Origin of the sequence: Streptomyces sp. NPDC048507, from assembly GCF_043199995.1 — a bacterium.
Lineage (GTDB): Bacteria > Actinomycetota > Actinomycetes > Streptomycetales > Streptomycetaceae > Streptomyces.
Genome location: NZ_JBICWZ010000004.1, coordinates 491,380 through 548,408, shown reverse-complemented (window position 1 = coordinate 548,408; position 57,029 = coordinate 491,380). Strand labels below are relative to the sequence as shown.

Below are 57,029 nucleotides of genomic sequence, written 5' to 3'. Positions count from 1 at the left end.
GGGTGAAGGCTCCGCTCTCCCCCGCGTGTCCGCCGAAGGAGAAGGGCATCACCTGGAGCTGCACGTTGGGCCGCTGGCTGATTTCGATCAGGTGTTCCAATTGGCCGCGCATCACGTCACGGTCGCCGTAGGGGCGGCGCAGCGCGGCCTCGTCGAGGACGGCGTGGAAGACGGGGGCGTTCTCGGAGACGAGGACCTTCTGGCGTTCCAGGCGCAGGGCGACGCGCCGGTCGATCTCGGCGGCGGAGGCGCCGGGCATGCCGCGCTGGACGACGGCGTGCGCGTACGCCTCGGTCTGGAGCAGGCCGTGGATGAACTGCACCTCGTAGATGCGGATGAGCGAGGCGGCGCCCTCCAGGCCGACGTACGTCTGGAACCAGCCGGGCAGTACGTCGCCGTAACTGTGCCACCAGCCCGCCGCGTTGGCCTCGCGGACCAGTCCCAGCAGGGACTCCCGCTCCGTGCCGTCCGTGACCCCGTAGAGCGTCAGGAGGTCTTCGACGTCCCTGGCCTTGAAGCTCACCCTTCCCAACTCCAAGCGGCTGATCTTCGATTCTGATGCGCGGATCGAGTAGCCGGCCGCTTCACGGGTGATGCCGCGGGATTCTCGGAGTCGCCTGAGCTGCGAGCCCAGGAGGATGCGGCGCACCACGGAACCGCTGGCTTCTGCGGTCACTGTCCTGCCCTCCCCATCGCGATGTGCGTGTGCGTCGTGGGCCCCCGTACCCCGGTGCGAGAGTCTGCCACCAAAACGCATCGGACCGTACTCGTTCTGTAACGGAATCCGGCGTCCCGGAAAAGAAGTCCGTAAGTATGCGTAGGAAGAAATGAGCAAGAACCGTCACGGGAGCGGACAGGTCCGGCGCGTGCACGTGCATCTGCCCTTGCATCCGGCTGCGCCATTCGGAACGATGGTCTCGCGCACCTGCGTGCTCTTCGCGCCGGCGCCGGACCCACCCCGCAGTTCTCTTTGGACAAAGCCTCCGCTTCGTCCGCGAATCCCGGGAGTGCCTCGCATGGGGACGAATGGATCGACCATGCTCGAGCCGTTACGGCAGGGGCTGCCCCCGGTCGACCCCACGGCTGTCTCCGGGTCCGCGTCGTGCGCCCTGCCCGCCCGCTTCGAGGCGGTGCGGGGCGCCCGTTCGTTCACCCGCTCGACCTTGTCCCAGTGGGGCCTGGACGACCGCTTCGACGACGTGGCGCTGGTCGTCTCCGAACTCGTCACCAACGCGCTGCGCCATGCCCTGCCCGACGAGGCGCGGGGGTGCGCCGGCGAGCCGGAGGGCTCCGTACGGCTGCACCTGATGCGGTGGAGCACCCGGCTGGTGTGCGCGGTGCGCGACCCCAGCGAGGAGCGGCCGGGCGGCTCGTTCGCCCCGGAGCGGACCGACGAGAACTGCGACCTGGAGTCGGGGCGCGGGCTGTTCCTCGTGGACGCCTACAGCGACAACTGGGGCTGGCACCCGCTCGCGGGCCGGCTGACGGGCAAGGTCGTCTGGGCGCTGTTCATGCTCCAGGACTGACCCCGCGGACCGGCCTTCCCGGCGGGTCCGCGTCCAGGGGGACGGAACGTCACACAGCAGACATCTGGCCGGGATTGATCTTTTCGATCAGTCCCGGCCAGTGCACGTGCATGGCTCAATCGGGTGCGCTGTTCCGTCAGCCGATCAGATGATCGAACTCGCCGTCCTTGACGCCGAGCAGCAGCGCCTCTATCTCGGCCGGCGTGTACACGAGCGCCGGGCCGTCGGGAAAGCGCGAGTTGCGCATGGCGACGTCGCCGCCCGGCAGTTTGGCGAACTCCACGCAGGATCCCTGCGAGTTGCTGTGTCTGCTCTTCTGCCAGGTCAGCTCATACAAGGAAGCGAGTTCTGCAGCTGCCATCCCGTTGTACGCGTGGTCCACAGGAAGCCCCCGATAGTGCAGATGTCAACTGCACCGGATCATAGCTGTGTTCATCAGCGCATGCATGGGCAGATGCACGTGCACGCGCGGTACCGGGTCCGTCACCGTTGATCACTTCTCGGGCCCCTTCAGGGCCTCAGCGCCTCCGACACCTCGTCCAGCGCGTCCAGCAGTTGCTCCACGGCCCCCCGCAGCACCGCCGCGCCCGGCGCGTCGCCCTCGGGCAACAGCCCCCGGACCCCGTCCCACTCCGGGACCCGGCGCTCGCGCACCGCCTGCGCGCCCTCCTCGGTCGCCCCGCGCACGGCCGCCGCCAGCGCGGCCGCCCCCGGCACCGGTTCGTGCGCCCGGTCCGGGAAGTGGGCCTCCAGCAGCATCGCGTGCCGGCCCAGCGCCGCCAGGGCCTCCCCCGCCCCGTCGGCGGCCGCCCGGGACAGGCCCCGGTGGCGCACCGGCTCACCGGCCGCCCGCGCGAGTGCCTCGTGCCAGGCGATCCGGGCGTCGCGGGCGGCCAGCAGGGTCTCCCGGACGTCGGCGCGCCGGGCCCCCGCCGGGTCGGCGTACTGGGCGAGCACGGCCGCCGCGTACCGGCCGACGGCGGCCAGCCAGTCGGCGAGGCGGGTCCGCAGCCGCGGGGTCTCCCAGGCCGGGTAGACGGCGTAGGCCACCATCGCCAGCACCCCGCCGACCAGGGTCAGGGCGATCCGGTCGGGGACGGTCTGCTCCCAGCGGACGCCGCCCATGCCGAGCAGGAAGACGACGTAGGCCGAGACGAAGAGCTGCGCGACGGCGTACCCGGTGCGCATCAGCACGTACATCAGCCCCGCGCTGACGACGGCGAGCAGCCCCGACAGGTACATCCCGGGCCGGGCCAGCTGCACGATCCCGGTGGCGAGCCCGACCCCGGCCAGGGTGCCGGCGAACCGGGCGACGGCCCGGGACCAGGTCTGCGTGAAATCGGGCCGCATCACCATCACCGAGGCCATCGGCGCCCAGTAGCCGTGCCCGAACGGCAGCGCCTGCCCGATCAGGTACCCGGCGCAGGCCACGGCCGTGACCCGGACGGCGTGCCGCAGGACGGGCGAGCCCGGCCGCAGCTCGGCCCGTACGTCCCTCAGCACCAGCGGCACCAGCCCCGCCAGCGACGGCCGCACCATCGACTCGGCCGGGTCGGCGGTGCGCCCCGACCCGGGCTCGGCCGTCTCCAGCACGTCCGCCAGCAGCGCGGCCAGCCGCCGCGCGGCCCGCAGCGGCGCTCCCCGGAGCACCTCGGGGAGGTCGGGGGCCTGGAGGACGGCCACGGCCGGGGCGGGCAGGTCCACGGGGTCCCCGTGGCGGATCGCGCGCGCGGCGGCGTCCAGCACCGTCGCGGCGGCGGCGAGCAGCTCCCGCACCCGGTCCCGGGCCGGCCCCTCGGCGGGCGCCCCCACGGCCGGGTCGGCGAGCGAGGCCAGCACGGGCCGGACCCGCTCGGCGAGCCCCCGCGCCCCGTGCAGCTCGGAGGGGCGCCGCCGGGCCTGGCGGACGGTGACCGCGGCGGCGTCCCGGGCCCGCATCAGCGGCGCGGGATCGAAGGAGGCGGCCGGGTCCTGGCGCAGGCGGCGGGCGTAGTCCGCCTCGGCGGCCAGCGCGTCGGCCAGGGCGTCGCGCTGGGCGCCCCAGCGGCGGATCGGGAACAGCACGATCAGCAGCGCCTGGACCACCCCGCCCGCCGCGATCACCGCGGCGTGCCCGGCGGCCTGCGGGAGGGAGGTCGGCAGGGTGACGGTGACCAGCATGATCGCGACGTTCCCGGAGGCGATGATCCCGGCGGTCGGCCCGGCCGCCCACAGCAGCCCGGCCAGGAACGACCAGACGGCGAGCAGGAGCAGGAAGAGCCAGGTGTCCGAGGAGCCGACGAGGTAGCCGGTGAAGGTGGTGACCGCCAGGGTCAGCCCCGAGGCGAGGGCGAGCACCGGGCGCGGCCGCCAGCTCTGCTGGAAGCTCGCGATGGCGGCCATGAAGGCCCCGAAGGCCGAGCTGGCGGCCGCGCCCGGCCCGAGGAAGGCCAGCCCGAAGCCGATGACGAGGGCGAGGCCGGCGGCGGCCCGGACCGCGACGAGGGGCTCCAGGCGGGTCCGTTCGACCTTCACGCCCGAGCGGGCCGTGTCCTTCAGCGCCCGGAGCCAGCTCATGGCGTCGAGCGTAACGGTTTTCAGGGTTTCTTCAGGTTTGTACGGATCCCTTGCCGGGCGGTTCCCCGGGGCGGATCATCATCCGGTCGAAAGGTGGGTACCCGCATGCTCCGCAATGGCCTCGAACCCTGGCACCTGATCATCGTGCTGGTGGTGTGCCTGCTGGTGTTCGGCTCGAAGAAGCTCCCGGACATGGCCCGCTCCCTGGGCCGCTCCGCGCGCATCCTGAAGTCCGAGGCGCGGGCGCTGCGCACCGAGGACGCCGTCCCGCAGGGCCCGGCGGACGGGGTCGCGGGGGCCCGGGACGCGGCGGCGGCGGGGGGCCCGGCGGCTCAGGGGGCGGCGGCGCGGGGCCCCGGCGCCTGACCCCGGCGCCCGGCTACGGCAGGGCGGTGCGGTTGCGGCCGCCGCCGCCCACGTGCGCCGCGTCGGCCGCCGCCGTGCCGTCCTCCCAGCCCGCGTGGTCGGTGGCGCCGCGCAGCCGGGTCGTCGTGGTGCGGGGGAACATCTCGTCCGCCCGGGAGGTGACCGCGACGTCGCGGGCCACCAGCGCGGGCAGGTTGTCCGGCGCCTCGGCGGCCGTGTGCTCGGCGGTTTCCGCGAGCCGCCGCCCGAGCCGGCTGGCGTACGCGAGCAGGAAGGACTGACGGAAGGTCTTCGTCCGCTTGCGTCCGCCGGCCCGCTGGGCCGCTTCGGCGCGGGTCATCGCCGCCGTGCCCTGGACGAGCAGCGAGGTGTGGAGCAGCTCCACCGCCTCCAGGTCGCTCTCGAAGCCGACCACCGTGGAGAACTCGAAGCCGCTGTTCCACACCGCCCGGCAGCGGTTGGCCGTCGCCACCGCGTCCAGCAGCACCGCCTTGGCCTCCTCGTACGGGGGCTCGACCCCGATCCGGCAGGCGCCGGGCAGCTGTCCCCGGCCCCCGCCGCGGGCCGCGAGCAGCGCCTCGTCCACCGTGTGGCGGGCCATCAGCTCCTGGGCCTTCGCGCTCAGCGCCTCCGCCTCCTCCGGGAAGGTGGTGGCCTCCGCCTTGGCCAGCAGCGCGCGGATCCGGCCGAGCATGCGGGGTTCGATGTGCGCGTGCGCCGCCAGGTCGTCCGCGGGGTCACCGGGGACCGGGCCGACGGGCTCGATGGAGGGGAGCCGGACCAGCAGCCGGAACACCTCCAGCACGGCGGTGGCCAGGGTGAACCGGTCCGCCCTGGTGCGGCGCGCGAGCTGCTCGGCGTACGCGCCGTCCTCGCCCCACCACGCCGCGGCGTCCGTCCACCGCTCGGGGAGCCGTGCGTAGCGACGGGCCTCGGCGGCGATCACGTCCTCGGCGATGGCGGCGTGGAGCTCCTCCAGGTCGCGGCGCACCAGCCGGAGCACGTCGGCCGGCTGCCAGCCCCGCTCCCAGGCCTGCCGCGCGTACGCCTCCCCGCGCGCGAGCAGCTCCCGCCCCACCCCGGGCCACCGCCCGGGTTCGGCGGCGAGCAGGGAGGCCCCCGTATCGAGCCCGGCGTCGTCCTGGGCGTACAGCGCGGCGGCGAAGGCCCGGTCAACGGTCTCGGCGAACTCACTCACCCCTCCAGCTTGGCATGCCCCCCACCACCCCCCACCGCCGCCTTCCCCCACCCTGCGCGCCGCCCGAAGCAGTATCCGCCCCCGCCGCCCGGCACCCGGCCCGGGGCCCACCCCGCCCGGCGGCGCCCGGCACCCGGCCCGGGCCGACCCCGCCCGGCGGCGCCCGGCACCGCGGACTGCCCGAGAGCCACCCCGACCAGCGGCGGCCGGTGCGGGGTCCACCTTCCGGCGTCCTCCGCCCGCGCGGGTCCGGCCCGCCCGGCGGCCTCGGCCCCGCCGGAGATCCACCCCGGTCGGCACCCTCTACCCCCGGCCGGGGGAAGCCGCACCGGGGCCGGCGCGGCGGGGCGGGCGGGGGATGTCAGAGCCCGGTGGGACACTCGCACTCGTGAGCGACGCACCCGGCCCGTGGGCCCTCACCGAGGCCGCCGACGGCTGGTGGCACGCCGCACCCGTGCCCCCCGCCACCGGCCCCCGCCTGCGCGTCCGCGATCCCGCCGAGGCCGTTCGCGCCGCCCCCGCCGCCACCCGGTGGATCTGGCCGTCGACCGCCGCCGTCCACCCCCGCCTGCTCGCCGCAGGCGTCCGCGTCGAGCGCTGCTACGACGTCGAGGACGCCGAGCTGCTGCTCCTCGGCCACGAGGGCCGCTCCGGCCTGCCCCGCTCGGCGGCCGCGGCCTGGGCCCGCCTCAGCGGGGCCCCCGTCCCGCCGGACCCGCCGGCGCGCGCCGCCGCGCGCGGCAGTCAGGACTCCCTCTTCGAACCCCGGCCCGCCGCGCCCCTGTCCCTCGACGCCCTGCTCGCCGTCCACGCCGACCAGGCCCGCCGGATCGCCGCCACCGCCCGTCCCGACCGGATGCGCCTGCTCGTCGCCTCCGAGTCGGCCGCCTTCCTGATCGCCGCCGAGATGCACCGGGCCGGCCTGCCCTGGCGGGCCGACGTCCACCGCGCGCTGCTGACCGAGCTGCTCGGCGAGCGCTACGGCGGTGGCGGCGAACCCCGCCGGCTGGCCGAGCTCGCCGACGAGGTGTCCGCCGCGTTCGGCCGCCGCGTGCGCCCCGACCTGCCGGCCGATGTCGTCAAGGCGTTCGCGGAGGCCGGGATCAAGCTCGCCTCCACCCGCCGCTGGGCCCTCCAGGAGGTCGACCACCCAGCCGTGGAGCCGCTGCTGGCCCACAAGAAGCTGTACCGCATCTACACCGCCCACGGCTGGTCCTGGCTCGCGGACTGGGTCCACGACGGCCGCTTCCGCCCCGAGTTCGTCCCCGGCGGCACCCTCACCGGCCGCTGGGTCACCAACGGCGGCGGCGCCCTGCAGATCCCCAAGGTGATCCGGCGGGCGGTCGTCGCCGATCCGGGCTGGCGGCTCGTCGTCGCCGACGCCGACCAGATGGAGCCGCGCGTCCTCGCCGCGATCTCCCGCGACCCGGCCTTCATGGAGGTGGCGGGCCGGGCCGAGGACCTCTACACCGCCGTCTCCCGGCAGGGCTTCTCCGGCGACCGGGACAAGGCCAAGATCGCTGTGCTCGGGGCCGTCTACGGGCAGACCTCCGGCGACGGACTCAAGAACCTCGCCGCGCTCCGCCGCCGCTTCCCCCGGGCCGTGGCCTACGTGGACGACGCCGCCCGCGCGGGCGAGGAGGGCCGGCTCGTGCGGACCTGGCTCGGCCGGACCTGCCCGCCGCCCGCCGCCGCCCCCGAGGACGACGGGGGCGACGGGGGCGAGGCCGGGCTGCCCCAGGACCGCCCCGGACGCCCCGACGGCCCCGACGGCCGGCCCCCGGGCCACGCCTCCGCCGGCGGCCGGGCCCGCGGCCGCTTCACCCGCAACTTCGTCGTGCAGGGCAGCGCCGCCGACTGGGCCCTGCTGCTCCTGGCGGCGCTGCGCCAGGCCCTGACCGGCGCCGGGCTCCGCGCCGAGCTGGTGTTCTTCCAGCACGACGAGGTGATCGTGCACTGCCCCGCCGAGGAGGCCCCGGCCGTCGCGGAGGCGATCCGGGACGCCGCGGAGCGGGCGGGCCGGCTCTGCTTCGGCGAGACCCCGGTCCGCTTCCCCTTCACCACCGCGGTCGTGGAGTGCTACGCCGACGCCAAGTGACGCCGGCCGGCTCCGGCCCCGCGCCCCCGCCCGGCAGGGCGGACCGGCGCAGGGCCTCAGCCCGTAGCGCCCCCGAGGTCGTGGAAGTAGACGTGGAACTCCTCGCGCACGAAGCCCTCCGACTCGTACAGGCCCTGCGCGGTCCGGTTGTCGTAGGCGGTCTCCAGCTGCACCCCCGCCACCCCCTCGGCGCGCGCCCGGCGCAGCACCTCGCGCAGCAGCGCCCGGCCCGCGCCGGTGCGGCGGCCGGACGGGGCCACGTACAGGTCGTTCAGGATCCACGCCGTGCTCAGCGTGAGGGAGGAGAAGGCCCGGTAGACCTGGGCGAAGCCGACCGTCCCGGCGCCTGGCACGTCGGCGAGCAGCACCAGCGACTCGCCCTTCGCGATGCGTTCGGCCAGGAAGGCCCGCGGGCCGTCGGGGTCCTCGGGCGGCACCTCGTAGAAGTCGAGGTAGCCGCGGAACAGCTCCGCCGCCGTCTCGACGTCCGCCCCGCCCGCCTCCCGGACCTCGACGGTCCGGCCGGTCTCGATGTCCGTCATGTGTGCGTCTCCTCGCTCGGTCGGTGCGCCCGCCCCCATTGTGCTCAGGTGGCGGGTTCCGGCTGCGCGGGGAGCCTGAAGACGTGCTGCGGAGTGACGATCTTGGTGATCGCCTCGCCGAAGAGGGCGCTGGGCTCGGCGCCCTCGTGCGCGATGTCCGTGTTGAGCAGGACGACCATCGTGGCCTGCGACTGCGGCAGGTACACGGTCAGGGACTGGTACCCGGGCAGTGAGCCGTTGTGGCCGATCCAGCCCTCGACGTTGAAGATGCCCAGGCCGTAGCCCGTGTCGGGCAGGTCCCCCGCCGCGCTCACCTTCAGCCGCTGGGCCTGGGTGGCGGGGGTCAGCAGGGTGCCGGTGGCCAGGGTCTTGGCCCAGGTCCGCAGGTCGGGGAGGTCGGAGATCATCGCACCGGCCGCCCAGCCCCAGGAGGGGTTCCAGTCGGTGGCGTCCGCGGTCTTCCCGTCGGCGGTCTGGTTCGTGTACCCGTGGGCGTGCGGAGCGGGGAACTCCGCGCCCGCCGGGAAGACGGTGTGCTTGAGCCCGGCGGGTTTGACCACGTGGTCGGTGATGTAGTCGGCCAGCGTGCTCCCGCTCGCCTTCTCCACCACCAGCCCCAGCAGCACCGTGTTGGTGTTGCAGTACTCGAACTCCGCTCCGGGCGCGAAGTTCACCGGGTGCCGGAAGGCGTACGCGAGGAGCTGCTGCGGGGTGAAGGAGCGCTCGGGGTCGCCGGTGAGGGCCTTGAAGAAGCCCTCGTCCGCCGAGTAGTTGAACAGGCCGCTGCGCATGTCCGCCAGCTCGCGCAGGGTGATCCGGTCCCCGTTCGGCACCCCGGCGACGTACTTGCCGACGGGGTCGTCCAGGCCCACCTTGCCCTCGTCGACCAGTCTGAGCAGGGCCGTCACGGTGAAGGTCTTCGTCTCGCTGCCGATGCGCATGTTGAGCCCGGGCGTCATGGGGGCGCCGCTCGCCTTGTCGGCGACCCCGAAGGCCCGTACGTACTCGCCCTTGCCGGGGGCCGACAGGGCCACGATGACGCCGGGGACCCGGGCCCGCGTCATCACCTCGCGCACGGCCGCGTCCAGTTCCGCCGCCACCGCGGGCGTCAGCTTAGGGAACCCGTCGGCCGCGGGCGTCGCCGCCGCCACCGCGGAGGACGCGCCGGGGCGGGCGTCCAGCGCCCCGGCCGAGCCGGCGCCCAGCGGCACCACCACCAGTCCCACCGCGGCCGCTCCGGCCATCACACCGCGCCACCGTGTCGTCATGCCGGCCTCCAGCCCGTGCGCCGCCCAGGCCCCCTCCCCACGCTAGCCCCGCCCGCCCCGCCCCTGCGACCGCTGCGGCGGGGGCGGGGCGGAGCGGAGCCGAGGGGCCCGGCGACCGGCGCCCGGACCGTCCCGTTCGTGGAGCGCTCTCAGCGGGCCGCCGGCCGCCCGGCGCGGAACCGCCGCGTCAGGAGGTGGTCGCGACGGTCGGCGGCGTGGCGGGGCGGACGACGGGCACCTCGGCCGGGCGGCCCGTGGACGCGGTGCCGGGGGCGGCGGCCTCGTCCCAGAGGCTGAGGTAGCGCTCGCCGGTGTCGGGCAGCACGGTGACGATCGTGGCGCCGATGTAGTCCGGATGCGCGGCCAGCCGGGAGCAGGCGTGCGCGACGGCGCCGGAGGAGACCCCGACGAAGACGCCCTGCCGGCGGGCGAGCGTGCGGGCCCCGGCCATCGCGTCCTCGTCGGAGACGGTCACGACGCTGTCGATCAGGTCCACGTCCGTGGTCGCGGCGACGAAGCCGCCGTTGAGGCCGGGGATCCGGTGCAGCCCGCCGGTGCCCTGGGAGAGCACCGGGGACTTCTCCGGCTCGACCGCGACGACCCGGATGGTCGGGTCCTGCTCCTTCAGGTACTTCGCGATGCCGCTCAGCGTCCCGCCGGTGCCCACGCCGCAGACGAGGACGTCGACCCGGCCGGCCGTGTCGGCCCAGATCTCCGGGCCGGTGGTCTCGTAGTGCGCCCGGACGTTGTCGGCGTTCTCGTGCTGGCACGGGAACCAGGACCCGGGGGTCGCCGCGTGCAGCTCCTCGGCCTTGGCGATCGCACCGGGGTAACCGGCGTCCCGCGGGGTCTGCACGATCTCCGCGCCGAGCGCCCGGAGCAGGGCGACCCGCTCGCTGGTCGCGCTGTCGGGCAGCACGATGACGCAGCGGTAGCCCCGGGCGGCGCAGAGCGCCGCCAGCGAGATGCCGGTGTTCCCGGAGGTCGCCTCGATGACGGTCCCGCTGCCCGGCGTCAGGTCGCCCCTCTCCTCGGCGGCCTTCAGCATGTACAGGGCGGCCCGGTCCTTGCTGGTGGACATCGGGTTGGCCGACTCCAGCTTGGCGAGCACCTCGGTGCCCGGGGCGGTGTCGTCGAACCGCAGGCGGATCAGCGGGGTCGAACCGATCAGGTCCTCGATGCTGTCGGCGATGCGGCGGGTGTCACGGCTTTCCACGTCTGCTTCCTCACAAGTCGTTTCGTACGGTTCGCGTACGGCTGCGGATCGGGGGCGCACGACAGGCCGGGCCTGCTACCAGGAGCCCGCCGACGCCGTCACCGCGTACAGGTCTTCCATGGGCTGCGGCTCCTGGCCGACCGCCTTGATCACGGCCGTCGCGGCGAGCACCCGCGCGCCCGCGGGCACGTCCTTGTTCACCAGCGCCTGTGCCCCGATGACGGCGTCCTCGCCGATCGTGACGGGGCCCAGGACCGTGGCGTTCGTACCGAGGACGACGCCCCGGCCCACGACCGGGTGGCGGCGCTCCCCCTCGGCCCGGGCGTTGTCGCTCCACCAGCCGACCGCGCCGAGGGTCACCTGGTGGTAGATGGTCACGTCGTCGCCGACCACCGCGGTCTCGCCGATCACCACGGCCGCTCCGTGGTCGATGAACACCCGGCGCCCGAGCACCGCGCCGGGATGGATCTCGACGGCGGTGCTCCGGCGGGCCCGCCAGGCGATGATCCGCGCGGTCATCCGCAGTCCGCGCGTGTGCAGCCGGTGCGCGACCCGGTACGACCACAGCGCGGGCAGCGCCGCGTGCAGCAGGGCCTCGCGGCGGTTGCGCATGGACGGATCCCGCGCGACCACCACCTCCAGGTCCTCCTTCATGAGCCGCAGCAGCCCGATCCGGTCGCCCGCCATCAGACCAGCACCTTCACTCCGGCCACCTCGGCCAGCAGCGCGCCGGTCAGACCCGCCAGCCGCGCCACCAGCTCCGGGTCGGTGTACCGCCCGTCCTCGGTGGCCAGGGCGCCCGCCCCGCCGACGGCGACCGGCTCGTGCTCGACGACCCGCGCCCCGCACCGCCCCAGTACGCCGGCCAGCCCGGCCTGCGCGTCGAGCCCGCCCCGGGCCCCGGGCGAGGCACTGGCCACGGCCGTCACCTTGCCGGTCAGCGGGCTCGGCCCGCCGATGCCCCGGGACAGCCAGTCCAGCGCGTTCTTCAGCGCCCCGGGCATCTCCCCGTTGTAGGCGGGGGTGCTGATGAACAGCGCGTCCGCCCCGGCGACGAGCTCCTTCGCCGCCCGCACCGCCGCCGAACCGTCGGTCCGCTCCAGCTCCGCCTCGTAGAACGGCAGCTCCGCGACGGACAGCGCCACGGCCTCGTGCTCCCCGGACAGGCCCGCCAGGATGTGGCGCACGGTCTCCAGTACAGCGGTGTTCACCGAGTCCCGGCGCGTACTGCCGGACAACAAAACGATCTTCACCACAGGATCTCCTCCTCCTCGGCCGCCCGGAGACCCCTGTCCGCGGTTCCCGAACTCACTCGACGGAACGCCACCGATCAGGCCCGCGTCCCTCGACGCAAAGGTGCCACCCGCCGCCGATGCCCGACTCGAACCCCGGTGGAGACCCCTTAACCAACCCCTCCACCCCCACCGGAGCCCCACCCGCACAGCCCGGTTCAGGGCACCCCGTTTAACCCTGTAGACTTGGCGCCGCTGCTGATGAGAGCCTCCTTCCGGGGGAATTCCTCTCATCTCCCCAGCGGTGCCGCCTTAGCTCAGCTGGCCAGAGCAACGCACTCGTAATGCGTAGGTCTCGGGTTCGAATCCCGAAGGCGGCTCTGTAGAAGCCCCAGGACTCACTCGCCGTGACCTGGGGCTTTTGCTATGTCCGGGGTCGCCCGCCCGGACGTCACGCCGAGGGGCATCGGGCCCCGGCCTCGCCCTCAAGTCGCCCGCGCGCCACGCCACATCGGGCGCGCGCGTGCGCGCGCCCGGCGGCGGGCCGTCAGCAGCGTTTGCCGGCAGGTGGGGCCTGGCCCTCCAGGAGGTAGCGGTTGATCGCCGTGTCGATGCAGTCGCTGCCGCGGCCGTACGCCGTGTGGCCGTCGCCGTCGTACGTGAGCAGGGTGCCGGAGTCCAGCTGGCCGGCCAGGGCCTCGGCCCACTTGTAGGGGGTCGCCGGGTCGCGGGTCGTACCGACCACCACGATCGGCGCGGCCCCCTTCGCCGTCAGGGCCTTCGCCGAGCCCGTGGCCTTCACCGGCCAGTACGCGCAGTTCAGCGAGGCCCAGGCGAGCCCGGCGCCGAACACCGGCGAGGCCTTCTCGAAGGACGGCAGCGCGGCCCGGACCGCCTGCGGACCGTCGAAGGCGGGCGGCTGGTCGAGGCAGTTGACGGCCGCGTTCGCGAACATCAGGTTCGCGTACGTGCCGTCCCCGCCGCGCTCGTAGTAGCTGTCGGCCAGGGCCAGCAGCCCGGACCCGTCGCCGTTCATCGCGTCCGTGAGGGCGGTGCGCAGCTGCGGCCACGCGCTCTCGTCGTACAGGGCCGCGATGACGCCCGTCGTCGCGAGGGACTCGCCGAGCGGCCGGCCCGGGTCGCCCGACGGGACGGGCTGGGCGTCGAGCTTGCGGAAGAACTGCTTCAGGTTCTGCGCCACGGCGTCCGGGTCGCCCTGCCCCAACGGGCAGTCCGACTCCTTCGCGCAGTCCTTCGCGAAGGAGCGGAAGGCGGTCTCGAAGCCCGCCGTCTGGTCGCGGTTCAGCTCCAGGGCGGGCCGCTTGGGGTCCATCGCGCCGTCCAGGACGAGCCGGCCGACGCGCCCCGGGAACAGGTCGGCGTACGTCGCTCCGAGGAAGGTGCCGTACGAGGCCCCGACGTAGTTCAGCTTCTCGTCGCCCAGCACCCCGCGGAGCATGTCCATGTCCCGGGCCGCCTCCACCGTCGAGACGTGGGGCAGGACGCGCTGCGAGCGGGCCTGGCAGGCCGCCGCGAACTCCTTGAACGCGGCCACCAGCAGGGCCTGCTCCGCCGCGTCGTCCGGGGTCTGGTCCACCTGGGTGAAACGGTCCATCCCCGTGCCGGTCAGGCACTCGACGGGGCTGCTGCGCGCCACCCCGCGCGGGTCGAAGGAGACCATGTCGTACTGGGCGCGCACGGCGGCCGGGTAGCCGACGCCCGCGTACGCCTGGAGGTAGCCGATGCCGGAGCCGCCCGGGCCGCCCGGGTTGACCAGCAGGGAACCCAGCCGCTTGCCCGGGCCGGTGGCCGCGCGGCGGGCCACCGCGATGTCGACGTCCTGCCCGGAGCCCGGGTTCGCGTAGTCCAGCGGCGCCTTCATGGTGGAGCACTGGAAGCCGGGCACACCGCAGTCGCGCCAGCTGAGCTTCTGCTCGTAGTACGGGCGCAGCGCGGCGGGTACCGCCGACGGCTCCACCGAGGCCGCCTCCGATCCCCCCGAAGTGCACCCGGAGAGCAGCAGCCCGGCGGCTGCGATCACGATCCCGGTGGTACGCAGCAGACGCCTGGTGTCCATGCGGCGAGCCTACGCGCTGCCCGCGGAGCGCGTCCGGACGCCGCGGGCCGGGCGGCCGACCGCCGACCGGGGGCCCGCGCCGTCACGCGGGCGCGGAGCCCTCCCCGCGGGACGCCGGAGATCGCTCGGACGGGTGAAGCGAGCTCAGCCCGCCCGCAGCGCCATCGTCATCGCCTCGACCGCGAGGAGCGGCGCCACGTTCCGGTCGAGGGCATCCCGGCAGGCGATGATCGCCTCGATGCGCCGCAGCGTGCGCTCGGGGCCCGAGGCCCGGGCGACCCGGTCGAGGTCGTGCCGTATGTCCTCGTTGGCGATGGCCAGGTTCGAGCCGAGCTGGAGCGCCAGCACGTCCCGGTAGAAGCCCGTCAGTTCGGTCAGCGCCAGGTCGAGGCTGTCGCGCTGGGTCCGGGTGCGGCGGCGCTTCTGGCGGTCTTCGAGTTCCTTCATCACCCCGGCCGTGCCCCGGGGCATCCGGCCGCCCGCGCCCGCTCCGGCGCCGAGCGCCGCCCTCAGGTCCTCGGTCTCCTTGGTGTCGACCTCCTCCGCCATCTGCTTGGCGTCCTCGCCCGCGGCGTCGACCAGCTCCTGGGCGGCCTTGAGGCAGCCGCCCACGTCGTCCACCCGCAGGGGCATCTTCAGCACGGTGGCCCGGCGCGTCCGGGCGGACTCGTCGGTGGCGAGCCGGCGGGCCCGGTCGATGTGGCCCTGGGTCGCGCGGGCGGCGTTCGCGGCGGCGGCGGGCTCGACTCCGTCCCGGCGCACCAGCAGGTCGGCCACGGCCGCCACCGACGGGGTGCCCAGGTTCAGGTGCCGGCAGCGGGAGCGGATGGTGGGCAGCACGTCCTCCAGCGAGGGCGAGCACAGCAGCCACACCGTCCTCGGCGCGGGCTCCTCCACCGCCTTCAGCAGGACGTTGCCCGCACCTTCGGTGAGGCGGTCGGCGTCCTCCAGGACGATGACCTGCCAGCGCCCCACGGCCGGCGAGAGCTGGGCCCGGCGCACCAGGTCGCGGGTCTCCTTGACGCCGATGGACAGCAGATCGGTCCGGACGATCTCCACGTCGGCATGCGTACCGACCATGGTGGTGTGGCAGCCGTCGCAGAACCCGCAGCCCGGTTCCCCGCCGAGGGCGCGGTCCGGGCTGACGCACTGGAGGGCGGCCGCGAAGGCCCGGGCGGCGGTGGCCCGGCCGGAGCCGGGCGGTCCGGTGAACAGCCAGGCGTGCGTCATCTTGGAGGCGGCCGGCGGCGGGGTCCCGGCCGTGATGGCCGTGACGAGGGCGTCGGCGTCCCGCGCGGCGGCCGCGAGCTGCGCCTGCACGCGCTCCTGGCCCACCAGGTCGTCCCACACGGGCATCCCGCCCACCGCCTTTCCCGCTGCGTACCCGATGCCGCGCACGACGCGCGCGGCTGCTCACATTGTGGCGTCCGCCACTGACATCGCGTGGTCAGCGGCGGCGGCGGCCGCCCTCGCCCTCGTCGCCGTCCTCGTCCCGCGGCGGGCCCAGCAGCTCGTCCGCCAGGGTCGGCAGGTCGTCCATCGGGGTGGCCTCGGCCCAGTCGGACGGGGTCCGGCGCGGCCGGCCGTCCTCGCCGAGCACCGGGAGCTCGCGGGTCACGTCGTTGTCGGAGTCCCGGAAGATGCCGGGCGGCACCCGGTCGGCCGGGCTCTCCTGCGAGTGCCGGGCCGTCGGCCGCGTCGCCGGAGCCGACGCCTCGCGGGGCGGCCTGCCGTCGGGGCGTACGGGCGGCAGCACGGCCGTCTCGTCCACCGCGCGGCCGACCTTCGGCACGGGCACGGTCTGCGTCACGTCATCGGGCCGCACGGTCCGCTTGACCACCGGGGTCTCGACCGTGACGGCATCGTCCGGCTGGTACGGGTCCGGGTGCAGCGGCTCCTTGCGCATGGCCACCTTCGGCGCAGGCGCAGGCGCGGCCGCGGCCGCGGGCGCGGTCGCCGGCGCGGTGGCGGCCGAAGCCGCCGCGGCGGCGGCAGCGGCGGCCGCCGAGGCCTCCGCCAGCCTGCGTGCCTCCTCCGCCCGCAGCAGGGCCTCCTCCGCACGGCGCTGCTTCTCCAGCCGCCGGGCCTCGGCCTCCGCCCGCAGCCGGGCCGCCTCCGCCTCCTCCAGCCGCAGCCGCTCCCGCTCCGCGGCGCGGGCCTTCTCCTCGGCCTCGGCACGCAGCCGCTCGGCCTCGGCCCGGGCCCGGGCCTCCTCGGCCGCGCGCAGCCGCTCCTCCTCCGCCTTGCGGGCGGCCTCCTCCTCGGCGATCCGGCGCGCCTCGGCGGCCTCCGCCTCGGCCCTGACCCGCGCCTCCTCGGCCTCGCGGGCCAGCCGGGCCTCCTCCTCGGCCTTCAGCCGGGCTTCCTCCGCCTTGCGGGCGGCCTCTTCCTCGGCCTTGCGACGGGCCTCCTCCTGCGCGAGGCGCCGCGCTTCGAGCTGCGCCGCGACCTCGGCCTCCGAGAGCGGGAGCATCCGGTCCAGGCGGTGGCGTACGACGGTGGTCACCGAGCCGGGGTCCTGGCCCGCGTCCACCACCAGGTAGCGCCCGGGGTCGGACGCGGCGAGCGTCAGGAAACCGGCCCGCACCCGCTGGTGGAACTCGGTCGGCTCGGACTCCAGCCGGTCGGGCGCCTCCGTGAACCGCTCCCGGGCGGCCTCCGGCGAGACGTCGAGCAGCACGGTCAGGTGCGGCACCAGGCCGTCGGTGGCCCAGCGCGAGATCCGGGCGATCTCGGTCGGGGACAGGTCCCGGCCGGCGCCCTGGTAGGCCACCGAGGAGTCGATGTAGCGGTCGGAGATGACCACGGCGCCCCGCTCCAGCGCGGGCCGGACCACCGTGTCGACGTGCTCCGCGCGGTCGGCGGCGTACAGCAGCGCCTCCGCGCGGTTGGACAGCCCGGCGGAGGAGATGTCGAGCAGGATCGAGCGGAGCCGCTTGCCGACCGGGGTGGCCCCCGGCTCGCGCGTCACGACGACCTCGTGGCCCTTGCCCCGTATCCAGTCGGCCAGCGCCTCCACCTGGGTGGACTTGCCGGCGCCGTCACCGCCTTCGAGCGCGATGAAGAACCCGGTCGCCGAGGGGGCCTGGAGCGGCTCCCCGCCGCGCAGCGCCTCGCGCAGGTCGCGCCGCAGCGGTACGCCGCCCCGGTCGTCGGCCTTGGCCAGGACCACGACGGCGACCGGCAGCAGCAGCGCGCCGGCCAGCATCAGGGTGAAGGCGGCCCCGCCGTGGGCGAAGACGACCTCCCCGCCGGTCAGCCGGTGCGGTCCGATCGCGGCGGCCAGCAGCGGGGCGGCGACGGCCCCGATCGCGACGGCGATCCGGACCACGGCCTGCAGGTGCGCGGTGACGCGGGCCCGGCGGAACTCCTCGGTCTCCTGGTCCAGCAGGGTGTGCCCGGTGTTGGCGGCCACGCCGGCGGCGGTGCCCGCGAGCAGCGCCAGGAAGAGCACGGTCGCCGTGTCCGGGACCAGCCCGGTCAGCAGCAGCGCGAGCCCGGTCACCGCGATGGCCAGCGCCAGCATCCGCCGGCGGGACAGCCCGGGCAGCGCCTTGCCCGCCTGGGCGCCGCGGATGCCCAGGCCGGTGCCGCCGACCAGGGCGAGTACCAGCAGGGCGTACGCGGAGGGCCCGCCGCCGAGGTCGAAGGCGTGCAGCACGGCCACGGAGGCGGCACTGGAGATCGCCCCGGCCACGGCGGCGCAGGCCAGCACGAACAGCGGAACGGAGCCGGTACGGCCCTTCTCCGGCCGCTCGCCCACCCGGGGGGCCCGCAGCCCCTCCAGCGGGGAGCGCGGCCTCGGGGTCTTCCCGTCGGGCAGCGTCAGCGGGAGCAGCAGCGAGACGGACGCCGCGAACAGCCCGGCGGCCACGTACGAACCCAGCGCGGAGGGGTTCGCGGCGAACCAGTCCACGCCGAGGCCCAGCGCGCGCCCCACCAGGGTCGCCGCGAGCAGCGCGGCGGCCGCGACGGGCATCGCCGCGAAGGCGGTGCGCAGCGTCAGGCGGCGCAGGGCGTCGAGGTGGTCGGGCAGCGGCCGGACGGTCGCGCCCTCCGGCGGCGGCGCCGGCAGCAGCGCGGGCGCGGCGCTCTCCTTGGCCAGGGTCCACACCCGCTCGGCGGCGCCGGAGACGAAGACGGTGGCGAGGAGCGCGGTCGTGGCGTGCGCGGGGATCCAGTCGAGCCAGAGCGGGGCGACGACGAACAGGCCGATCCGCAGCCCGTCGGCGCCGACCATCGTCCAGCGGCGGTCGAGCTTGCCGCCGGGGCCGGTGAGCTTGGCCAGCGGCCCCAGCAGGACCGCGCCGAACAGCACGGTGGCGAGGATCCGTACGGCGAACACCGCGGCGACGGCGAAGGCCGCACCCCGGTAGCCGCCGCCGAAGGGTCCCCCCGAATCGGCCGTGACGGCCGCCTGGAGGGTCAGCAGCACCAGGACCAGCAGGGCCAGGGCATCGCCGATGCCGCTGACCAGCTGGGCACTCCACAGCCGGCGCAGCCCGGGCGTGCGCAGCAGGGCGCGCACCGCTCGCTCGCGGGAGTCCGCGGCCAGGGCTTCGTCGTAGGTGGGGTTCTCGGAGGCGGTCACGACCGTTGGCTGCTCGGTTCGCGTCATCCGCCCAGCCTATCCGCTGTGCCTGGCGGCTGCGGGGGCCTGTGGACAAGGTCGGATGTGACCCGGGACCCACCTCCGTGGAACGCGGAAGCCCGGGCCCCCGCGCGGTCTCGCACGGGAACCCGGGCCACGTCGTTTCCGGCCCCCCGCCCGGCCGGCCGGAGCCGGGTCCGGAGCCGGGTCCGGAGCCGGGAGGCCGGAAGCGGAGGTTATTCGTCCGCCGGAGCGGCGACCGCCTTCTTCGCCACGGCCTTCTTCGCCGTCGTCTTCTTCGCGGCGGTGGTCTTCGCGGCCGTGGTCTTCGCGGCCGTGGTCTTCGCCGCCGTCGTCTTCTTCGCGGCGGTGGCGGTCTTCGTCGCCGTCGCCTTCTTCGCCGGGGCCTTCTTCGCGGGAGCCTTCTTGACGGCCTTCTTCGCCGTCTTCTTCGCCGGACCCTTCGCCCGCTTCTCCGCGAGCAGCTCGTAGCCGCGCTCGGGCGTGATGGTCTCGACGTCGTCGTCCCGCCGCAGCGTCGCGTTCGTCTCGCCGTCCGTCACGTACGGCCCGAACCGGCCGTCCTTGACCACCACCGGCTTCTCGCTCACCGGGTCCGTGCCCAGCTCCTTCAGCGGCGGCTTGGCCGCGGCCCGGCCCCGCTGCTTGGGCTGCGCGTAGATCGCGAGCGCCTCGTCCAGGGTGATCGAGAAGAGCTGGTCCTCGGTCTCCAGGGACCGCGAGTCCGTGCCCTTCTTCAGGTACGGGCCGTAGCGGCCGTTCTGGGCCGTGATCTCCACGCCCTCCGCGTCCGCGCCCACCACGCGCGGCAGCGACATCAGCTTCAGCGCGTCGTCGAGGGTGACCGTGTCCAGGCTCATCGACTGGAACAGCGAGGCCGTCCGCGGCTTGACCGCGTTCTTGCCCGTCTTCGGCGTGCCCTCGGGGAGGATCTCCGTGACGTACGGGCCGTAGCGGCCGTCCTTCGCGACGATCTGGTTCCCGCTCACCGGGTCGGCGCCCAGTGCGAATTCACCGCTCGGCTTCGCGAAGAGCTCCTGCGCGTACTCGACCGTCAGCTCGTCCGGAGCCAGCTCCTCGGGGACGTCGGCGCGCTGGTGGCCCTCGGCGTCCTTCTCGCCCCGCTCCACGTACGGCCCGTAGCGGCCCACGCGCAGGACGATGCCGTCGCCGACAGGGAAGGAGGAGATCTCGCGGGCGTCGATCGCGCCCAGGTCCGTGACCAGCTCCTTCAGGCCGCCGAGGTGGTCCCCGTTGGCCGGCACGACCTCCGAGGCGTCCTCGGAGCCGAAGTAGAACCGCTTCAGCCACGGCACGGACTGGGCCTCGCCCCGCGCGATGCGGTCGAGGTCGTCCTCCATCTTCGCGGTGAAGTCGTAGTCGACGAGCCGCCCGAAGTGCGTCTCCAGCAGGTTCACGACGGCGAACGACAGGAAGGACGGGACGAGTGCCGTGCCCTTCTTGAAGACGTAGCCGCGGTCGAGGATCGTGCCGATGATCGACGCGTACGTCGACGGGCGGCCGATCTCGCGCTCTTCCAGCTCCTTGACCAGCGAGGCCTCGGTGTAGCGGGCCGGCGGCTTGGTCGAGTGGCCGTCGGCGGTGATCTCCTCGGCGCTCAGCGCGTCGCCCTCGGCGACCTGCGGCAGCCGCTTCTCGCGGTCGTCGAGCTCGGCGTTCGGGTCGTCCGCGCCCTCGACGTAGGCCTTCATGAAGCCGTGGAAGGTGATCGTCTTGCCGGAGGCGCTGAACTCGGCGTCACGGCCGTCGGCCGCCCGGCCGGCGATCTTCACGGTCACCGAGTTGCCGGTCGCGTCCTTCATCTGGGAGGCGACGGTCCGCTTCCAGATCAGCTCGTACAGGCGGAACTGGTCGCCGCTCAGACCGGTCTCGGCCGGAGTGCGGAAACGATCACCCGAAGGCCGGATCGCCTCGTGCGCCTCCTGGGCGTTCTTGACCTTGCCCGCGTAGACGCGCGGCTTCTCCGGCAGGTACTCGGACCCGTAGAGCTGCGTGACCTGCGCCCGGGCCGCCGACACCGCGGTCTCGGACAGGGTCGTGGAGTCCGTACGCATGTAGGTGATGAAGCCGTTCTCGTACAGCTTCTGCGCCACCTGCATCGTCGCCTTCGCACCGAAGCCCAGCTTGCGCGAGGCCTCCTGCTGGAGCGTCGTCGTGCGGAACGGGGCGTACGGGGAGCGGCGGTAGGGCTTGGACTCGACCGACCGGACGCCGAACGAGGTCTGCTCCAGCGCGGCGGCGAGCGCCCGGGCGCCCGCCTCGTCGAGGTGCAGCGTCTCGCTCTTGAGCCGCCCGTTCGAGCCGAAGTCGCGGCCCTGCGCGACGCGCTTGCCGTCCACCGCGTTCAGGCGGGCGACCAGGGTCGAGGGGTCCGAGGCGTCACCGGCGCGGCCGGTGGCGAAGGTCGCGGTCAGGTCCCAGTACTCGGCGGAGCGGAAGGCGATGCGCTCGCGCTCGCGCTCGACGACGAGACGGGTGGCCACCGACTGCACGCGGCCCGCCGACAGCTTCGGCATGACCTTCTTCCACAGGACCGGCGAGACCTCGTAGCCGTAGAGGCGGTCGAGGATGCGGCGGGTCTCCTGGGCGTCGACCATGCGCTGGTTGAGCTCGCGCGGGTTGGCCACGGCGTCCCGGATCGCGTCCTTGGTGATCTCGTGGAAGACCATCCGGTGGACGGGGACCTTGGGCTTGAGGACTTCCTGGAGGTGCCACGCGATGGCTTCGCCCTCGCGGTCCTCATCGGTGGCGAGGAAGAGTTCGTCGGACTCGGCCAGCAGGTCCTTGAGCTTGCGGACCTGCGCCTTCTTGTCTGCGTTGACGACGTAGATCGGCGCGAAGTCGTGCTCGACGTCCACGCCGAGCCGGCGGACCTCGCCGGTGTACTTGTCGGGAACCTCGGCCGCGCCGCTGGGGAGGTCGCGGATGTGCCCGACGCTCGCCTCGACGACGTATCCCGGGCCGAGGTAGCCCTTGATCGTCTTCGCCTTGGCAGGGGACTCGACGATGACGAGTCGGCGGCCGCCCTTTGCGGTCTCGCTAGTCGGGGACAACTTGGCTCTTCTCTCCGGTCGGCACTCGGTCGCGGTACGGCGACGCTGCGGAGTGTGACGGTACAACCCGCCCCCGTGTCAAACGGCACAAGCCCGCAACGGCCACTCGAACGGTAACCCGACAAGTGCCGTTTCTGCCGCCCGGATGCCGCGGCGGCCCCCTTCCGGTCACCGGGCCGAGTGGCCTGGGGGCCGTCTGGCCCCGCCCGCGCACCCGCCTCGACGTCGGGTTTCTCACCCTGCGGAGATCATGGCGGGCGGGTCCTTCAGAACCGCTGGAGGCACCAGACGCCGAGGGCCAGGGACCCCGTTCCGGCCAGCAGTGCCACCGGTACGGCCACTGCGGGGCGCACTCCCTCGGCCACCGGCGCGCGGTGCAGCACGCGCGCCCCTGTCCAGATCAGCAGCGCCGCCCCGAACAGCAGGAAGACGGCTGCCGCGAAGATCGCCGGACCGCTCTCCATACCGCTCCCCTTCGCTCGCAGCCCCGCGCGGTCCGGGGACGTCGCCGCCCGGGAACCCCCTCGGATCCCCCGCGCGCCCGCCCCGCGTGTCGCGGACGCGATCCCCCGGATCCCGCCGTCCCGGAGCCTGCCAGCCGCGGGGAGACGGCGGGCGAACCCCGGGTTACATCGCGGCCACGTCCGCCCGCGCGGGCGGGCTCAGCCCGCGGCCGGCCCCTGTACGGGCTCAAGGAAGCCCTGCTCCACCAGCATCCGGATCGCTTCCGGCGTCCGGTCCCGCAGGACCACGGGGTCCTCCTCGACCAGCTGGGCGATCGCGTCCAGGATCCGGCCCGCGCTGAGTGAGCCGTCGCACACCCCCGCGAAACCCGCCCCGACGGTGTCGACCTTGGTGGCGCGGCGCATGCCGCGGTGCTGCCGCAGCACCACGTGCTCGGGATCCTCCGCCCCGGGCGCGCCGACCTGCTCCTGGACGATCTCCTCGGTGAGCTGGAAGTACCCGGCCAGCAGGGCCGCGTCATCGTGTTCGCGCAGGTAGTCCTGGCGGGCGAAGTGCGCGAGGACGGTGTCGCCGAGCGGCTGCTCCACCGAGTGCGGCCATTCCTCGACGACGATCGAGGGCTCGGCCGCCGTGGTGCGGCGCAGCGTGATCCAGCCGAAGCCGACGGCCTTGGTCCCGCGCGCCTCGAACTCGTCGAGCCAGTCCTCGTAGCGGCGCGCGTACTCGGCCGGATCGCCGCGGTGGTCGCCCGCGTCGCGCAGCCACAGCTCCGCGTACTGCGTCACGTCCTGTACGTCACGCTGCACGATCCACGCGTCACAGCCGCGCGGCACCCAGGAGCGGACCCGGTCGTGCCAGTCCTCGCCCTCGACGTGCTGCCAGTTGCCGAGGAACTGCGCGTAGCCGCCCGGGTTGAGGTGGGCGCCCGCCTGCTGCACCAGGGTCCGGCACAGGTCGTCGCCGCCCATGCCCCCGTCCCGGTAGGTGAGCCGGGCGCCGGGCGAGATCACGAAGGGCGGGTTGGAGACGATCAGGTCGTACGTCGCCTCCCCCACGGGCTCGAACAGGGACCCGGCGAGCAGCTCGGCCCCGGGCGCCCCCGACAGCGCGAGCGTCAGACGGGTGATGTCCAGGGCCCGCGGGTTGACGTCGGTGGCGGTGACCCGGGTGGCGTGCTGCGCGGCGTGCAGGGCCTGGATGCCGGATCCGGTGCCGAGGTCGAGGGCCGAACCGACCGGGACGCGGACGGTGATTCCGGCCAGGGTCGTGGAGGCCCCGCCGACGCCGAGCACGACGCCCTCGTCGCGGCTGCCGATCCCGCCGGCCCCGCCGACCGCGCAGCCGAGGTCCGAGACGATGAACCAGTCCTCGCCGTCGGGACCGCCGTACGGGCGCACGTCGACGGTGGCGCGCACGGTGTCCGCGCCGTCGGCGGACGCCTCCCGCCGCAGCCAGCCGTCGGCGAGCGCGGCGTCGACGGGCAGCGCGGCCGCGGCGTGCGCGTACGGCACGGCGCCCTGCAGCAGGAACAGCCGGACCAGGCAGGCGAGCGGGCCGTCCCCGTGGCTGCGGGCGGCGCGCAGGGCGGGGACCGTCTCGCTGCGGGCGAGCGCGGCGTAGGCGGGGGCGCCGAGCATCTCGAGCAGTCCGTCGGCGGTGAAGCCGGCGGCGAGGAGGGCGGCGCGGAGTTCGGCGGCGCGGGCGGGCGTGGGGAGGCTGGTGGTACTCACCCGTCCATTGTGGCCGCTGGTGCCGCTGATGCGTACGACCCCCGGGGCGCGGCCCCCGCACGCACCGGGGCGGCCGGGCCCGTTGGGGTCCCGGCCGCCCCGGACGGCGTACGCACTCAGCCCTTGCTGGAGACCTGGCAGCCCTTCTGGCTGTAGATGACCTTCAGGCCGGTCGAGTTGAGCTTCTCCTTGCTCGCGGTCTCGTTGGCCGCGATCTCGGTGAGGCCCCCGGCGACCTGCTGGAGGCCCTCCGCGAACTTCGACTGGTCCTTCGCGTCGAGCGCGTCGATCTTCGTCTTGAGATCGGTGTAGCCCTTGGAGATCTCCCCGTAGCTCTTCACCACCGCGTCCTGGGCGGCCTTGGTGTCCTTGACGGGTGCTTCGCCGGCGCCCGAGAGGGCGCCGCCCATCGTCTTGTAGGCGTCGGACAGCGTCTGGAACGCGGCCGAGTCGGTCTTCTGGACCTCCTCCGGCTTGCTGCTCTGACTGGCCACCCGCTTCAGTTCGTCATTGGTGCTCTTGATCTTGGTGAGCTCTGGCTCCCACTTGTCACAGACCTTCTTGGCCCAGGCGTCGGCCTTCTTGTCGCCGTCGTCCCCACCACCACAGCCGGACAGGACGAGCATCAGTACCGCACCGCCGGACACCGCGGCCGCAAGCTTCTTGTTCACCGGATTGGTCCCTTCGAAGGCTCTCGGCCCGGAAGATACACGCCCTCCATCCGGGTACGCACAAAGGCGGACAGACGGCGCGTCAGTCCGCGCCGCCCGTCCGCCGTTCGGGCGCATCTTCGAGCCGGTCCGCCGCAAGGGCCGGGGCCGACGCGTACGGGGCGTCCGCAGGGTCAGGAAACCACCGCCGGGCCGGCCGGCTGGGCCACCCTCTCGGCGGCGCCGTCGTCACCCTCGTCGCCGACGGCGATGCCGCGGCGCTTGGAGATGTAGACCGCGCCCACGATGACGGCGATGGCCAGGGCCGCGACCACGGCCCGTACGGTCGCGCTGGCGTCGTCGCCGTAGCTGAACTGCACGACGGCCGGGGCGATCAGCAGGGCCACCAGGTTCATGACCTTGAGCAGCGGGTTGATGGCCGGGCCCGCGGTGTCCTTGAACGGGTCGCCGACGGTGTCGCCGATGACGACCGCGGCATGGGCCTCGCTGCCCTTGCCGCCGTGGTGGCCGTCCTCGACGAGCTTCTTCGCGTTGTCCCACGCGCCGCCGGAGTTGGCGAGGAAGACCGCCATCAGGGTGCCGGTGCCGATGGCGCCCGCGAGGAAGGAGCCCAGCGCGCCGACGCCGAGGCAGAAGCCCACCGCGATCGGGGTCAGCACGGCGAGCAGGCCGGGCGTGGCGAGCTCGCGCAGCGCGTCCTTGGTGCAGATGTCCACGACGCGCCCGTACTCGGGCTTCTCGGTGTAGTCCATGATCCCGGGGTGCTCGCGGAACTGCCGGCGCACCTCGTAGACGACGGCGCCCGCGGAGCGGGAGACGGCGCTGATGGCCAGGCCCGAGAAGAGGAACACCACGGCCGCGCCGAGGATCAGCCCGACCAGGTTGTTGGGCTGGGCGATGTCCAGGCTGAGGTTCATCTCGCTGGCCTTGGCCCCGACCGACTTGACCGCGGTGGCGATGGCGTCGTTGTACGAACCGAACAGCGCGGCCGCGGCCAGGACGGCGGTGGCGATGGCGATGCCCTTGGTGATGGCCTTGGTGGTGTTGCCGACCGCGTCGAGGTCGGTGAGCACCTGCGCGCCCGCGCCCTCGACGTCCCCGGACATCTCCGCGATGCCCTGGGCGTTGTCCGAGACCGGCCCGAAGGTGTCCATCGCGACGATGACGCCGACGGTGGTCAGCAGACCGGTGCCGGCCAGGGCCACCGCGAACAGCGCCAGCATGATCGACGTGCCGCCGAGCAGGAACGCCCCGTAGACGCCGAGGCCGATCAGGAGCGCCGTGTAGACGGCGGACTCCAGGCCGACGGAGATGCCGGCCAGGACCACGGTGGCGGGTCCGGTCAGCGAGGACTTGCCGATGTCCCGCACGGGGCGCCGGTTGGTCTCGGTGAAGTAGCCCGTGAGCTGCTGGATGAGCGCCGCCAGCACGATGCCGATGGCCACGGCGACCACCGCCAGCACGCGCGGGTCCCCGGAGTGGCCGGAGATGGCGGCGTCCTCGACGCCGACGAGCTCCTTGTAGGTGGCCGGGAGGTACGCGTAGACGGCGATGCCGACGAGGACCAGGGAGATCACGGCGGAGATGAAGAACCCGCGGTTGATCGCGGTCATCCCGCTGCGGTCGGAGCGCTTCGGCGCGACCGCGAAGATGCCGATCATCGCGGTGACGACGCCGATGGCGGGCACGATCAGCGGGAAGGCCAGGCCCAGGTCGCCGAAGGCGGCCTTGCCGAGGATCAGCGCGGCCACCAGGGTGACGGCGTAGGACTCGAAGAGGTCGGCCGCCATCCCCGCGCAGTCGCCGACGTTGTCGCCCACGTTGTCGGCGATGGTCGCGGCATTGCGCGGATCGTCCTCCGGAATGCCCTGCTCCACCTTGCCGACCAGGTCGGCGCCGACGTCGGCGGCCTTCGTGAAGATGCCGCCGCCCACGCGCATGAACATCGCGATCAGCGCGGCGCCGAGGCCGAAGCCCTCCAGCACCTTGGGGGCGTCGGCGGCGTAGACCAGGACGACGCAGGACGCGCCGAGCAGTCCGAGGCCGACGGTGAACATGCCCACCACGCCACCCGTCCGGAAGGCGATCTTCATCGCCTTGTGGGAGACCTCGGTCAGGTCCTTGGCGGGTTCGCCCTCGGCCGGGGTGGCCTCCCGGGCCGCGGCCGCGACGCGCACGTTGGCGCGGACCGCGAGGCGCATGCCGATGTAGCCGGTGGTGGCCGAGAAGAGCGCGCCGACGAGGAAGAAGGCGGAACGTCCCGCCCGCTGCGTCCAGTCGTCGGCGGGGAGCAGGAAGAGCAGGAAGAACACCACGACGGCGAAGATGCCGAGGGTGCGCAACTGGCGTCCGAGATAGGCGTTGGCGCCTTCCTGGACCGCCGCCGCGATCTTCTTCATGCTGTCGGTGCCCTCGTCGGCGGCGAGCACCTGGCGGACCAGGATCTGCGCGACGACCAGGGCCGCCAGCGCGACTCCGGCGATGACGAACACGATGAGCCGATTGTCATCGGTCAGTACTGCGGCTGCCAGATCATTGACGCGATCCGGCGCGATAGGGGTGAAGAGCCCCGTCATTCGTCCTCCTTGACGTGATGAGCTCAAGATGTGGACGGATTGTAGGGAGCGCGACCCGATCAAAACAGTGGGCGTGAAACGGAATTGGCCTGCACTCGTTCCTCACCAATAGATCACGTCACTCCATTACCCTCGAAAGAAGTAATGGGACAAAGGCATTGACGGTCGTTCGGAAATAAAAAAGGCCCTGCTCAGCAGGGCCTTGATAAAGATCGGAAGATACGACGGGGCGACGGACGGTGCGGGCTACGGGAGGTCCGGGGCGCCGCCTCCGGCGACGGGCCAGCTCATCCGGATCGTTCCGCCGAACTCGCCGGCGGTCACCGAGACGTCGTCCACGAGGCCGCTGATCACGGCGAGACCCATCTCGTCCTCGCTGTCGACATCCGGATCCAGGGCAGCGGTGATCCCGGACACGGCTTCGGCGCTGCCGCCGGCCGGCCCGGGCACCTCGTCGCCGACCTCGATGGAGAAAGCCTTCTCCTCCTCGGTCAGCACCACCCGGACCGGCGCGGTCAGCCCGTTGCTGCGGTGCAGTCCGACGGCACGCGAGCAGGCCTCGCCCACGGCGAGGCGGACCTCGTCGAGGACGGCTTCCTCCACCCCCGCCCGGCGCGCCACGGCGGCCGCGACCAGGCGGGCCGTCCGGACGTGTTCGGGCTGGGCGCTGAAGCGCAGTTCAACGGTGGCCATGTGCGTCCCCCTCGGACTACGGGCGTGCCTTGACAGGGGCCCGGACCGACCGCGGTCCGGTACCCCTCTCCTCGTCGGCTCGGTGCCGCCGTGGCGGCACTCGCCGGGAGCCGTCAGTCGGTGGCGCTGACGGCGTCTTCCACCGTGGTGTGGATCGGGAACACCTTGGTCAGACCGGTGATCCGGAAGATCTTCAGGATGCGCTCCTGGTTGCAGACCAGACGCAGCGAGCCCTCGTGCGCGCGCACGCGCTTGAGGCCTCCCACGAGCACACCGAGGCCGGTGGAGTCGAGGAAGTCCACTCGCTCCATGTCGACAACCAAGTGGTAGCTGCCGTCGTTCACCAACTCCACCAACTGCTCGCGCAGCTTGGGCGCGGTATACACATCAATCTCGCCACCGACCTCTACGACCATGCGGTCGCCGACAGTGCGAGTCGACAGGGACAGGTCCACGGATCCTCCAGCACCTTGCTATCGAGCGGCGCCCCCCAGGGGCCTCCCCACCCGAAGGTAGGGGAGGGATCGGCTGCCGCGATGGCATTCAATCACTTACCGGCAGGCGCGCACGACGCCTTGGGTCCATTGTCCCGCACGCCGGTGACACACTCGGTTCCAATGGCCAACACTCACCGCCCCGGTCCGGCCACGGCCGCGGCGGACCCACGACCCACTCCCGGCACGGTCCTGGACCGTCTCTCACGGGGGCCTTCCCGAGCTGCGCGCATCACCCATACGGAGCACTTGCCCCCTCGGGCGGGTCGTCATGCGGTCTGGCCCGACCGCATCCGAACGGATGTCGTGGCCGCCATCCAGGCCGCCGGAGTCGAACATCCGTGGGAACACCAGGCCGCGGCGGCCGAGCACGCCCTGGACGGCCGGTCCGTGGTCGTCGCCACCGGCACCGCCTCCGGCAAGTCCCTGGCCTACCTCGCCCCGGTGCTCTCCGCGCTCGCCGACGGCGCCGAGGCCCCCAACGGCAGGGGTGCGACGGCCCTCTACCTGGCTCCGACCAAGGCTCTGGCCGCCGACCAGCGCCGGTCGGTGCGAGGGCTCTCCGCGCCCCTCGGGAACGCCGTACGCCCCGCCGTGTACGACGGGGACACCCCTTTCGAGGAACGCGAGTGGGTGCGCCAGTACGCGAACTACGTGCTGACCAACCCCGACATGCTGCACCGGGGGATCCTGCCCTCCCATCCGCGCTGGTCGTCCTTCCTGAAGGCGCTGCGCTACGTCGTGATCGACGAGTGCCACACCTACCGCGGAGTGTTCGGCTCCCACGTCGCCCAGGTCCTGCGGCGGCTGCGCCGGCTGTGCGCCCGCTACGGCTCCGAGCCGGTCTTCCTGCTGGCCTCCGCCACCGCGAGCGACCCGGCGGCCGCCGCGTCCCGGCTGACGGGCGTGCCGGTCACCGAGGTCACCGACGACGCCTCCCCGCGCGGCGAGGTGGTCTTCGCCCTGTGGGAGCCGCCGCTGACCGACCTGAAGGGCGAGAAGGGCGCCCCGGTGCGCCGTACGGCGACCGCCGAGACCGCCGACCTGCTGACCGACCTGGTCGCGCAGGGCGTGCGCACGGTGGCCTTCGTGCGCTCCCGGCGCGGCGCCGAGCTGATCTCCGTGATCGCCAAGGAACGGCTCGCCGAGGTGGACCGGTCGCTGCCCCGGCGTGTCGCGGCCTACCGGGGCGGCTACCTGCCGGAGGAACGGCGCGCCCTGGAGGCCGCCCTGCACTCCGGTGACCTGCTGGGACTGGCCGCCACGACCGCCCTGGAGCTGGGCATCGACGTGTCCGGCCTGGACGCGGTGCTGATCACCGGCTACCCGGGCACGCGGGCCTCCCTGTGGCAGCAGGCGGGCCGGGCCGGGCGGGCGGGGCAGGGCGCCCTGGCCGTGCTGATCGCACGCGACGACCCCCTGGACACCTACCTGGTCCACCACCCCGAGGCCCTCTTCCGGCAGCCGGTGGAGGCCACCGTCCTGGACCCCGACAACCCGTACGTCCTGGCCCCGCACCTGTGCGCGGCCGCCTCCGAGATCCCGCTGACCGAGCCCGACCTGGAGCTCTTCGGCCCCGCCGCGCGCGAGCTCCTGCCCCAGCTGGAGGCGGCGAAGCTGCTGCGGCGGCGGGCCACGGCCTGGCACTGGACCCGCCGGGAGCGGGCCTGCGACCTCGCCGACATCCGGGGCGGCGGCGGCCGCCCCGTGCAGATCGTCGAGGCCGCGACGGGCCGGCTGCTGGGCACCGTGGACGAGTCGGCCTCCCACACCGCCGTCCACGACGGGGCCGTCCACCTCCACCAGGGCCGCACCTACCTGGTGAAGCACCTGGACCTGGAGGACTCGGTGGCCCTCGTCGAGGAGGCCTCCCCGCCGTTCTCCACCACGGCCCGGGACACCACCTCGATCGCCATCCTGGAGACCGAGAAGGAGATCCCGTGGGGGGCGGCCCGGCTCTGCTTCGGCTCCGTGGAGGTCACCAACCAGGTCGTCTCCTACCTTCGGCGCAAACTGATCACCGGCGAGGTGCTCGGCGAGGCCAAACTGGACCTGCCGCCGCGCACCCTGCGCACGCGGGCCGTGTGGTGGACGGTCACCGAGGACCAGCTCGACGAGGCCCGGATCAACCCGGAGATCCTCGGCGGCGCCCTGCACGCCGCCGAGCACGCCTCCATCGGCCTGCTGCCCCTGTTCGCCACCTGCGACCGCTGGGACATCGGCGGGGTCTCCGTCCCGCTGCATCCCGACACCCTCCTCCCGACGGTCTTCGTCTACGACGGCCACCCCGGCGGCGCCGGCTTCGCCGAGCGGGGCTTCCACACCGCCCGGGCGTGGCTCGCGGCCACCCGGGACGCCATCGCCGCCTGCGAGTGCGAGGCGGGCTGCCCCTCCTGCATCCAGTCACCCAAGTGCGGCAACGGCAACGACCCCCTCCACAAACGCGGCGCCCTCCGCCTCCTGACCCACCTCCTCACCCCCGCCCCGGACGCCCCGGACGCCCCCTCCGACCCGGACGACCCGGCCACGTCCTGAGCCCGGTCCGGGGCCTGCCGGGGTGCGAGCGGCGTCGGGGAGGGACCCGGCCCCCGGAACCGCGGGCCGGCGCCGTTCAGCCCTCCGGGAGGACCGGCGGGCCCGCGCGGGCCGGGACCGCCGGGGCGAAGGGCCCCGCCCGGACCCGGGCCGTGACCTCCGTCACCTCGCCCCCGACCCGGCACAGCACCACCGCCGCCCCCTGCGCCCGCGCCACCCGCCCGGCCACCGCACACGCCTCCTGCGGCCCGCGCGCCCAGGTGGCCGCCGCCGCCAGCGCCGCGAGGTCAGCGGCCGCCCCCGCCCGGTGGCGGGCCACCACCGCCTGCCCGAGCAGCAGCACGCCCCCGAACACCGCCACCAGGGCCGTGGCCACCACCGCGGCCCACACCGTCGCCGAGCCCCGGTCCCGGCTCACGGCGGTGCCCCCACGCTGTCCTCCGCCAGGGCCACCGCCAGCGCCCCGATCCGCACCGGGAGCCCGGCCGGCCCCGGCGCCGGGGCCTCGACCCGGACCCGCCAGAGGTCTCCCGAGCGCTCCAGCTCCACCCGGGACCCCGGAGGGGCCGCCTCCCGGGCGGCCGCCACGGCCGCCTCCGCAGGCTCCGAGCGGCCCGCCGCCCGGGCACCGGCCCGCGCGGCGTCCACGCACCGGATCTGCGCCGCGGCCGCCATCAGGGCCCACACCAGCAGCGCCGCGAACAGCACCAGCGCCGGAATGATCAGGGCGGCCTCCGCCGTCACATATCCCCGGTCCCGGATTCCCCCCGGATTTCGCTCAGAACGGTGCATCGAGCGCCTTCCCGATGGTCGACTGAAGGGCCGCCGCGACCACGTCACTCGTCACCACCTTGTACAGAACGGCGGCGAACGCACAGGCCGCGATCGTGCCCATGGCGTATTCCGAAGTCGACATTCCCGCGTCGCCCGAGCGGCCGTTCAGCACCGTCCGCACACGCATCCAGATGATCCTCATGACAACCTCCTGTGGGATTACGTTCTTGATGTGATTTCAGATGTGATCCGAGTCGTTCTTTCAGCGGTCCGACAGCAGTCCGGAGGCCATTGCGATCACCACCGGCGCCACCCCGACCGCGAGGAAGGCGGGGAGGAAGCACAGCCCCACCGGCGCGGTGACGAGCACCGCCGCCCGCTGCGCCCGGGCGCCCGACCGCCGCGCCCGGTCCGCCCTGAGCGCCGCCGCCAGACGGGAGACCGGTTCCGCGGCCGGAGCCCCGGTCCGCGCGGCCCGCTCCAGGCACTCCGCCAGGTCCCGGGCGCCCGGGACCCGCGCCAACCGCCCCCACGCGGAGCCTGGTTCGCCCCCGAGTCGCAACTCCGCCCCCGCGAGGGCCAGCCGTTCGCCCACCGGACCGCCCAGCGACTCCCCCACCGCCTCGGCCGCCTCCACGGGCCCCGCGCCCGCCGCCAGACAGGCCGCGAGGAGGTCGGCGGCGAAGGGCAACTGCCCCTCGGCCTCCCGGGGGTCGACCCCGGCCGGCGGCGCGGCCCGGGAGCGGGCGAGCAGCCGCCACGCCCCGAACGCCGCCGCACACCCGGTCAGCGCGCCCACCGCCCCGCCGATCAGCAGCCAGCACGCCAGCAGGGCCCCGGCCGGTCCCGCCCAGACGGCGGGCGCCGCCCGGGCCCGGGCCCGGGCCCGCCACACCGGCCACCGCCGCTCCGCCTTCACGGGGAACAGCCCCGCGCATCTGCGCCGCCGCGCCCGCCGCCGCAGCCGGGCCGCGCATCCCGTCACCAGACTCCACGCCCCCAGCGCCAGACACAGCGCCATCCCCAGCCTGTGGACCACTCCGGCGCCCATCACCGCTCCCCCGTCCGCACGATCCGCCGGCACCACAGCAGTCCCAGCGCCTCCAGCACCCCGCCCGCCAACAGACAGCCCCACCCGACCGGGGTGTGCAGCAGCACCCGCAGCGGGTCCGCACCCAGCCCCGTACCGATCAGCAGCCCCACCACCGGCAGCAGCGCGAGCACCACCGTCGTCGACCTGGCTCCGGCCAGCTGGGCCCGCAATGACTCCTGCCGGTCCCGTTCGGCCCGCAACGCCCCTTCCAGCCGGTCCAGTCCGGATGTCAGGCCCGCGCCACCGTCCACGGAGACCCGCCAGCAGGCCGCCATCGCGGCCAGCCCCTCCGCGCCCGGCTCCCGGGCCGCTTCGCGCAGCGCGGCGGCCACGTCCCCGCCGAAGGCCGCCGCGGCGAGCGCCGCCGCCTGGGCCGCGCCCGGGCCTCCGGGACCGGCGGCCGTACGGCGCATGGCCGCCGTCAGCGCCTGTCCGGGCTGCGAGCCCGCCCGCAGCTCGCCCACCACGGCGCCGCACAGCGCCACCACCTCCGCCGCCCGGGCCGCGCGCGCCCGTTCCCGCTCGCGCGCCCGCAGCCCGCGCCGCACCAGGGGCACCGCGAGCGCCCCCAGCACCAGCGGAATCACCGAGCCGCCCAAGGCGGCGACCACCAGCCCCGCCGGCAGCGCGGCCCACTCCCGCCCCCGTGCGGCCCGCACCCGCAGCAGGGCCAGCAGCCGCCCGGGCGACGGGCCGCCCGGCGCCACCGGCCCGCCCCCGGCGAGCACCAGCCGGGCCCGCCGGGGCAGCCGGTCCGCGCCGGCCAGCACCCAGGCGGCCGCCCCGGCACACAGCGCCCCCGCGAGGACGGGCACCGCCCCCGGCGCCCCGGGGCTCACCGCGCACCTCCCAGCAGCGGCCCCAGCCGCGCCCAGCCCCGCTCCCGCAGGAAGCCCCGGCTGCCCCAGCGCAGCGCCGGAACGGTCACCACCAGCCCAGCCGGATCCCGCTCCAGGACGTGGACCTCGGCCAGGCGGCGGCGCCCCGCCCGGTCCCGGACCAGGTGGACCACCAGGGTCAGCGCCGCCGCCAACTGGCTGTGCAGGGCGGCCCGGTCGAGCCCTGCGGCCGTCCCCAGCGCCTCCAGCCGTGCGGGCACGTGCGCCGCGGCATTGGCGTGCACCGTGCCGCAGCCGCCTTCGTGCCCGGTGTTCAGGGCGGCGAGCAGGTCGGCCACCTCCGCGCCCCGGACCTCGCCGACCACCAGCCGGTCGGGCCGCATGCGCAGGGCCTGACGCACCAGATCGGCCAGGGTGACCAGCCCGGCTCCCTCCTGATTGGCCGGCCGGGTCTCCAGCCGCACCACGTGCGGATGGTCGGGGCGCAGTTCGGCGGAGTCCTCGGCCAGCACGATCCGCTCACCCGGTCCGACCAGCCCCAACAGGGCGCTGAGCAGGGTGGTCTTGCCCGTCCCGGTCCCGCCGGAGACGAGGAAGGACAGCCGTGCCTCGACCATGGCCCGCAGCAGCCGCTGCCCGCCGGGCGGCAGGGTCCCGGCGGCCACCAGCTCGTCCAGCGTGAACGCCTTGGGCCGCACCACCCGCAGCGACAGGCAGGCCGATCCGACGGATACCGGGGGCAGCACGGCGTGCAGCCGGGTGCCGTCCGGCAGCCGGGCGTCCACCCAGGGCCGGGCATCGTCCAACCGCCGCCCGGCGACGGCGGCCAGCCGCTGGGCCAGCCTGCGCACGGCCTCGGCATCGGCGAAGGTCACCTCCGTCAGCTCCAGCCCGCCACCCCGGTCCACCCACACCCGGTCCGGAGCGGCCACCAGGACATCGGTGACCTCGGGGTCGGCGAGCAACCGCTCCAGTGGCCCGGCGCCCACCAGTTCCGAGCGCAATTCCTCGGCCACGCCGAGCACTTCGGCGTCACCGAGCAGTCGGCCCCGGGCCCGCAGGGCCGCGGCCACCCGGGCCGGGGTGGGCTCGGCCCCGCTCTCGGCCAGATGGCGGCGCACCTCGTCCAGCAGTACCGCGCTCATGCCGGCACCCCCTGTGCGGGGCCGAGCACCCGCTGCCAGAATCCGTCGCAGAACCGGGCCAGCGGGCCGCGCGCACCCGGCGGTTCCCCCTCGGCGACCCGCCCCGGAAGTCCCACCTCCACCGGCACCTCCCCGGCCAGCGGCGCGCCCAGCAGCCGGGCCACGGCTTCGGCGTCGAGCCCTTCCCGGCAGCGCCCCCGTACGACGACCCGCACGTCCCGGGCCACCATCCGCACTCCGGCGGCCACCCGCCCCGCCGCGGCCACCGACCGCAGTTCGCCCGGCACCACGAGCAGCACCAGGTCCAGTTGGGCCAGCACCTCCGCCACGGCCTCGTCGACCCGGCGGGGCAGGTCGACCACCACCACCCCGCCCCGCCTGCGCGCGGCGGCGACGACGGACCGGATCGCGGCGGGGGGCACGACCACCCGGTCCCCGCGGTCCCAGCTCAGTACCCGCAGCGCGTGCAGTTCGGGCAGGGACTCCTCCAGCGCGCCGGCTCCGACCCGGCCGCGCGAGGCGGCGAAGTCAGGCCAGCGCAGTCCTTCGGTGCACTCGCCGCCGAGCATGACGTCCATGCCGCCGCCGAGCGGATCCCCGTCGATGAGGATGGTGCGCCGGCCGGTCCGGACGGCCCGCAGCGCGAGGGCGCAGGCCAGGGTGGAGGCACCCGCCCCACCACTGCCGCCGATCACGCCGACCGTCAGGGCGGGGCGTCCGGCTCCCTCCACCACATCGGCGATGCGGTCCACGAGCATGCCCTCGGCATCGGGCAGCCGCAGCACCTCCTCGGCGCCGATCTCCACCGCCCGCTGCCACACGCGAGGGTCGTCGAGATCCCGGCCGACGAGGAACACCCCGTCCCGGCGCGGCGCTCCGCTCACGCGCCCGGCGGCGTCGTCCCCGACGAGGACGAGCGGGGCCGATTCCCATCCCGGCTCACCGCGCGGCCCGGACCCGCCCCGTACGCCCGCGTCACTCCCGCCACCACGGTCACCACCGCCTCCGCTCTGCTCCGGCACCGCGTGGTGCACGTGCGGTTCGGCGCCCGCGGCGGCGCACAGCCGCAGCAGGTCGTCGAGCAGCAGCGGATCCTCGGTGATGATCAACGGCCGGCCACCGCCGGCCCCGGCCCCGAGCGCACGGGCGGGCAGCCCGCCCCCGCCGGCCGCCACGGGCTCCGGTGCTTCACACGACTTCGATCCAGCCACGATCTCCGCCTCCTTCTCGCCGCAAATCCACGAGCCGCGGACTTCGCGGCTGGAATCACGGTGCAGCGATCCGGAAAAGGAAGTGGATCTTGCTCAAAAACTGTGGACAAGAAGGCCCTTGTGAATAACTTCGCCACCCACTCGGGTGAGTTCCAGAGCGCGCCGGAACCACTACGCAGCGTGACGAGTTCGAGGAGTGAGGGCCTGCGATCGGCGGGCCCGCCGAAGAGGGAGGGCCGGGCAGATGATCACTGAAGGCCGAAGGCACGGGACGCGAACCGCGTCCGGACATGCGACGACCCCCGCCGGGGGGGAGAGCGGGGGTCGTCCCCACGGTCCGACTCGGGGGGGGAGGAGCCAGACCGGGTTAGCACGGTCGCGAACGATCCGTGACTTCCATGGTGTACCCGAGAGCCCTCTCAGGCAAACCCACGCGCCACACCTTACGCCGAATGGTGGGCGCATATGCTCGGTGCGTGGAAAATCAGCCCTTGCCGCACTCCTCGCCTCGGACCGCCGCCTTCTTCGACCTGGACAAGACGGTCATTGCGAAGTCCAGCACCCTGACGTTCAGCAAGTCCTTCTACCAGGGCGGCCTGATCAACCGGCGGGCCGTGCTGCGCACCGCGTACACGCAGTTCATCTTCCTGGCCGGCGGCGCCGACCACGACCAGATGGAGCGGATGCGCGAGTACCTGTCCGCCCTCTGCAAGGGGTGGAACGTGCAGCAGGTCCGCGAGATCGTCGCCGAAGCGCTCCACGATCTGATCGACCCGATCATCTACGACGAGGCCGCGTCCCTCATCGAGGCCCACCACACCGCGGGCCGCGATGTGGTGATCGTGTCGACCTCGGGTGCCGAAGTCGTCGAGCCGATCGGCGAGATGCTCGGCGCCGACCGGGTCGTGGCCACCCGCATGGTGGTCGGCGAGGACGGCTGCTTCACCGGGGAGATCGAGTACTACGCCTACGGTCCCACCAAGGCCGAGGCGGTGCGCGAGCTCGCGGAGTCCGAGGGGTACGACCTCTCCCGCTGCTACGCGTACAGCGACTCGTTCACCGATGTGCCGATGCTCGAAGCCGTCGGGCATCCGCACGCGGTCAACCCGGACCGGGCGCTGCGCCGTGAAGCGGTGGCGCGGGAGTGGCCGGTGCTGGTGTTCAGCAAGCCGGTGCGGCTGAAGCAGCGGCTGCCCGGACTGTCGATGCCGGCGCGGCCCGCCCTCGTCGCCGCGGCGGCGGTCGGAGCGGCCGCGGCCACGGCCGGGCTCGTCTGGTACGCGAGTCGCCGGCGGGCAGCAGCCACCTCAGCCTGACCCCGGACTCCCGGACGCCCAGTCGCCCAGTCGCCCCGGCACCGGAATGCCCCGGCTCGGGGCGATACGGAGTGTCCGAATCGCCCTTAATCGCCCCGAAAAGTAAAGAACTCCGGTCAGGGGTTTCGCTCCACTCGGAAGCGGAGTACAAAGGAGTCAACGGCCCGCGAGACCAAAGAACATCCGAGAGGATCATCTTTACAACGCAGCAAGGCCCACGGACCGAAGCATGAACGCCGAGCACCCACGCGACGTCGACCCGTCGATTACGGGCCAGCCGCACCAGGTAACCGGGCAGAGTTCCCGACCTGATGGGCATATTTCGAGGACGCTTGGTAACTGGGCGCGAATGCCAGCGGCGACACCAGAGCAGTGCGGTGTCGCCGCAACCCATGTCCGGCCCGCGCCGCGCGGCGGCGTCAGGCCGCTCCGCGCTGGAGCGCCTCGCAGACCGCCGTCGACTCGCGCACCCCGAGCTCGATCGCCCGGCCGCAGTGCGCGATCCAGGCCGCCATTCCTTCCGGGGTCCCGGACACGTAGCCCCCGAAGGCCTCCAGGTAGGCCTGCGCCCCCTGTTCGGCGTGTCCGACCTCCGCCGGGCAGATCGCCTTCGGGTCGAGGCCGCTGTTGATCAGCACGATCCGCTCGGCGGCGCGCGCGACCAGCCCGTTGTGGGTGCCGAAGGGCCGCAGGGCCAGCAGTTCACCGTGCACCACCGCGCCCGTGATCAGGGCGGGAGCAGAGCCGCCCGCGATGATCAGTCGGGACAGGCCGTCCAGGCGCCCCGCGACCTCGTCGGCGCCGGGCAGCGGGAACTCCACCAGGGGTTCGTCCACCGGTTCGCCGGCCAGCCGCGGCCGGCCCACCACATCCCCGGCACCGGCACCGGCACCGGTCGAGCCGGACGCCACCAGGTGCAGCCGCGCCAGGACCCGGAGCGGCGACTGGCGCCAGATGCTCAGCAGCTGCCCCGCCTCGGCGGTCAGGCGCAGGGCCGCGCCCACCGTCAGCGCCTGCTCCTCCGTACCGAAGTCGGTCCGGCGGCGCACCTCTTCCAGCGCCCAGTCGGCCCCGGACAGTGCCGCGCTCCCGCGGGCGCCGCGCAGCGCGGCCTCGGAGGTGATCTCCGCACCGCGCCGGCGCATGACGCGGTGCCCGTAGACCCGGTCCACGGCCTTGCGTACGGAATCCACGGACTCTGCGACGCCCGGCAGGGAGCCGAGGGCCGCCAGCGGGTCGGAAGGGCTACTCATAAGTAGGGAGCCTACGCACTGCGCGGCCCTGGCACCGACCCCTCCTTGGAGTGGTCTTCTTCACTCACCTCGACCACACCCCGCAGTCGTTCCACTACGCTTCGTGAACATGAAGATCGCTTTCGTGGGAAAGGGCGGCAGCGGGAAGACGACGCTGTCCTCCCTCTTCATCCGCCACCTCGCAGCCAATGAAGCCGCCGTCGTCGCCGTGGACGCCGACATCAACCAGCACCTCGGAGCGGCCCTCGGGCTCGACGAGGACGAGGCGGCCGCGCTGCCCGCCCTGGGTGCGCACCTGCCCCTCATCAAGGAGTACCTGCGGGGCTCGAACCCCCGCATCGCCTCCGCCGACAGCATGATCAAGACCACCCCGCCCGGCGCCGGTTCGCGTCTGCTGCGGGTCACCGAGGACAACCCGGTGTACGAGGCCTGCGCGCGCACCCTGGAGCTCGACGGCGATCCCGTACGGCTGATGGCCACGGGGCCGTTCACCGAGGCCGACCTCGGGGTGGCCTGCTACCACTCGAAGGTCGGCGCGGTCGAGCTCTGCCTCAACCACCTGGTCGACGGCCCGGAGGAGTACGTGGTCGTCGACATGACGGCGGGCTCCGACTCCTTCGCCTCGGGCATGTTCACGCGCTTCGACGTGACGTTCCTCGTCGCCGAGCCGACCCGCAAGGGCGTCTCCGTCTACCGCCAGTACAAGGAGTACGCGCGGGACTTCGGGGTCGCGCTCAAGGTGGTCGGGAACAAGGTGCAGGGGCCGGAGGACATCGAGTTCCTCCAGGACGAGGTGGGCGAGGACCTGCTCGTCACCTTCGGGCACTCCGACTGGGTGCGGGCGATGGAGAAGGGCCGGCCGGCCCGGTTCGAGCTGCTGGAGGCCACCAACCGGCTCGCGCTCCAGGCCCTCCAGGACGCCGCCGAGGACTCCTACGCCGACCGCGACTGGGACCGGTACACCGAGCAGATGGTGCACTTCCACCTCCGCAACGCGGAGAGCTGGGGCAACGCCAAGACCGGGGTGGACCTGGCGGACCAGATCGACCCCGGCTTCGTCCTGCACGAGGCCCTGGTCAGCCCTCGTCCGACGCCCCGGCCTGCTCCTCAGCCGGCTTGACCGCGGCCGGGGCCGTCGGCGGCGCGGGCGGCGGCCCCGCGGTGAGGAACTCCGTCCAGCCCTCCTTGGGGGTCTGGCCGACGTCGAGGCCGCGCATCCACTCCAGGGTCTTGGGGTCCTGCGCGTCCAGCCAGTCGGCCAGCTCGCGGAAGGGCACGCAGCGGACCTCGGGCTTGGTGCACATGGTCTTGATGGACTCCTCGACGGCACGCATGTAGGTGCCGCCGTTCCAGGACTCGAAGTGGTTGCCGATGATCAGCGGCGCCCGGTTGCCCTGGTAGACCCGGTCGAAGGCCTGGCGCAGGCCGTCGCGCATCTGGTCGCCCCAGTACTCGTGCTGGGTGGGGTCGCCCTGCGTGGTCGTCCCGGACTGGTTGACCATGTAGTTGTAGTCCATGCTCAGCGTGTCGAAGGCACGTCCCGGCATGGGCACCAGCTGGAGCGGGATGTCCCAGAGACCGTCCGTCTTCTTGGGCCAGATCTGCTTGCTGATGCCGCTGGAGTCGTAGCGGAAGCCCATGTCCTTGGCCGCCAGCATGAAGTTCTTCTGGCCTTCGAGGCAGGGGGTGCGGGCGCCGACCATCTCCTTGTCGTAGTCGAAGGGCAGCGCCGCCGTGTCCTTGAGGGCCGGGGTGTTCGTCTTCCAGCTCTTGACGAACGACTTGGCCTGGTTGATCTCGCTCTTCCACTCCTCCACCGACCAGGTGCCGACGCCCCCGTCGGGCCCGCAGAAGTGGCCGTTGAAGTGGGTGCCGATCTCGTTGCCCTCCAGCCAGGCCTCGCGGACCTGGGTGGCCGTGTCCTTGATGCCCTGGACGTCGCCGAAGCCGATGTCGGACAGGCCCGGGGAGTGCTGTGGCGCGGTGTAGAGCGAACGCTTCTCCTCCGGGAGCATGTAGACGCCGCTGAGGAAGTAGGTCATCCGGGCGTTGTACTGCTTGCCGACCTCACGGAAGTGCGAGAAGAGCTTCTGGCTGTCCTCGCCGGCCCCGTCCCACGAGAACACCACGAACTGCGGGGGCTTCTCGCCCGGCTTGAGCTTCTCCGGCTTCCGCACGTTCGGCTGCGCGCCGGTGTAGGCCGTGGAGCCGTCGCCGATGGGGCGGTTGACGCTGCCGGGGGCCTCCTGGACGGCGGGGCCCTTCTTCCCGCTCTGGCCGCCGGGGGCGCCGGGCTTCACCGGCTCGGAGGTGCTGCACCCGGCAACGCCCAGGACCAGGGCCGTGGCGACCAGGCCGCCGGCGATCTTCTTCGTGGCGGCGATCATCCGCACACCTCTCCCTCGCAGTTCCATCGCTGGACTTCCGCGACGCAACGTCCCATGCGGTCCGCTTTAAGGAAGGTGTGACAAGCCAGACAAAATGCCTAATCACCCCTGAGTGCTAATTCGTAGCCCATTTGCCCGTATTCCCCACCACCTGCCTTTACTCCCCATTACCATCCATTTACCGAGTGTTGAGACTCCCGCCGCTTCACCCCTCCCCGAGGAGACGGGACCCCATGACGACAGCCACACCCCCCTCCCTGACCAAAGGCCCCGGCCACGGCGGACCGCGCCCCAAGGGGCTCCAGGCGGACCTGTCCGCCTCCGTCGCCGTCTTCCTGATCGCCCTCCCCCTCTCGCTGGGCATCGCCCTGGCCACCGGAGCCCCCCTGCAAGCGGGGCTGGTGGCTGCGGCGGTGGGCGGGATCGTGGCCGGCCGGCTCGGCGGCGCCCCGCTCCAGGTGAGCGGCCCGACCGCCGGACTCACCGTGGTGACGGCCGGGTTGATCCAGCACTACGGCTGGCGCACCACCTGCGCGATCACGGTGCTGGCCGGCTGCTGCCAGCTCGGACTGGCCTTCCTGCGGACCGCCCGCTCGGCCCTGCTGGTCAGTCCGGCGATCATGCACGGGATGCTGGCCGGCATCGGCGTGACCATCGCGCTGGCCCAGCTGCACATCGTGCTCGGCGGCACCCCGCAGAGCTCGGCGGTCGCCAACGTGAGCGGGCTGCCCGCCCAGTTGGCCGATCTGCATCCGGCCGCGCTCGGGGTGAGCGCGCTGACGCTCTGTGTGCTGCTGGGCTGGTCCCGCGTCCCCGGACCGGTCGGCCGGGCCCTGCGCAAGGTGCCCGCCGCTCTGGCGGCGGTCGCCGCGGCGACCGCCTTCGCCGCCCTGGCGGGGCTCGAACTGCCCCGGGTGGACCTGCCGTCCTGGAGCGGTCACGCCCTGCCGGAACTGCCGCAGGGGCCGGTGCTCGGGATCATCGCCGCCGTGCTGACCATCACCCTCGTCGGCAGCGTCGAGTCCCTGATGTCCTCGGTCGCCACCGACAAGCTGATCGCCTCCGCGCGCGGTACGGGAGAACGCCCGCCCCGCGCCGACCTCGACCGCGAACTGCGCGGGCAGGGCGCGGCCAACATCGTCTCCGGGATGCTCGGCGGACTGCCCGTCGCCGCCGTGGCCGTGCGCAGCGCCGCGAACGTCAAGGCCGGTGCCGTAAGCAGGAAATCAGCCATGTTGCACGGCCTGTGGGTGGTGCTCGCCGCCGGGCTGCTCGTCCCGGTGCTCGACCTGATCCCGCTGGCGGCGCTGGCGGCGCTGGTCCTGGCCGTCGGCATCCAGGTGGTCAGCATCACGCACCTGAGGACCGTCACCCGCTACCGGGAACTCCTCGTCTACGCGGCCACCATCGTGGCCGTGGTGCTGGGCGGGGTGCTGGAGGGCGTCGCCGTCGGCATCGCCGTCGCCGTGGCCCTGGCCATGCACCGGCTGGCGCGCACGCGGATCACCCTGGAGGTGGTGGACGGCATCCACCGGGTGCGGGCGCGCGGGCAGTTGACCTTCCTCGCCGTTCCGCGCCTGAGCCGGGTCCTGAACTCGATCCCCCACGGGGGGCACGCAGTGGTCGAGTTGGACGGCTCGTTCATCGACCACGCGGCCTACGAGATCCTCCAGGACTGGCAGGACTCCCACGACGCGCACGGGGGCTCCACGGAGCTCACCGGCCGGGCCGGGGCCGCCATCTCCCGCGGCGGGCCCGCGCGGACGGTCGCAACGGCGCCGACCGGAACCGGCCCGGAAGCCGGCCCGGGCTCCCCCTCCGGAGCCGGGCGGGAAACGGCCGGCGGGAGCACCGCGATCGGCGGAGCGGGCGGCCACCGGAGCGAGGGACGGGGGGCGCACCACTGCTGCCGGCCGTGGACCCCCTGGCAGAACCACTGCGACCACCGCACCCCGCACGCCCCGCATCCGGCGGCCCCCGGCGAGGTGACCGCCGCGATCCCCAGCGCCGCCGAGCCCCCGGACGCCGTGGCGGCCGCGCCCCGGCGCCGGGGCGCGGGTCAACTCGCCAGCGGGATCGGCGCCTTCCAGCGGGACACCGCCCCGCACGTCCGTGACGAGCTGGCCCGGCTGGCCCGGGAGGGTCAGCGGCCCTCGCAGCTCTTCTTGACCTGCGCGGACTCCCGCCTGGTGACCAGCATGATCACGGCCAGCGGCCCTGGGGACCTGTTCACCGTCCGCAACGTGGGCAACCTGGTCCCGCTGCCCGGCGCCGAGGCCACTGACGACTCGGTCGCGGCGGCCATCGAGTACGCCGTGGACGTCCTCCAGGTGGACAGCATCACCGTGTGCGGGCACTCGGGCTGCGGGGCCATGCAGGCCCTGCTGAACTCCCACCCCGCAGCCCCGATGACACCGCTGCGCCGCTGGCTGCGGCACGGGCTGCCGAGCCTGGAGCGGATGGCCAGCCGCCACCACGCCTGGGCCCGGATCGCGGGCCGCCTGCCTGCGGACGCCGTGGAGCAGCTGTGCCTGACCAACGTGGTGCAGCAGCTGGAGCACCTGCGGGCGCACGAGTCCGTGGCCCGCCGGCTCGCCGAGGGCACACTGGAGCTGCACGGGATGTACTTCCACGTGGGCGAGGCCCAGGCGTACCTGCTGTCGGAGGGCGAGGACTTCTTCGACTGTCGGGTTTTCGACAGCGTGGGCCAGAACGCCTGACCGACATCCCTCCCGAACCGATACCCTCCCGTATCCGTGCAAGCCGTTGGCCCCCTCCCGCCACTGAAGCGGGAGGGGGCCGCTGCGCGCGGCCCGCGGATGCGGACCGGGCGCGCCCGCGGCGTGCGGGCCCAGTCGTGGTATAGGTCTAAACCAATTCTCGGCTACCCCTTGTCACCTGGGCGTCTGACCTGATGAGCTATGCCCGGGGACACAACGGACACCCTGGGAAAGGGAGATGTCGTGAGCAATGACAGCCTGGCCAATCTGCTCAAAGAGGAGCGCCGGTTCGCACCGCCCGCCGCTCTGGCCGCCGCCGCCAACGTGACCGAGGGGGCGTACGCGCAGGCCGACGCGGACCGGCTGGGCTTCTGGGCCGAGCAGGCCCGGCGGCTGACCTGGGACACCGAGCCGACGGAAACGCTCGACTGGAGCAACCCGCCCTTCGCGAAGTGGTTCGCCGACGGCAAGCTGAACGTGGCGTACAACTGCGTGGACCGGCACGTCGAGGCCGGCAACGGCGACCGCGTGGCCCTCCACTTCGAGGGCGAGCCCGGCGACAGCCGCTCGATCACCTACGCCCAGCTCAAGGACGAGGTCTCGCAGGCCGCCAACGCCCTCACCGAGCTCGGTGTCCGGGCCGGCGACCGGGTCGCCGTCTACCTGCCGATGATCCCCGAAGCGGTCGTCGCGATGCTCGCGTGCGCCCGCGTCGGCGCCGCGCACTCGGTGGTCTTCGGCGGCTTCTCCGCCGACGCCGTCGCCTCCCGCATCCAGGACGCCGACGCCAAGCTGGTGATCACCGCCGACGGCGGCTACCGGCGCGGCAAGCCCAGCGCGCTCAAGCCCGCCATCGACGAGGCCGTCGCCAAGTGTCCGCAGGTCGAGCACGTGCTCGTGGTCCGCCGGACCGGCCAGGACACCGCCTTCACCGAGGGCCGGGACGTCTGGTGGCACGACGCGGTCGGCCGCCAGTCCACCGAGCACGCCCCGCAGGCCTTCGACGCCGAGCACCCGCTCTTCATCCTGTACACCTCGGGCACCACCGGGAAGCCGAAGGGCATCCTGCACACCTCGGGCGGCTACCTCACGCAGGCGGCGTACACCCACCACGCCGTCTTCGACCTCAAGCCGGAGAGCGACGTCTACTGGTGCACCGCCGACATCGGCTGGGTCACCGGGCACTCCTACATCGTCTACGGACCCCTCGCCAACGGCGCCACCCAGGTGATGTACGAGGGCACGCCGGACACCCCGCACCAGGGCCGGTTCTGGGAGGTCGTGCAGAAGTACGGCGTCACCATCCTGTACACCGCGCCCACGGCGATCCGTACGTTCATGAAGTGGGGCGACGACATCCCCGCGAAGTTCGACCTGTCGAGCCTGCGCGTGCTGGGCTCGGTCGGCGAGCCGATCAACCCCGAGGCCTGGATCTGGTACCGCAAGCACATCGGCGGCGACCGCTGCCCGATCGTGGACACCTGGTGGCAGACCGAGACCGGCGCCATGATGATCGCCCCGCTGCCGGGCGTCACCGAGACCAAGCCCGGCTCCGCGCAGCGCGCGCTGCCCGGCATCGGTGCCACCGTCGTGGACGACGAGGGCCGTGAGGTCGACAACGGCGGGGGCGGCTACCTCGTCCTCACCGAGCCGTGGCCGTCGATGCTGCGCACCATCTGGGGCGACGACCAGCGGTTCGTCGACACCTACTGGTCCCGCTTCGAGGGCACGTACTTCGCGGGCGACGGCGCCAAGAAGGACGACGACGGCGACATCTGGCTGCTCGGCCGGGTCGACGACGTGATGCTCGTGTCGGGCCACAACATCTCGACCACCGAGGTGGAGTCGGCGCTCGTCTCGCACCCCGCCGTCGCCGAGGCGGCCGTCGTGGGCGCCAAGGACGAGACCACCGGCCAGGCCATCGTGGCCTTCGTGATCCTGCGCGGCAGCGCCACCGAGACCGACACCCTGGTCGGCGAGCTGCGCAACCACGTGGGCGCCACGCTCGGCCCGATCGCCAAGCCGAAGCGGATCGTCCCGGTGCAGGAGCTGCCGAAGACCCGGTCCGGCAAGATCATGCGGCGCCTGCTGCGCGACGTCGCGGAGGACCGCGCGGTCGGTGACGTCACCACTCTGGCGGACTCCTCGGTCATGGACCTGATCCAGACCAAGCTGCCCAGCGCCGCCAGCGAGGACTGACCGGCGGCGGATCTGCGGGCGGGCCCAGGCCCGGAGGGCGTCCGGCGCACAACGCGCCGGGCGCCCTCCTCCCGTTTAAGGTGAAGATCACCTGATACGACCGCGCACGCCCTGTAAGGTCAAGGAAACGTCAATGACTGACGTTCTCCAGGAGTCACGGGAAGTCCGGGAACTCCGAGAGACCTCAGGGTGCGCCGGGAAGTCTGGTCGGCAACTGCATTTGCCATGCCGTCGACCACCCGGAGGTTCCCCACCGTGGCCACGCCCCCGCCCAGCACCCGCCAGAAGTTCCTCGGCAGGCTCTCCCTGCCCGAGCGCCGCTTCGTCGCCGACGCGCTGCGCACCGAGACCGTGGGCGGCGTCCTGCTCCTGGTGGCCGCCATCGCCGCGCTCACCTGGGCGAACATCCCCGCGCTGGCCGACAGCTTCGAACGCGTGCGGTCCTTCCACATCGGACCGGCGGCCCTCGGCCTGGACCTCTCGCTCCAGCACTGGGCGGCCGACGGCCTGCTCGCGGTCTTCTTCTTCGTCGCCGGCATCGAGCTCAAGCGCGAGCTCGTCGCGGGCGACCTGCGCGACGCCAAGGCCGCCGCCCTCCCGGTCATCGCCGCCCTGTGCGGCATGGCCGCGCCCGCGCTGGTCTACGTCCTGGTCAACACGGCGGGCGGCGGCTCGCTCGGCGGATGGGCGGTTCCGACCGCCACCGACATCGCCTTCGCGCTCGCCGTCCTCGCGGTCATCGGCACCTCGCTGCCGTCCGCGCTGCGCGCCTTCCTGCTGACCCTGGCCGTCGTCGACGACCTCTTCGCCATCCTGATCATCGCGGTGTTCTTCACCAGCGAGCTGAACTTCCTCGCCCTCGGCGGGGCCGTCCTCGGCCTGGTCCTCTTCTGGTTCCTGCTGCGCGTCGGCGTGCGCGGCTGGTACGTGTACGTCCCGCTGGCCCTGGTCATCTGGGGCCTGATGTACAACAGCGGCGTCCACGCGACCATCGCCGGCGTGGCGATGGGCCTGATGCTGCGCTGCACCCGCGCGGAGGGCGAGGAGCACTCCCCCGGCGAGCACATCGAGCACCTCGTCCGGCCGGTCTCCGCCGGCCTGGCCGTCCCGCTCTTCGCCCTCTTCTCGGCCGGTGTCTCGCTCTCCGACGAGGCCATCGCGCAGGTCTTCACCCGCCCCGAGACCCTCGGCGTGGTCCTCGGCCTGGTCGTCGGCAAGACGGTCGGCATCTTCGGCGGGACCTGGCTCGCCGCCCGCTTCACCAAGGCCGAACTCAACGAGGACCTCGCCTGGCCCGACGTCCTGGCCGTGGCCTCCCTGGCCGGCATCGGCTTCACCGTCTCCCTGCTGATCGGCGAACTGGCCTTCACCGACGATCCCGTACTGACCGACGAGATCAAGGCCTCCGTCCTGCTCGGCTCCCTGATCGCGGCGATCGTCGCGAGCGTCATGCTCAAGATGCGCAACCGCCGCTACCGGAAGCTGACCGAGGACGAGGAGCGCGACGAGGACCTCGACGGGATCCCGGACATCTACGAACAGGACAACCCGGCGTACCACCTGCGGATGGCGAAGATCCACGAGGACAAGGCCGCCGGGCACCGCCGCCGGGCGGCGGCCGCGGCCGCCGCGGCCCGCGGACCGCTGGACGCCCCGGCGCCCGGATCCCCGGACGGATCCCCGGACGGACCGGCGGGCGAACCGGACGGCGAACCGGCGGGCGGGTCCAGCACCGGCGCCGACCGTCCGGCATGATCTGACTGACGACGCAGGACAGCCGCCGGCAGCAGACGACAGAGGGAGATCAGAGATGAGCGCAGTGGACCAAGGGGCTCCGGGAGCCGAGCGCACGCTCGGCCAGCTGGTCGCCTCGGCCACCGCCGAGATGTCGGCCCTGGTGCACGACGAGATCGCCCTCGCCAAGGTCGAGATCAAGCAGGACGTCAAGCGCGCGGGAATCGGCAGCGGGGCGGCCGTCGTGGCCGGCGTGCTGCTGCTGTTCTCCCTCCCCGTACTGAGTTTCGCCGCGGCCTACGGGATCCACAATCTCGGCCTCGGCCTGGCGTGGTCCTTCCTCATCGTCGGCGGCGCGTTCTGGCTGCTCGCGGGCCTGATCGGGCTGCTCGCCATGGCGAAGTTCAAGAAGGTCAAGCCGCCGGTGAAGACCATCGACTCCGTCAAGCGGACGGCCGCCGTCGTCAGCACCGTCAAGCCGCACCCGCGGCCGGTGAGTGACCAGGCCGTGGGTGTGGCACGCTCGTCTTCATGACAGCCCCCTCGCCGGACTCCGGCCCTGCGCCCACCGCTGCTTCGGCGGTCCGGATCGACCTTCCCGGCGGCAGGGCCGTGACCCACCGGGACGTCGCCGCGAACGGGGCCCGCTTCCACGTCGCGGAGCTCGGCGACGGCCCGCTGGTCCTCCTGCTGCACGGGTTCCCGCAGTTCTGGTGGACCTGGCGGCACCAGCTGACCGCGCTCGCGGACGCCGGGTACCGCGCGGTGGCGATGGACCTGCGCGGGGTGGGCGGCAGCGACCGCACTCCGCGCGGCTACGACCCCGCGAACCTGGCGCTGGACATCACGGGGGTCATCCGTTCCCTCGGCGAGCCGGACGCCGCCCTCGTCGGGCACGACCTGGGCGGCTACCTCGCCTGGACGGCGGCCGTGATGCGGCCCAAGCTGGTGCGCCGGCTGGTCGTCTCCTCCATGCCGCACCCGCGCCGCTGGCGCTCGGCGATGCTGGCCGACTTCGGGCAGACCCGGGCGAGCTCCCACGTCTGGGGCTTCCAGCGGCCGTTCGTCCCCGAGCGGCAGCTGGTCGCCGACGACGGGGCCCTGGTGGGCGAGCTGATCCGGGAGTGGTCCGGGCCCCGGCTCCAGGCCGACGGCTCGGAGGGCGCCGACGAGGAGGCCCTCGCCGTGTACCGCAGGGCGATGTGCATCCCCTCGACCGCGCACTGCTCGATCGAGCCCTACCGCTGGATGATGCGCTCGATGGCCCGGCCCGACGGACTGCAGTTCTACCGGCGGATGAAGCGGCCCGTACGGGTGCCGACGCTGCACCTGCACGGCTCGCTCGACCCGGTGATGCGCACCCGCAGCGCCGCCGGTTCCGGGGAGTACGTCGAAGCCCCCTACCGCTGGCGGCTCTTCGACGGCCTGGGGCACTTCCCGCACGAGGAGGACCCGGCGGCGTTCTCCACCGAGCTGGTGAACTGGCTGAAGGACCCCGAGCCCGACCGCTGACGGGCCGTCCGCCCGGCTCCGGGCGGCTGCCGTACCGGTCCTGACGGACCGTTCGCCACCATGACGGTGCGTTCATACGACATTCATACGAGCATTCAATTGCCCGGCGCATAGGCCAATTGGCCGCCCCGAGGGGGGTTACGGACCTTGGGGCCCGGGCACAGCTCGTTGTATGGGCTGGACGCACGACCACGGTGACACCGCACACGAACGCCGCACGGCCACCGCGCCGGGCACGCACGACAGGACCGTCCGGGACGGTCACGACGACCCCCGGCTGGGGATCCCGCGCATCCTGCGCCGCCGCGCCCGCTGGGTCTCGGCACGGCTGCGGCATCCACGGATGTAGGACGCCGGGGCCCCGGGTCACCGGAGCCCCGGCGACCCGGCCGGATCAGAGGGCGCAGCCCTGGGTGTCGACCCGGCGCTCGGAGGTCTTGCCGAGGCGGATGTCGTCCCGGATCTCGTCGGCCGTCAGGGCGTAACCGGTGTTCGGATCGTCGAGGGACTTCGCGAAGACGACCCCGTACACACGGCCTTCGGGCGTCAGCAGGGGGCCGCCGGAGTTGCCCTGGCGGACCGTCGCGTACAGCGAGTAGACGTCCCGGCGGACGGTGCCCCGGTGGTAGATGTCCGGGCCGTTGGCGTTGATCCTGCCGCGGACGCGGGCCGCGCGGACGTCGTAGGCGCCGTTCTCGGGGAAGCCGGCCACGATCGCGTCGCTGCTGCTGGTGGCGTCCTTGTCGGTGAACTCCAGGGCCGGGGCGCGCAGCTTGGGCACGTCCAGTACGGCGATGTCGCGCTCCCAGTCGTAGAGCACCACCGTGCCGTCGAAGAGCTTGCCCTCGCCGCCGACCTGCACGGTCGGTTCGATGACCCCGCCGACGACGTGGGCGTTGGTCATCACCTTGCCCGGCGCGAAGACGAAGCCGGTGCCCTCCAGGACCTTGCTGCAACTGGGGGCGGTGCCGACGACCTTCACGATCGAGAGCTTCGCCTGCTCGGCGACGGCACTGCGGGCGAGGGCCGGGTCGGGAGGCTTGACCTCGGTGATGGGCTCGTTGGAGAACGGGCTGAAGACCTGTGGGAAGCCGTTGCGGGCGAGGGTGGAACTGAAGTCCGAGAACCAGGTGTTCGCCTGCGCCGGGAGCACCCGGGACACGCCGAGGAGCACCTTGGAGTTGCGGACTTCCTTGCCCAGCGTGGGCAGTGAGGTCCCGGCGAGCGCCGAGCCGATCAGCCAGGCCACCAGCAGCATCGCGACGACGTTGACCAGCGCGCCGCCGGTCGCGTCGAGCGCGCGGGCGGGCGACCAGGTGATGTGGCGCCGCAGCCGGTTGCCCAGATGGGTGGTCAGCGCCTGGCCGATCGAGGCACAGATGATGATCACGACGACGGCGATCACGACGACGGTGGTCGTCACCTGGGTGCCGTTGTCGGTCACCCGGTCCCAGATCAGGGGCAGCAGGGAGACGGCGATGAGACCACCGCCGAGGAAGCCGATCACCGACAGGATGCCGACGACGAAGCCCTGGCGGTAGCCCACGATCGCGAACCACACGGCGGCGACCAGCAACAGGATGTCCAGCACGTTCACGAGGGTCACCGTCTCATGCGTGCCAGTCGAGTGGGACCTGACGTGAGCGGTCCCACGGGCGCTCCCAGCCCGCGAAGTGCAGGATGCGGTCGATCACCCCGGCGGTGAAGCCCCACACGAGGGCCGATTCGACCGTGAATGCGGGACCTTGGTGGCCGCGCGGGTGGACCACGGTGACCCGGTGCCCGGGCTCCGTGAGATCCGCCACGGGCACCGTGAAGACCCGGGCCGTCTCGGCCGGGTCCACCGCGCCGACCGGGGACGGCTCGCGCCACCAGCCGAGCACCGGGGTGACGACGAACTCGCTGACCGGGATGTAGAGGCGGGGCAGCACCCCGAAGAGCTGGACGCCGGCCGGATCGAGGCCGGTCTCCTCCTCGGCCTCGCGCAGCGCGGCGCGCAGCGGGCCGGTGGTGTGCGGGTCGCCGTCCTGCGGGTCCAGGGCGCCGCCGGGGAAGGAGGGCTGGCCCGCGTGCGAGCGCAGGGTGCCGGCGCGCTCCTGGAGTAGCAGTTCGGGACCGCGCGGGCCCTCGCCGAAGAGGATGAGCACGGCGGACTGTCGGCCCCGGCCGTCCTCGGGCGGGAGGAAGCGGCTGAGCTGGCGCGGGCGCACGGTGCGGGCGGCCTCCACGACCGGGTCCAGCCATGCGGGCAGGCCCTCGGTGCTGAGGGTGAGGCCGCCGTCCCCGCGGGCGGCGGCCTCGGTGTCGTCCTGCGTACCGCGCGTCATAGGCACCCCTGTCCCCGATCTCCTGTTGAACACCGTCTCCTGCGGACCCCGTCCCCACACCGCTGAACGCGGTCCGGGTGCGGATTCGTTCCTCCGGGGGCGCGCGACGGGCCGGCCGCGCGCCCCCGTACTCCGGGCCCCGGGAGGGCCTCCCGGGGCCCGCTCAGGCCTCCGTGCGGGCTCCCAGCGGGGCGGCGGGCCGGCCCGGGTAGTCCGGGGGCGGGGAGAGCCGCTGGCCCGGGTAGCCGCCCTTCTCGTACTTCAGCAGCTTCTTCGCCTTCTCCGGGTCGGTCTCCCCCTCCCCGTACGCCGGGCAGAGCGGGGCGATGGGGCAGGCGCCGCAGGCGGGCTTGCGGGCGTGGCAGATCCGGCGGCCGTGGAAGACGACCCGGTGCGAGAGCATCGTCCACTCGCTCTTGGGGAAGATCGCGCAGATCTCCGCCTCGACCTTCTCCGGATCCTCCTGCTCGGTCCACTTGAAGCGGCGCACCAGTCGTCCGAAGTGGGTGTCGACGGTGATGCCGGGGACTCCGAAGACGTTGCCGAGGACCACGTTGGCCGTCTTGCGGCCGACGCCGGGCAGGGTGACCAGGTCGTCGAGGCGGCCGGGGACCTCGCCGTCGAAGCGGTCCCGCAGGGCCTGCGAGAGCCCGAGGAGGGACTTCGCCTTCATCCGGAAGAACCCGGTCGGCCTGATCAGCTCCTCCAGTTCCTCCGGCACCGCCGCGGCCATGTCCTCGGGGGTCGGGTAGGCGGCGAACAGCGCCGGGGTCGTCTGGTTCACGCGCAGGTCGGTGGTCTGCGCGGACAGGACGGTGGCGACCAGGAGCTCGAAGGGATTGCGGAAGTCCAGCTCCGGATGGGCGTACGGGTAGACCTCGGCCAGCTCGCGGTTGATCCGCCGGGCCCTGCGGATCATGGCCAGGCGGGATTCGGGCCTGGCCGTGCCCGCGGTCGCGGACTTCGGTTTCTTGGCCGAAGCTTTGCCCTGGGGGCCCGACCGGACCGCCTCGGACGCCTCCGCAGGGGCTTGTTCGCCCACGGCTGAATTTTGGGCCGCCGTCACTCCTGCGGACCCCTTGGCCTGTGCTCTCACCGGCTTATTGGACACCCGGCCAGCCTAAGGCCGGGCACCGACACCCGCCCGGACCTCAGGTAACACCACCCCGATCGGCCGCCCACCACACAGCACGGGCCCGCGTCCGGCATCCTTGGTAGTGATTGATCGCACTGTTTGAGCCGTCCGGCAAAATGGGAGACCGGTCCCCTGAGCTGGTCGACATAGGAGAGAGACTCGTGGACGACGTTCTGCGGCGCGCCCCGCTCTTCGCGGCGCTCGATGACGAGCAGGCCGCGGAGCTCCGCGCCTCCATGGGCGAGGTGACCCTCGCACGCGGTGACGCCCTGTTCCACGAGGGCGACCCCGGCGACCGGCTGTATGTCGTGACCGAGGGCAAGGTGAAGCTCCACCGCACCTCCCCCGACGGTCGCGAGAACATGCTGGCCGTCCTCGGCCCCGGCGAGCTGATCGGCGAGCTGTCGCTCTTCGACCCGGGCCCGCGCACCGCCACCGCCACCGCGCTGACCGAGGTCAAGCTCCTCGGCCTCGGCCACGGTGACCTCCAGCCGTGGCTCAACGCCCGGCCCGAGGTCGCGACCGCGCTGCTGCGCGCCGTCGCCCGCCGCCTGCGCAAGACCAACGACCAGATGTCCGACCTGGTCTTCTCCGACGTCCCGGGCCGCGTGGCCCGCGCGCTCCTCGACCTCTCGCGCCGCTTCGGCGTGCAGTCGGAGGAGGGCATCCACGTCGTGCACGACCTGACGCAGGAAGAGCTGGCCCAGCTCGTCGGCGCCTCCCGCGAGACCGTGAACAAGGCCCTGGCCGACTTCGCGGGCCGCGGCTGGCTGCGCCTGGAGGCGCGCGCCGTGATCCTGCTGGACGTGGAGCGGCTCGCGAAGCGCTCGCGCTGACGCGTCCGGCCTCGCCGTGAGGGGTCCCGCCCGAGGGGGCGGGGCCCTTTCGCGTCTCCGGCCCCCCGGACGGGGCAGACTGGGGATCATGGAGCGCAGGGGTCTGGACGCCGACGGCCACTTCGAGCGGGAGGGGTCCCTCGGCCGGATCCAGCCCGCCTTCGCGGCGCTCGTCGCCGCCGCGCGCGCCCGTACCGCCGAGGCGTACGGGCCCCGGCTGCACAGCGCCTACCTCTACGGGTCCCTCCCGCGCGGGACCGGCCGCCCCGGGCGCTCCGACCTCGACCTGCTGCTGGCCCTGCACCGGGAACCCTGCGCCGAGGACCGGGACACCGCCGAGGTGCTGGGGCGCGGGCTCGACGAGGACTTCCCGGAGATCGACGGCGCCGGCATCCTGCTGTTCGGCAAGGACCGGCTGCTGAGCGAGCGGGAACGGTACGACCTGGGCTGGTTCCTGGCCTGCCTGTGCACTCCGCTGCTCGGCGACGACCTGGCCGAGCACCTGCCCCGCTACCGTCCCGACGGCCTGCTCGCCCGGGAGACCAACGGGGACCTGGCCCGCCTGCCGCCGGGCTGGCGGGAGCGGTTCGAGGCCGCCTCGGAACCCGCCGAGTACCGCCGGCTGAGCCGGGGCTTCGCACGGCACCTGGTGCGGACCGGATTCACGCTGGTCATGCCCCGGTGGGGCGGCTGGACCAGTGACCTCACCGAGTCGGCGGAGGTCTTCGGCCGGTACTACCCGGGGCGGGCCGCGCAGATGCGGGCCGCGGCCGCCGTGGCACTGGCCCCCGTGGCGGACCCGGAGGTGGTGCGGGCGTACGTCGAGGACCTCGGCCCGTGGCTGGCGGCGGAGTACACGGCCCGGCACGGGACGAAGGCGCCGCGCTAGGGGCGGTGCGGACGGGGCGGGCGGGGCCGGTGCGGCGGGGTGCCGGTGCGGCGGGGTCAGCCGCGCGGGGTGACGTCCAGTGCCTCGACCGCCTGTTTGGCCTCCACCAGGCCCGCGCCCGTGATCTCCCGGTACCGCTTGATGGCCGACACCTCGCGGCCCGCGCGCTTCAGGCCCCGTACGTCGTCCAGCCCGGCCGGCTCCGGCTCCTCGATGCCGAAGTGCTCCAGCACCAGGCCCAGGCGCCGCTCCAGGCGGTCCGCCCGGTCGGCCAGCGCCTTCGTGCGCAGGCTCACGGTCGAGATGACCCAGACGGCGGCGGCGAGCAGTGCGAGCAGGACGAACAGCGTGTTCATTCGGGGCCTCCGGGGATCAGTCCGTGATCGCGAAGGTACTCCAGCTGGGCCTGGACCGACCAGGTGGCGGCGGGCCACAGCGAGCGGTCCACATCGGCGTAGACCTGCGCGACGACCGCCTCCGGGGTGACGAAGCCGTTCTCCACCGCCGTCTCGACCTGGGCGAGCCGGTGCGCGCGGTGGGCCAGGTAGTACTCGACGGCCCCCTGGGCGTCCTCCAGGACCGGTCCGTGGCCCGGCAGCACCGTGGTCACCCCGTCGTCGACGGTGAGCGAGCGCAGGCGGCGCAGGGAGTCCAGGTAGTCGCCGAGGCGGCCGTCGGGGTGCGCGACGACGGTGGTGCCGCGGCCCAGGATCGTGTCGCCGGTCAGGACGGCCCGGTCGGCGGGCAGGTGGAAGCAGAGCGAATCGGCGGTGTGGCCGGGCGTGGGGACCACGCGCAGCTCCAGGCCGCCGGTGCGGATCACGCTGCCCGCGGCCAGGCCCTCGTCGCCGAGGCGCAGCGCCGGGTCCAGTGCGCGGACCTTCGTACCGGTCAGCTCGGCGAAGCGGTCGGCGCCCTCGGCGTGATCGGGGTGGCCGTGGGTGAGCAGGGTCAGGGCGACGCGCTTGCCGGCCTGCTCGGCCGTGGCGACGACGGCCCTCAGGTGCGCCTCGTCCAGCGGACCGGGGTCGATGACGACGGCCAGCTCGGAGCCGGGCTCCGAGACGAGCCAGGTGTTGGTGCCGTCCAGGGTCATGGCCGACGCGTTGGGGGCCAGGACGTTGACGGCGCGGGCGGTCGCCGGTCCGGAGGAGACGACCCCGCGGGGCTGGCCGGGGAGGGCCACGGCGTCGGTCATGCGGGGCCTCCCGGGCGGACGCGCTTGGTGAACTCATCGTGTCCCGGCCAGCTGAGCACCAGCTCCCCGTCGACCAGCTCGGCCTGCGCCAGCACCGGCGTCAGGTCCTGGAGCGCGGCGGCGGCCAGGGCGGCGGAGGCGGTCGGGTGGGGCTGGAGGGAGCGCAGGGTGGAGATGGTCGGCGGCATCATCAGCAGCTCGCCGGCGTCGTAGCGGGCGGCGGCCTCGGTGGGGCGGATCCAGACGGTCCGGTCGGCCTCGGTGGAGGCGTTGCGGGTGCGCTGGCCCTGCGGGAGGGCGGCGACGAAGAACCACGTGTCGTAGCGGCGGGGCTCGAACTCCGGGGTGATCCAGCGGGCCCACGCGCCGAGCAGGTCCGAGCGGAGCACGAGGCCGCGGCGGTCCAGGAACTCGGCGAAGGAGAAGGCGCGGGCGACGAGGCCCTCGCGGTCGGCCTCCCAGTCGTCGCCGGTGGTGTCGCCGACGACGGTGCCGGCGCTCTCCCCGGCCAGGAGCACGCCGGCCTCCTCGAAGGTCTCGCGGACGGCTCCGCAGACGATCGCCTGGGCCGTGGCGGCGTCGGTGCCGAGCCGCTCGGCCCAGGCGTCCCGGTCCGGGCCGGCCCAGCCGATGCGGAGGTCCTCGTCGCGGGGGTCGACCCCGCCGCCGGGGTAGGCGTAGGCGCCTCCGGCGAAGGCCATGGACGCGCGGCGGCGCAGCATGTGCACGGCGGGGCCGTCCGGGGCGTCACGGAGCAGCATCACCGTGGCGGCGCGTTTGGGGGCCACCGGGGTGAGGGCGCCGTCCGCGAGGGCGCGGATGCGGTCGGGCCACTCCGGGGGGTACCACTGGCCTCCGGCGGGCTGGGCGGGCGACGGACCGTGCTGACCATTCGGCATGGCCGGATGCTACGACCATCCGGCCCGATGTTCGAGGCCCCTCCCTGGCGGGAGGGGTGGACGGGGCCCCGGGCCGCGCCCGGCCCCGTGCCGCTGCGACGCCGCCGGCTCCGGGCCCGCCGCGCCGGGTGGAGTCCGGTGCGGCGGCTCGCGGAGCCGGCAGGGGGGTGGAGCGTCAGGCGGAGGGGGTGAGTTCCACCTGGATCTCGACCTCTACCGGGGCGTCCAGGGGCAGGACCGCCACGCCGACCGCGCTGCGGGCGTGAACGCCCTTGTCGCCGAGGATCTCGCCCAGCAGCTCGCTCGCGCCGTTCAGGACGCCCGGCTGGGCCGTGAAGTCGGGGGCCGAGGCGACGAAGCCGACGACCTTGACCACGCGGGCGATCTTGTCGAGGTCACCGACCACGGACTTGACTGCGGCCAGCGCGTTCAGCGCGCAGGTCGCGGCCAGCTCCTTGGCCTGCTCCGCCGAGACCTCCGCGCCGACCTTGCCGGTCAGCGGCAGCTTGCCCTGCACCATCGGCAGCTGGCCGGCGGTGTACACGTACGCGCCCGACCGGACGGCCGGCTGGTAGGTGGCCAGCGGCGGGACGACCTCGGGCAGGGTCAGGCCCAGCTCCGCGATGCGCGCCT

General features: G+C 73.7%; 49 protein-coding genes and 1 tRNA gene (2 of these 50 only partly in view). 15 read left to right on the top strand and 35 right to left on the bottom strand.

Going from position 1 to position 57,029, the window contains the following annotated elements:
* Positions 1–652 carry the 5' portion of a helix-turn-helix domain-containing protein gene (locus tag ACGFXC_RS15590; RefSeq protein WP_393713200.1) on the bottom strand. It extends 185 nt beyond the left edge of the window, so only the first 652 of its 837 coding nucleotides appear in the window; its start codon is at positions 650–652; its stop codon lies beyond the left edge, outside the window.
* A gap of 385 nt (positions 653–1,037) precedes the next feature.
* Here ACGFXC_RS15590 and ACGFXC_RS15585 point away from each other — a divergent pair, with 385 nt between their 5' ends.
* A complete protein-coding gene (locus ACGFXC_RS15585) occupies positions 1,038–1,526 on the top strand; it encodes an ATP-binding protein (RefSeq protein WP_351815726.1) in 489 nt (162 codons plus the stop codon).
* A 136-nt stretch (positions 1,527–1,662) separates the two neighbouring features.
* On the opposite strand, the gene ACGFXC_RS15580 is transcribed toward ACGFXC_RS15585, so the two are convergent.
* Both ACGFXC_RS15580 and ACGFXC_RS15575 read right to left on the bottom strand, forming a co-directional pair.
* The gene (locus tag ACGFXC_RS15580) at positions 1,663–1,908 is read right to left on the bottom strand and encodes a DUF397 domain-containing protein (RefSeq protein WP_030228447.1); all 246 of its coding nucleotides are present in this window, start codon (positions 1,906–1,908) and stop codon (positions 1,663–1,665) included.
* A 128-nt stretch (positions 1,909–2,036) separates the two neighbouring features.
* The gene (locus ACGFXC_RS15575) at positions 2,037–4,082 is read right to left on the bottom strand and encodes an FUSC family protein (protein ID WP_393713029.1); all 2,046 of its coding nucleotides are present in this window, start codon (positions 4,080–4,082) and stop codon (positions 2,037–2,039) included.
* 105 nt (positions 4,083–4,187) lie between these two features.
* Between ACGFXC_RS15575 and tatA the strand changes: the two genes are divergently transcribed.
* On the top strand, positions 4,188–4,448 hold the full coding sequence (gene tatA / locus ACGFXC_RS15570) for a Sec-independent protein translocase subunit TatA (RefSeq protein WP_393713028.1): 261 nt from the start codon (positions 4,188–4,190) through the stop codon (positions 4,446–4,448).
* 13 nt (positions 4,449–4,461) lie between these two features.
* On the opposite strand, the gene ACGFXC_RS15565 is transcribed toward tatA, so the two are convergent.
* Positions 4,462–5,646: a DUF2786 domain-containing protein gene (locus ACGFXC_RS15565; RefSeq protein WP_393713026.1), complete on the bottom strand. Its 1,185-nt coding sequence runs from the start codon at positions 5,644–5,646 to the stop codon at positions 4,462–4,464.
* 358 nt (positions 5,647–6,004) lie between these two features.
* Between ACGFXC_RS15565 and ACGFXC_RS15560 the strand changes: the two genes are divergently transcribed.
* Positions 6,005–7,744, top strand: a complete 1,740-nt coding sequence (locus ACGFXC_RS15560) for a bifunctional 3'-5' exonuclease/DNA polymerase (RefSeq protein ID WP_393713025.1) — start codon at positions 6,005–6,007, stop codon at positions 7,742–7,744.
* A gap of 56 nt (positions 7,745–7,800) precedes the next feature.
* On the opposite strand, the gene ACGFXC_RS15555 is transcribed toward ACGFXC_RS15560, so the two are convergent.
* From ACGFXC_RS15555 to ACGFXC_RS15535, 5 genes are all read right to left on the bottom strand, one after another.
* The gene (locus tag ACGFXC_RS15555; protein WP_393713024.1) at positions 7,801–8,286 is read right to left on the bottom strand and encodes a GNAT family N-acetyltransferase; all 486 of its coding nucleotides are present in this window, start codon (positions 8,284–8,286) and stop codon (positions 7,801–7,803) included.
* A gap of 44 nt (positions 8,287–8,330) precedes the next feature.
* Positions 8,331–9,554: a serine hydrolase domain-containing protein gene (locus ACGFXC_RS15550; RefSeq protein ID WP_393713022.1), complete on the bottom strand. Its 1,224-nt coding sequence runs from the start codon at positions 9,552–9,554 to the stop codon at positions 8,331–8,333.
* Positions 9,555–9,741: 187 nt separating this feature from the next.
* On the bottom strand, positions 9,742–10,770 hold the full coding sequence (locus ACGFXC_RS15545; RefSeq protein WP_393713021.1) for a PLP-dependent cysteine synthase family protein: 1,029 nt from the start codon (positions 10,768–10,770) through the stop codon (positions 9,742–9,744).
* 75 nt (positions 10,771–10,845) lie between these two features.
* Positions 10,846–11,457, bottom strand: coding sequence for a serine O-acetyltransferase EpsC (gene epsC / locus ACGFXC_RS15540; protein WP_393713019.1), 612 nt, complete (start codon positions 11,455–11,457; stop codon positions 10,846–10,848).
* Positions 11,457–12,026 (bottom strand): NADPH-dependent FMN reductase, encoded by a 570-nt coding sequence (locus tag ACGFXC_RS15535; protein WP_393713018.1) that lies wholly within the window; start codon positions 12,024–12,026, stop codon positions 11,457–11,459. The genes epsC and ACGFXC_RS15535 overlap by 1 nt, the downstream gene beginning before the upstream one ends.
* Positions 12,027–12,308: 282 nt before the next feature.
* Between ACGFXC_RS15535 and ACGFXC_RS15530 the strand changes: the two genes are divergently transcribed.
* A tRNA-Thr gene (locus tag ACGFXC_RS15530) sits at positions 12,309–12,382 on the top strand.
* A 167-nt stretch (positions 12,383–12,549) separates the two neighbouring features.
* On the opposite strand, the gene ACGFXC_RS15525 is transcribed toward ACGFXC_RS15530, so the two are convergent.
* The 10 genes from ACGFXC_RS15525 to bldG all read right to left on the bottom strand — a co-directional run bounded on the left by ACGFXC_RS15525 (position 12,550) and on the right by bldG (position 28,355).
* Positions 12,550–14,079, bottom strand: a complete 1,530-nt coding sequence (locus ACGFXC_RS15525; protein ID WP_393713017.1) for an alpha/beta hydrolase — start codon at positions 14,077–14,079, stop codon at positions 12,550–12,552.
* 144 nt (positions 14,080–14,223) lie between these two features.
* The gene (locus tag ACGFXC_RS15520; RefSeq protein ID WP_393713015.1) at positions 14,224–15,435 is read right to left on the bottom strand and encodes a DNA polymerase III subunit delta'; all 1,212 of its coding nucleotides are present in this window, start codon (positions 15,433–15,435) and stop codon (positions 14,224–14,226) included.
* Between the two features lie 91 nt (positions 15,436–15,526).
* The gene (gene tmk, locus ACGFXC_RS15515) at positions 15,527–18,697 is read right to left on the bottom strand and encodes a dTMP kinase (protein ID WP_393713013.1); all 3,171 of its coding nucleotides are present in this window, start codon (positions 18,695–18,697) and stop codon (positions 15,527–15,529) included.
* Positions 18,698–18,906: 209 nt separating this feature from the next.
* Entirely contained in the window at positions 18,907–21,765 is a 2,859-nt protein-coding gene (gene topA, locus ACGFXC_RS15510) for a type I DNA topoisomerase (protein ID WP_393713011.1), read from the bottom strand.
* A gap of 266 nt (positions 21,766–22,031) precedes the next feature.
* Positions 22,032–22,229 (bottom strand): hypothetical protein, encoded by a 198-nt coding sequence (locus ACGFXC_RS15505; RefSeq protein WP_393713009.1) that lies wholly within the window; start codon positions 22,227–22,229, stop codon positions 22,032–22,034.
* Between the two features lie 198 nt (positions 22,230–22,427).
* On the bottom strand, positions 22,428–23,960 hold the full coding sequence (locus tag ACGFXC_RS15500) for a methyltransferase (protein WP_393713007.1): 1,533 nt from the start codon (positions 23,958–23,960) through the stop codon (positions 22,428–22,430).
* A gap of 116 nt (positions 23,961–24,076) precedes the next feature.
* Positions 24,077–24,631 carry a small secreted protein gene (locus ACGFXC_RS15495; protein ID WP_393713005.1) on the bottom strand — a complete coding sequence of 185 codons (555 nt, stop codon included), beginning with the start codon at positions 24,629–24,631 and terminating at the stop codon, positions 24,077–24,079.
* 173 nt (positions 24,632–24,804) lie between these two features.
* On the bottom strand, positions 24,805–27,207 hold the full coding sequence (locus ACGFXC_RS15490) for a sodium-translocating pyrophosphatase (protein ID WP_393713001.1): 2,403 nt from the start codon (positions 27,205–27,207) through the stop codon (positions 24,805–24,807).
* A gap of 246 nt (positions 27,208–27,453) precedes the next feature.
* Positions 27,454–27,900 carry an ATP-binding protein gene (locus tag ACGFXC_RS15485; RefSeq protein WP_393712999.1) on the bottom strand — a complete coding sequence of 149 codons (447 nt, stop codon included), beginning with the start codon at positions 27,898–27,900 and terminating at the stop codon, positions 27,454–27,456.
* Between the two features lie 113 nt (positions 27,901–28,013).
* Positions 28,014–28,355, bottom strand: coding sequence for an anti-sigma factor antagonist BldG (gene bldG, locus ACGFXC_RS15480; RefSeq protein ID WP_393712997.1), 342 nt, complete (start codon positions 28,353–28,355; stop codon positions 28,014–28,016).
* Between the two features lie 81 nt (positions 28,356–28,436).
* Here bldG and ACGFXC_RS15475 point away from each other — a divergent pair, with 81 nt between their 5' ends.
* Positions 28,437–30,929 (top strand): DEAD/DEAH box helicase, encoded by a 2,493-nt coding sequence (locus tag ACGFXC_RS15475; RefSeq protein ID WP_393712995.1) that lies wholly within the window; start codon positions 28,437–28,439, stop codon positions 30,927–30,929.
* Between the two features lie 76 nt (positions 30,930–31,005).
* On the opposite strand, the gene ACGFXC_RS15470 is transcribed toward ACGFXC_RS15475, so the two are convergent.
* Genes ACGFXC_RS15470 through ssd form a run of 7 tightly spaced genes read right to left on the bottom strand, consistent with a single transcriptional unit; the run spans position 31,006 to position 35,955 of the window.
* Positions 31,006–31,347 carry an Rv3654c family TadE-like protein gene (locus tag ACGFXC_RS15470; protein ID WP_393712993.1) on the bottom strand — a complete coding sequence of 114 codons (342 nt, stop codon included), beginning with the start codon at positions 31,345–31,347 and terminating at the stop codon, positions 31,006–31,008.
* Entirely contained in the window at positions 31,344–31,673 is a 330-nt protein-coding gene (locus ACGFXC_RS15465; RefSeq protein ID WP_393712991.1) for a TadE family type IV pilus minor pilin, read from the bottom strand. Before ACGFXC_RS15465 ends, ACGFXC_RS15470 begins: the two co-directional genes overlap by 4 nt.
* A gap of 34 nt (positions 31,674–31,707) precedes the next feature.
* Positions 31,708–31,905, bottom strand: coding sequence for a DUF4244 domain-containing protein (locus tag ACGFXC_RS15460; RefSeq protein WP_393712989.1), 198 nt, complete (start codon positions 31,903–31,905; stop codon positions 31,708–31,710).
* A 60-nt stretch (positions 31,906–31,965) separates the two neighbouring features.
* Entirely contained in the window at positions 31,966–32,754 is a 789-nt protein-coding gene (locus ACGFXC_RS15455) for a type II secretion system F family protein (protein ID WP_393712987.1), read from the bottom strand.
* Complete coding sequence (locus tag ACGFXC_RS15450; RefSeq protein ID WP_393712985.1) at positions 32,754–33,635, bottom strand: type II secretion system F family protein; 882 nt, start codon at positions 33,633–33,635, stop codon at positions 32,754–32,756. Before ACGFXC_RS15450 ends, ACGFXC_RS15455 begins: the two co-directional genes overlap by 1 nt.
* Positions 33,632–34,780 carry a TadA family conjugal transfer-associated ATPase gene (locus tag ACGFXC_RS15445; RefSeq protein ID WP_393712983.1) on the bottom strand — a complete coding sequence of 383 codons (1,149 nt, stop codon included), beginning with the start codon at positions 34,778–34,780 and terminating at the stop codon, positions 33,632–33,634. The genes ACGFXC_RS15450 and ACGFXC_RS15445 overlap by 4 nt, the downstream gene beginning before the upstream one ends.
* Positions 34,777–35,955, bottom strand: a complete 1,179-nt coding sequence (gene ssd, locus ACGFXC_RS15440) for a septum site-determining protein Ssd (protein ID WP_393713198.1) — start codon at positions 35,953–35,955, stop codon at positions 34,777–34,779. The genes ACGFXC_RS15445 and ssd overlap by 4 nt, the downstream gene beginning before the upstream one ends.
* Positions 35,956–36,443: 488 nt before the next feature.
* Here ssd and ACGFXC_RS15435 point away from each other — a divergent pair, with 488 nt between their 5' ends.
* The gene (locus ACGFXC_RS15435; protein ID WP_393712982.1) at positions 36,444–37,307 is read left to right on the top strand and encodes an HAD family hydrolase; all 864 of its coding nucleotides are present in this window, start codon (positions 36,444–36,446) and stop codon (positions 37,305–37,307) included.
* Positions 37,308–37,726: 419 nt separating this feature from the next.
* On the opposite strand, the gene ACGFXC_RS15430 is transcribed toward ACGFXC_RS15435, so the two are convergent.
* Complete coding sequence (locus tag ACGFXC_RS15430; RefSeq protein ID WP_393712980.1) at positions 37,727–38,560, bottom strand: oxidoreductase; 834 nt, start codon at positions 38,558–38,560, stop codon at positions 37,727–37,729.
* 109 nt (positions 38,561–38,669) lie between these two features.
* Here ACGFXC_RS15430 and ACGFXC_RS15425 point away from each other — a divergent pair, with 109 nt between their 5' ends.
* On the top strand, positions 38,670–39,680 hold the full coding sequence (locus ACGFXC_RS15425) for an ATP-binding protein (protein WP_393712978.1): 1,011 nt from the start codon (positions 38,670–38,672) through the stop codon (positions 39,678–39,680).
* Here ACGFXC_RS15425 and ACGFXC_RS15420 read toward each other — a convergent pair.
* Positions 39,637–40,947, bottom strand: a complete 1,311-nt coding sequence (locus tag ACGFXC_RS15420; protein WP_393712976.1) for a hypothetical protein — start codon at positions 40,945–40,947, stop codon at positions 39,637–39,639. The two genes, ACGFXC_RS15425 and ACGFXC_RS15420, sit on opposite strands and share 44 nt — an antisense overlap.
* A gap of 233 nt (positions 40,948–41,180) precedes the next feature.
* Here ACGFXC_RS15420 and ACGFXC_RS15415 point away from each other — a divergent pair, with 233 nt between their 5' ends.
* From ACGFXC_RS15415 to ACGFXC_RS15390, 6 genes are all read left to right on the top strand, one after another.
* Entirely contained in the window at positions 41,181–43,667 is a 2,487-nt protein-coding gene (locus tag ACGFXC_RS15415; RefSeq protein WP_393712974.1) for a SulP family inorganic anion transporter, read from the top strand.
* Positions 43,668–43,868: 201 nt separating this feature from the next.
* Positions 43,869–45,866: an acetate--CoA ligase gene (gene acs / locus ACGFXC_RS15410; RefSeq protein ID WP_393712972.1), complete on the top strand. Its 1,998-nt coding sequence runs from the start codon at positions 43,869–43,871 to the stop codon at positions 45,864–45,866.
* Between the two features lie 255 nt (positions 45,867–46,121).
* Positions 46,122–47,621, top strand: a complete 1,500-nt coding sequence (gene nhaA / locus ACGFXC_RS15405; protein WP_393712970.1) for a Na+/H+ antiporter NhaA — start codon at positions 46,122–46,124, stop codon at positions 47,619–47,621.
* 55 nt (positions 47,622–47,676) lie between these two features.
* Entirely contained in the window at positions 47,677–48,135 is a 459-nt protein-coding gene (locus ACGFXC_RS15400) for a phage holin family protein (RefSeq protein WP_393712968.1), read from the top strand.
* Positions 48,132–49,112, top strand: coding sequence for an alpha/beta fold hydrolase (locus ACGFXC_RS15395; protein WP_393712966.1), 981 nt, complete (start codon positions 48,132–48,134; stop codon positions 49,110–49,112). The genes ACGFXC_RS15400 and ACGFXC_RS15395 overlap by 4 nt, the downstream gene beginning before the upstream one ends.
* A 172-nt stretch (positions 49,113–49,284) precedes the next feature.
* Positions 49,285–49,461: a hypothetical protein gene (locus ACGFXC_RS15390; RefSeq protein ID WP_393712965.1), complete on the top strand. Its 177-nt coding sequence runs from the start codon at positions 49,285–49,287 to the stop codon at positions 49,459–49,461.
* Between the two features lie 45 nt (positions 49,462–49,506).
* Here ACGFXC_RS15390 and ACGFXC_RS15385 read toward each other — a convergent pair whose 3' ends face one another.
* The 3 genes from ACGFXC_RS15385 to nth all read right to left on the bottom strand — a co-directional run bounded on the left by ACGFXC_RS15385 (position 49,507) and on the right by nth (position 52,481).
* A complete protein-coding gene (locus ACGFXC_RS15385; protein ID WP_393713197.1) occupies positions 49,507–50,709 on the bottom strand; it encodes a MarP family serine protease in 1,203 nt (400 codons plus the stop codon).
* Between the two features lie 13 nt (positions 50,710–50,722).
* Entirely contained in the window at positions 50,723–51,439 is a 717-nt protein-coding gene (locus tag ACGFXC_RS15380) for an NUDIX hydrolase (protein WP_393712963.1), read from the bottom strand.
* Positions 51,440–51,602: 163 nt separating this feature from the next.
* On the bottom strand, positions 51,603–52,481 hold the full coding sequence (gene nth / locus ACGFXC_RS15375) for an endonuclease III (RefSeq protein ID WP_393712961.1): 879 nt from the start codon (positions 52,479–52,481) through the stop codon (positions 51,603–51,605).
* 254 nt (positions 52,482–52,735) lie between these two features.
* Between nth and ACGFXC_RS15370 the strand changes: the two genes are divergently transcribed.
* Positions 52,736–53,410, top strand: a complete 675-nt coding sequence (locus ACGFXC_RS15370) for a Crp/Fnr family transcriptional regulator (RefSeq protein WP_003981529.1) — start codon at positions 52,736–52,738, stop codon at positions 53,408–53,410.
* A gap of 88 nt (positions 53,411–53,498) precedes the next feature.
* On the top strand, positions 53,499–54,299 hold the full coding sequence (locus ACGFXC_RS15365) for a nucleotidyltransferase (protein ID WP_393712959.1): 801 nt from the start codon (positions 53,499–53,501) through the stop codon (positions 54,297–54,299).
* Between the two features lie 56 nt (positions 54,300–54,355).
* On the opposite strand, the gene ACGFXC_RS15360 is transcribed toward ACGFXC_RS15365, so the two are convergent.
* From ACGFXC_RS15360 to ACGFXC_RS15345, 4 genes are all read right to left on the bottom strand, one after another.
* The gene (locus tag ACGFXC_RS15360) at positions 54,356–54,655 is read right to left on the bottom strand and encodes a hypothetical protein (RefSeq protein WP_393712957.1); all 300 of its coding nucleotides are present in this window, start codon (positions 54,653–54,655) and stop codon (positions 54,356–54,358) included.
* Positions 54,652–55,497 carry an MBL fold metallo-hydrolase gene (locus tag ACGFXC_RS15355; RefSeq protein WP_393712955.1) on the bottom strand — a complete coding sequence of 282 codons (846 nt, stop codon included), beginning with the start codon at positions 55,495–55,497 and terminating at the stop codon, positions 54,652–54,654. Before ACGFXC_RS15355 ends, ACGFXC_RS15360 begins: the two co-directional genes overlap by 4 nt.
* A complete protein-coding gene (locus tag ACGFXC_RS15350; RefSeq protein ID WP_393712953.1) occupies positions 55,494–56,396 on the bottom strand; it encodes an NUDIX hydrolase in 903 nt (300 codons plus the stop codon). Before ACGFXC_RS15350 ends, ACGFXC_RS15355 begins: the two co-directional genes overlap by 4 nt.
* A gap of 175 nt (positions 56,397–56,571) precedes the next feature.
* On the bottom strand, positions 56,572–57,029 hold the 3' portion of the coding sequence (locus ACGFXC_RS15345; protein ID WP_393712952.1) for a RidA family protein. 16 nt of this gene lie beyond the right edge of the window; only the last 458 of its 474 coding nucleotides appear in the window; the start codon falls outside the window, past its right edge; the stop codon is at positions 56,572–56,574.

Coding starts and splice junctions, on each gene's coding strand:
- ACGFXC_RS15585 (WP_351815726.1), top strand. CDS start 1,038: ATGCTCGAGCCGTTACGGCAGGGGCTGCCCCCGGTCGACCCCACGGCT.
- ACGFXC_RS15575 (WP_393713029.1), bottom strand. CDS start 4,082: ATGAGCTGGCTCCGGGCGCTGAAGGACACGGCCCGCTCGGGCGTGAAG.
- tatA (WP_393713028.1), top strand. CDS start 4,188: ATGCTCCGCAATGGCCTCGAACCCTGGCACCTGATCATCGTGCTGGTG.
- ACGFXC_RS15560 (WP_393713025.1), top strand. CDS start 6,005: ATGTCAGAGCCCGGTGGGACACTCGCACTCGTGAGCGACGCACCCGGC.
- ACGFXC_RS15555 (WP_393713024.1), bottom strand. CDS start 8,286: ATGACGGACATCGAGACCGGCCGGACCGTCGAGGTCCGGGAGGCGGGC.
- ACGFXC_RS15550 (WP_393713022.1), bottom strand. CDS start 9,554: ATGACGACACGGTGGCGCGGTGTGATGGCCGGAGCGGCCGCGGTGGGA.
- epsC (WP_393713019.1), bottom strand. CDS start 11,457: ATGGCGGGCGACCGGATCGGGCTGCTGCGGCTCATGAAGGAGGACCTG.
- ACGFXC_RS15525 (WP_393713017.1), bottom strand. CDS start 14,079: ATGGACACCAGGCGTCTGCTGCGTACCACCGGGATCGTGATCGCAGCC.
- ACGFXC_RS15520 (WP_393713015.1), bottom strand. CDS start 15,435: ATGCCCGTGTGGGACGACCTGGTGGGCCAGGAGCGCGTGCAGGCGCAG.
- tmk (WP_393713013.1), bottom strand. CDS start 18,697: ATGACGCGAACCGAGCAGCCAACGGTCGTGACCGCCTCCGAGAACCCC.
- ACGFXC_RS15505 (WP_393713009.1), bottom strand. CDS start 22,229: ATGGAGAGCGGTCCGGCGATCTTCGCGGCAGCCGTCTTCCTGCTGTTC.
- ACGFXC_RS15490 (WP_393713001.1), bottom strand. CDS start 27,207: ATGACGGGGCTCTTCACCCCTATCGCGCCGGATCGCGTCAATGATCTG.
- ACGFXC_RS15485 (WP_393712999.1), bottom strand. CDS start 27,900: ATGGCCACCGTTGAACTGCGCTTCAGCGCCCAGCCCGAACACGTCCGG.
- ACGFXC_RS15475 (WP_393712995.1), top strand. CDS start 28,437: ATGGCATTCAATCACTTACCGGCAGGCGCGCACGACGCCTTGGGTCCA.
- ACGFXC_RS15460 (WP_393712989.1), bottom strand. CDS start 31,905: ATGAGGATCATCTGGATGCGTGTGCGGACGGTGCTGAACGGCCGCTCG.
- ACGFXC_RS15455 (WP_393712987.1), bottom strand. CDS start 32,754: ATGGGCGCCGGAGTGGTCCACAGGCTGGGGATGGCGCTGTGTCTGGCG.
- ACGFXC_RS15445 (WP_393712983.1), bottom strand. CDS start 34,780: ATGAGCGCGGTACTGCTGGACGAGGTGCGCCGCCATCTGGCCGAGAGC.
- ACGFXC_RS15435 (WP_393712982.1), top strand. CDS start 36,444: ATGGTGGGCGCATATGCTCGGTGCGTGGAAAATCAGCCCTTGCCGCAC.
- ACGFXC_RS15430 (WP_393712980.1), bottom strand. CDS start 38,560: ATGAGTAGCCCTTCCGACCCGCTGGCGGCCCTCGGCTCCCTGCCGGGC.
- ACGFXC_RS15425 (WP_393712978.1), top strand. CDS start 38,670: ATGAAGATCGCTTTCGTGGGAAAGGGCGGCAGCGGGAAGACGACGCTG.
- ACGFXC_RS15420 (WP_393712976.1), bottom strand. CDS start 40,947: ATGATCGCCGCCACGAAGAAGATCGCCGGCGGCCTGGTCGCCACGGCC.
- ACGFXC_RS15415 (WP_393712974.1), top strand. CDS start 41,181: ATGACGACAGCCACACCCCCCTCCCTGACCAAAGGCCCCGGCCACGGC.
- acs (WP_393712972.1), top strand. CDS start 43,869: ATGCCCGGGGACACAACGGACACCCTGGGAAAGGGAGATGTCGTGAGC.
- ACGFXC_RS15400 (WP_393712968.1), top strand. CDS start 47,677: ATGAGCGCAGTGGACCAAGGGGCTCCGGGAGCCGAGCGCACGCTCGGC.
- ACGFXC_RS15395 (WP_393712966.1), top strand. CDS start 48,132: ATGACAGCCCCCTCGCCGGACTCCGGCCCTGCGCCCACCGCTGCTTCG.
- ACGFXC_RS15390 (WP_393712965.1), top strand. CDS start 49,285: ATGGGCTGGACGCACGACCACGGTGACACCGCACACGAACGCCGCACG.
- ACGFXC_RS15380 (WP_393712963.1), bottom strand. CDS start 51,439: ATGACGCGCGGTACGCAGGACGACACCGAGGCCGCCGCCCGCGGGGAC.
- ACGFXC_RS15365 (WP_393712959.1), top strand. CDS start 53,499: ATGGAGCGCAGGGGTCTGGACGCCGACGGCCACTTCGAGCGGGAGGGG.
- ACGFXC_RS15360 (WP_393712957.1), bottom strand. CDS start 54,655: ATGAACACGCTGTTCGTCCTGCTCGCACTGCTCGCCGCCGCCGTCTGG.
- ACGFXC_RS15355 (WP_393712955.1), bottom strand. CDS start 55,497: ATGACCGACGCCGTGGCCCTCCCCGGCCAGCCCCGCGGGGTCGTCTCC.
- ACGFXC_RS15350 (WP_393712953.1), bottom strand. CDS start 56,396: ATGCCGAATGGTCAGCACGGTCCGTCGCCCGCCCAGCCCGCCGGAGGC.